We start from the raw sequence: 45,589 nt of genomic DNA on the forward strand, positions 1-45,589 counted from the left end.
CGCGCGGTCTGCTCCGCAGACACGCCGCGCCGCCGCTACGCGGCGGGAGGCCGGCGACTCCGTCGCCGGTGCGGACAACTCCGTTGTCCGCGGCACGATTTGCTCCGCAATTCGGCCTACCGCAATTCGCTCCGCGGATTGCGGGTGAAATCCGCTCCGCGGATTTCACAAAAAGCGCAGCGAGGAGGTTGGGTGCCTAGACCGGTTGGTGAGTGTCTGTCAATTCTGGGTTTCTCTGAAAGAATTGACAGACACTCACTTCTAAGCCGCAAATCCGACGGATGACACGTATTCGTATTGTCCCCATTGGGAGCCGAGGTCCACGATGGTGTCCACCCAGGCATCCTCGAGAGCGCTCATGTCCCCTGCTGCCCAGGCCTGGACGAAGGTGTCCCACTGACGGATGTTGAGACTGCGGTACTCCAGCACCCGCTGGAACCTGCGGTCGACCTGGGACTGGTTCAACGGATGGATCTCCACCCGAGTCCCTCCCCTACTGTTCAGCCGACGCAGCAGGTACCGGGCCACGTTCTGTCGGCGCACCGTGCGGTAGATAGCTTCGACCTGCTGAAGGCTTGTCTTTCTTGGTTCTTGCCTGCCTTCTCGCCAAGCTTTGATGGTGTCGTCGGAGATGGTGAGGCCGGCAGCGCGGGCGACCTGTTTAGCGTGGTCAGTGCGAAGCAAGTAGTTGAGACGGGCCAGCAGACCGCGCCTCTGGGTAATGGGGGTGGCGATGTAGTCGACGAGCGCATCGAGTTGGCGTGCGACGGCTTCGCTGCCTTTGATGCCACGGGCCCCGTAATGGCCGAAATCATGTGTCCTCTCCGGCATTTTGGGGCTCCATTTCTCGATGTCCTATGCTCTGCAGCATACCGCAACTGGCTTGATTTTGCGGTGCTTTGGAGTAATAGCGACCTGTCGCTTTCCGGTCACTGACTGGCCGACTGGAATTGATTTTCTAATGTGAGTGTCGGGTCGGTGATGATTTTCGGGATGATATGCGGTCCGTCGTCTGCCCTCATCGTGATCCACTACGCGGGTCGCGAGTTGAGTGGTGGTCCGTTCGCTCCATGGCTGACTCTCTCCTTGTATCCGTGTCTTGCGCAGTCGTGTGTCGATCATGGTGTCCTTGACTGCCAACGTCGCGGGCATGGCCTGCTGTTGTCAGTGGCCGCTGCCATGCTCTCTGCATGACATGCCGTGAGTTTGTGACGCTCAGCCCGCAGGGCCGACTCTCCTTGGCCGTCGAGGCAGATATCCCAGATCTGTGGGAGGACGATGGCTCCCATCGCTGTCAGCTGCGTGGGGGGCACCCTGGCCGCCATGTCGCCCTCCTCGACCACCTTGCCTGGGACGAGGACCCTCCGGTCGTGACTTACTGGCTGTGGTGGGACGCCGACGGCCATACTCTGACTCGTACTTCTTCCTGCTCCGGCTGCCATCTACCACAAGGGCATCCAGTTGGTTCAGGTTGCAGCGCAGACGTCGACCAGTGCACAGCGGCGACCGACATCACCGACAGCGACCGGGGCATGTTGGAAGATCTGGACGATGCGGTGCACGAAGCTGAGACACACCAGCGCTGCCAGTACACGGCCGGCCACGACGGTCCACATGTCAGCCTCGTGCAGAGCCAGGACCACCCTGACAACACCAGCATCGCCTGGTGGGTGTGCTGGCCTGCACCCCGCACCGAGGATCCTTACACCCTCGCCGTGCTGGACGAATGCCCCGCGACCGCGGCTGCAGATAACGACGACGGCCTATGCCTGCACCCTGCCGGGCACCCGGGAAGGCACCGGTTTTAGGGGAGTCCTTCTACTGCGCAGTCGCGTGTTGTCTGCTCTCAGGTAGGCGCGTTCCTGGGGCAGCTCGGCATTTTCCTCCAGCACCACGTCGAGAGGGATGCGCGGCTCGAACCGGTCCTGCACCACACCGTGAAATTTCCCCATTGTCTGTCTGAAGTAGATAGGTTGGCGGCAGCCGACCAGGGCGAGCAGGTCACCGGCCTCACGGCGTAGCGGCATGTCGTTGGCCCGACGATCCCGACGCGCGCCGTGCGGCATCGATCTTCTGAGGCTGTTCGCGGTGCCCACGCGCGGTCTTTGGAGCAGACGTACGAGGCGTTGCGGAAGTTCGGGTGGCGGGGGCCGGTGGTGGCGGTCTGGAAAGGGCGTACCGGAGTGACTGGTGCTGTCGCTCCCTCTGTGCTCGACTCTGCTGGACGGGTCTGTGTCTAATGTAGTGAAAACTCTGAACTGTTTGAAGTTCAGGCCCGGTCCTCTTCGCGGTCCGGCAGACTCGATGGATCGGCCGGGATGATCTCGGACAGCAGGTGATCCTGCTCTTCCGTGAGCCGTCCCTCGTTCTGCTTGGCCCGGATCCTGCGAAGCCAGGAACCGATCTCAACGCGCGCTCCGTCGGCTTCGATCCACTCCCGGGCGCCGGGCAGCCGGCACTGGCGTTCGGTGAACGCTCTCAGTAGTTCCGCGTTCTTTTCGAAGGAGCGACGGGCATGCTTGCCGACCGGCAGCCGTAGGCGGGCGGGGTCGGCCCCGATCCGGGACAGCAGAGCACGCTGGGCGGGCGTCAGGGTCGTGAAGGTGGTGAGCTGGCGCTGGAGCCAGCTGCCGATCTTCACGCCCTCGATGACCGTGTCACGGCGCAGCGTTGCGGGATCATGGCCGGCTTCGAGGTGGCGGCGCAGGAGGTGGTATTTGCGGTGCCAATCCGCTCCGTGCGGGAGAAGCCAGTCGAGGTCGAGGGCGGTGAGCTGGGCTTCACGGTCGGGGGCGAGGCGGCCCTTGCGGGCGGCGGCGCGCTGGTCGATGAGGAACTGGCCGCCTGGGACGTCGGTGGGGATGGCCAGATGGCCGTGCTCTTGGTGATAGGCGGTGACGGTGGTGAACTGGCCCTGCCAGACGGCCTCGTGGTGGTCCCAGACCATACCGAGCGCATCGAGTTCCGTGGTCCAGTCCTCCTGCAGCAGGCCGCGGGAGTGGGCGGTGCGCTGGCTGGTGACGAACTGGCCGAGACGGTAGCCGAAGGCGTCCTCGTAGTCGGCCGGGACGTGGAGATGGCCGTATTCGGTGTGGAAGCGGGTGGCCGCGGCCAGTCCGGCGCGGCGGGGTGCGGAGAGCACGGCGGTGTTCGAGGGCCAGGCAAGGAGGTCCATGGCGCGGGCGATGTGGGCGGGGTCGAGGGTGAAGTCGAAGCGGAAGCGGTGCGCGAGGAGGCGGTGGGTGTCACGGTCCAGGCGTTGCTTGGTGTTCTTGCGCGGGGCGCGGGCCACGATCGTCTGGTCGTGATGGCGCAGTGCAGCGGTGACCAGCCACAGCGCCTCATACGGGGTGGAGAGGAGGTCGGTAGGGTCGGCGTCGGGCGGAAGGTAGGTGGGGATGACCAGGCTCGCCGTCTTGGTCTCGACGGTGGGTGGTTTGCGCAGGGCGCGGCCCAGGGCCTGGACGATGCGGCGCACGCTCGCCGTGCGGTCCGCGAACACAATGGCGTCGACGGCCGGCAAGTCGACTCCCTCGCCCAGGACCTGGGCGTTGGTGAGCACGCCGCGGTCGGCGTCGGTGAATCGGTTGAGGATCTGGTGGCGCTGCTCGGGGGTATGGGTCCCGTTGATCGACTGCACGCTCAGGTCGGCTGTCCAGGCGGGGTGTTGGTCGTCGGGGAGGGTGCGCAGGGTGTGGGGGAACTGGCGGGCGAAGTCGGCGGCGTCCGCGATCTGCTGGAAGTAGACGATCACATGGTGGAGGTCGTGTTCGGTCATGGCTTTGAGGACGGCTAGGTGCAGCGCACTCGTACGCCGGGCCGTCGGGGCGAACCCGGTGTGCGCGTCGCCGGAGTTGGCCAGGGTGGTGCGCAGGTCGGTGTCGGTGATCGTGGGGATCAGGAGTTGGTAGTCCGCGAGGACGCCGTCCTCGATCGCGTCCGCGTGGGAGTAGGTGTGCAGACGCGGGCCGAAGACTTTCGGGGCGTCCATCGAGGCGATCAGCGACGGGGCCTCCCACGCCGGGACAGTGGCCGCGGTGCGCTTGGGCTGTGGGCGTGTGTCAGGAGCCTCAGCCAGGCGCGGCGCCTCCCACTCGTACGGCGTCGCCGTCAGATACAGACGCCGGTGGGCCGGGATGCGGGCTTGGTCGTGCAGGACGGTCCACTGCTTGTCCCAACTACCCGCCGTACGGTGTGCCTCATCCACGACCAGGAGGTTGAAGAAGGGGGCGGTGAAGAGCGAGTGCTGCGTCTCTTCGATCCTGGGCAGGGAGTCGAGGGTGACGAACACGGTCGCCTTCTTGTGGCGGGTCAGCCAGTAGGCCAGGTACTCCCCCGAACCCGTACTCACCGCTCCCGCGGCGGCGAGCAGCGGGTGCTTGTCCGCCTGCAGCGATGAGACGGCCATCAACGGCTCACGGCGGCCGTCGGCGTGGGCTGCGGCTGCCCACTGGCCGATCAGGTCCAACGACGGGACAGCGATCAGGAGATGGCGGACGTCGAGGGCCTCGGCCGTACGCAGCGCGATCAGGGTCTTGCCGGTCCCGCACGCGGAGACGATGTGGCCGCGCGAGCCCAGGTTCTTGAGTCCGCGTACCGCGCTGTCGACCGCGGCCTGCTGATCCGGGCGCAGCACGCGGCGAGGAGGGGCCGTTGTCGTGTCGGTGGGCGGGGTGGGGGTGGGCATTGGGGTAGACGACCTCAGCGAGCGGGACGGACGCGGCGTGGCTTTACGGGCTTCGATTCTCCCGCAGCTGGGCCGGGCCCAGCGGGCTTGGATGGATTCGGGCCGGGGACGACGCTGGCCCAGCGGTGCGCCGCGATGTCGGCGCGGCTGGCATCCGGCGGCATCCGCTGTTGCGCCCACACTCTCGCCGACAAGCGGCGCACATGGAAAGCGGCCGGGGAGAACCCGGTCGTCCTGCTGCCGGGAACGCGGGACAGACGGCCGGGCGGCGCGCGCACGAGTCGGACGTGACCATCGAGCTGATCCGCGAGGAGGTCGAGGACCTGCTGCACTCGCGCTACGGCGAGGAATTCGACGATCCGGCTGCCGTGGCGGCTCTGCTGCCCTCCCGTTCCACCTTCTACCTGCGGATGAAGGAGTCCGGCCTGGCCGATGCCCTGGCCGCGCCGGCGCGGGCCCGTGTCGCCCTGGCCTCCACTCGCCCCTGCCCCACGGCGGGCGTGAGGCCGTCCTGCGGCCGGGTCAGGTGACCCAGGCCCACACTCCAGCGCCTGAAGCGCGGCCGGACGGTCCCTTGCGGCGCCGCTGACGGGGGGTGCGGTCAGTGGTGCGGGATGCCTGGCCCGTTCTCTGGAGGGGCCAGGCGCCTTTGCCGTGTGTGTCTCAGGTGAGGGCTAGCAGGAGGGCGGTGGCAGTGGTGGCTGCGGCGAGGGTAGTGAGGGTGATGCGGCGGCGGGTGGCGCCGGCGGTACGGGCCCGGGTGTAGAGCCGGTACAAGCCGATGAGCAGGCGCACGGCCAGGGCCAAGAACAGGGCGCTGGTGGCCAGGGCGGCGATGGTGCCGGTGATGGGCAGTATGTAGGTCCATAGCAGCAGGGCCTGGGTGAGCATGAGAACGGGAAATACCATGCAGCCCAGACCGAAGGCGGTGGTCCACCGGGAGAGGGGCAGCTCACGCCGGTAGATGCCGCCGAACAAGATCTTGGCGAGGGCGTTGCGGGCATCGGTCATGGCCCTGTCGCGCAGGTGGCTGATGTCGAGGTGGCTCATCAGGGCGAGGTAGCCGTCGAGTTTGACGAACGGCATCAGGTTGAACACGCAGCGTCCCATGCATCCGGTGAGGTAGAGCAGGAGCGCGGTGGCGAGGGTGCCGGGGGGCAGGAAGAGCACGAGGAGGGAGGCGATGCCGGCGAGGACGAGTTCGGTGCCGACGCCGGCGAGTGCGACCGCCACCCGACGGCGGGCATGGGGCAGGCGCCAGCCGTCGGAAACATCGCAGAACAGGGCGGGCATCAGGTAGAAGAGCATCACCCCGAACCGCCGTGGGCGGCCGCCGTGGGCGAGGAGCATCGAGGCGTGCCCGAACTCGTGCAGAACACCGCTGAACAGGCCCAGCAGCACTGCCGCGGTGAAGGCGGCGGCCGACGGGGGGTGCTGCGCCAGTCGGCGCAGTTCGGGCAGGTGGGTGAGGAGGGTGGCCACGGTGATGAGCACGCCGGCCAGCGCGGCCAGGGCCGCATAGGGAGCGGCCAGCCAGGCCAGTGCGGGGCGGGCGTGCCTTAGCAGCTTGCTGGGGTCGAAGAGGGCCAGCTGTATGGTCAGCGGCCGCTTGTAGGTCACCCGCTGGCGCCGCGGCGGGGCGGCGGTGTCGGTGTCGGCGAGCCAGCCGTGGGTGGCGAAGGCGGCCAGTGCCTGGCCGACCGTCGCGGGGGTCCACGGGGCGCCCAGCTCGTTGGCCAGCTGCGCGGGGGTGCGTCGGCCGTCGAGGGCGTCCAGCAGGCAAGCGGCGTCAGCGCCGACCCGGAAATACCGGTCGGTACCGTGCTGGACCGTCCACGGCTGGGCCGGGTGCTCGGGCGTATGGACCACCAGCTCCGGGGCACGGGCCGGATGCCCGGGCACCAAGGCGGTGGAAGCGGGGGGGCGAATCAGACCGGTCAGCATGCCGGCTCCTTCGATCCGGGGCGGGCGAGGACACAGCACCGGGCGGCAGGCCGCCGCCCGCGCGTAGGTGCGCGACGGCCCGACACCCGGCGGGCGGGAAGAACAGGCAGAACAGAAGAACGGGAGGGGGCGGTCTGGGCGGCTCCCGTGAGGCAGGGGCGCGCGGTCCGTACGTCCCGGACGAGACTGCACCGAGGCCAGGCGGCCGATCTCCCGGCTGGCGGCACGAGTGGCCAGGGGAGCGGGGCGGGGTCCGGCTCGCGGTGTGTGCGACGCCGGACCCCGCCCAGGCACCGCGCAGGTCAGGAGGGCTGGGTGCCCCAGTTGTTGTAGGTGTTCACCACACCCTGGGCGAACGTTGCCCCGGCGCCGACGAACGCAGCGCCCTGGGCGACGTTGCCCAGCACATTGCCAGCGTCGCCCCAGGTCCACGGCGCGTCCAGAGACTCCAGCTCCTGGATGCCCAGCTCCAGCGACGCGTTCTCGGTGACAGTCGACATACGATTCTCGATCATGATTTCTCCAGATTGACGAGGGATCTCTTCGAGCCGCTCCGCAATCGGCCAGCTCGTTACGTCTAAAACTCTCGCCCGGACCAGGCCCCCGGCGGACCCGTCCTGCGTCCGCAACCACCCCCGCCCATCGGCGGGGGCAGCACCCGGCCCGCAAGGCGCGCCCTTGCCCCGGAATAGAGTCGCTTTGTGGAGCCGGTGCACGTAGACAGAGCGATCCGCGTGCTCGTCGTCGACGACGAGCAGCTCGTCCGATCCGGGCTGCGCATGATCCTGCAATCGGCCGGAGACATCGAGGTCGTCGCCGACTGCACCGGCGCGCAGGCGGTGGAGAAGATCCTGGGACACCGCCCCGACGTGGTGATGCTCGACATCCGCATGCCAGACGTGGACGGACTGACCGTGCTGCGCCGTCTCCAGGCGGCTAAAGGGACACCGCTACCGGTTGTCACCATGCTGACGACCTTCGACACGGACGAGTACTTGGCCACGGCGCTGCGCGAGGGCGCAGCCGGCTTCCTCCTCAAAGACACCGACCCCGAGCAGCTGGTCCGGGCCGTCCGCGTGCTGGCTGCAGGAGGCAGCGCTCTGGATCCCTCCGTCACCCGCACCGTGATCGGCGGCTACGTCGAAGGGACTGATGACGCCCAGGAGGCGAAGAAGGCCGCGGGTTCGCTTACTGTGCGTGAGCAGGAGGTCCTTGCGCTGTTGGGCCAGGGCCTTTCCAATGCCGCCATCGCAGGTCGCATGCACCTGGCGCACGGCACGGTGAAAGACCATGTCAGCGCGATCTTGAGCAAGCTCGGCGGGCTGAACCGGGTTCAAGCGGCTGTACTGGCGGAGCGGGCGGGGCTGACCAGGACCAGCGACGAGGGCTACCGGGACCGGGCATGAGGGTTTGGGTTGCGGCGCAGCGCAAGCGCCTGCTGCTCGTCTTTGGCCCCGTGGCACTCGCCTGTGCCGACGCCTTCCCAGGAATCAGTGAAGGTCCCATCCCCTCAACGGAAGGGGCCATCACCCTGATCGGTGTCTTCGCCTTGCTGCTGCGCCTCCGTATGCCGCTGACCGTGTTTGTGGCGACGCTCCCGGGCCTCTTCATGGGAACAGGCTGGCTCGCCGCATGGATCGCTCTCTACACCGTTGCCCGCCAGCGAAGCAACCGACCATTGCTAGTAGGGTGCGGGCTCGTCTCCATGACACTCAACTACCTGCCATATCCCATCAACCAGCCGGACGAAGTCCCATGGGACGCAGGAGTTTTCGAGACCTCCCTGGCCGCCGCCGTCGCCTGCGTGGCCCTCGGCCGCGCCATCAGCTTGCGCAACGAACTCACCGCACGCTTGGACGAGCTGGAGAAGAGCCACGCCAGGGAGCAACGCCTGCTCGCCGAGCAAGTGCTGGCACACGAGCTACCCCGGCTCCTCGCGGACAGTGCCCCGATACGGTGCAACGAGCAGCCTTCCGCATCGTCCAAGAGGCGCTGACCAATGTGCGCAAGCACGCTCCGGGAGCTCATGTGACAGTCCAGGTGCGGCAGCAGCACGGCACTTTGTGCATCGAGATCCTCAACGGCCCCGCCGATCCTGCCGCCGCACCGCTGGACCTCCCCAGCGGTGGCCACGGTTTGATCGGCCTGAGCGAGCGGGTCCACCTGCTCGGCGGATTCTTCGCAGCTGGCCCCTGCCCGGACGGCGGCTTTCGGATCGCCGCTACCCTCCCCACGTCCACAGGCTAAAGGGTGTTGCAGAACGACCAGGAAGCCGGCGGAATACTCCATTTCCAAGATCGATGACACCTGTAAGTCACAGGAAATGCGGACACATCGACGACGCTAGCGAACCCGATCATGGCTGGAACCGCGCGCGATGAGCTCGAACCGCCCACCGGAACCGTGGAACCCGGCGCACACCCGACGCGACAGCCGGGCCATCGGCCTACCCGTCACCGACCCGACAAGCCGAAACTGACAGCCGAAACGGCACCACGCACCGTCCCACGCCAGTGACTTCCCCATGCTCAACGCCCGCCGGCAGCGAAAACACGCTGGCCTGACATGCCGTCACTGACATCAACTACCGACACCAAACCGGCACATCGCAGCGGGTTCGTGTACCGGGCGTGGCGCTCGTGTCCGTGCTCATGCTCCGTACGGGGAGCGGGACTTGATCGGGGGTCAGGCCAAGGCGGGTGAGGAGGTCGCGCTGGCCGTCGGCGAGCTGGTTCCAGTTGGTGAACTGGCGGTGCAGCCAGCCGCCGGGTTGGGTGCGGGGATGGCGAGGTGGCCGTGGATGGCGTGGAAGGCCTCGATGGTGGCGAGGTTGGCTTGCCGGGCGGCTTCGTTTTCGTCCCAGACCATGTCGAGGGTTTCGAGTTCGGCGATCCAGTCGGCGGTGAGGGTGTCTTGGTGGTAGGCGGTGCGCTGGCCGGTGATGAAGGAGCCGAGGCGGTAGCCGTAGGCGTCCTCGTAGTCGGTCGGGACGCGGAGGTGTTCGTGTTCGGTGTGGTAGCGAACGGCGGCGGCGAGGCCGGCTCGGCGGGGTGCGGAGAGGGCGGCGCCGTCGGAGGGCCAGGCGATGAGGTCCATCGCGCGGGCGATGTGGTCGGCGTCGAGGGTGAAGTCGAAACGGAAGCGGCGTGCGAGCAGTTGGTGGGTGTCGGTGGCCAGGTGGCGCTTGGTGTTCTTGCGCGGGGCGCGGGCGGCGATGGATTGGTCGTGGTGGCGCAGCGCCGCGGTGACGAGCCAGAGGGCCTCGTAGGGGGTGGAGAGGAGGTCGGTGGGGTCGGCGTCGGGTGGGGTGTAGGCGGGGATGACCAGGCTGGCTGTCTTGGTTTCGAGGGTGGGGGGTTTGCGCAGGGCGCGGCCGAGGGCCTGGACGATGCGGCGCACGCTCGCCGTGCGGTCCGCGAACACAATGGCGTCGACGGCCGGCAGGTCGACTCCCTCGCCGAGGACTTGGGCGTTGGTGAGGATTCCCCGAGTGGCTTTGGCGAAGCGGTCGAGGATGGCGTGGCGTGTCTCGGGGGCGTGGGTGCCGTTGATCGGAACGCTCAAGTCCTTGGCCCAGGGGGGGTGTTGGGTCGCGGGGAGGGTGCGCAGGGTATGGGGGAACTGGCGGGCGAAGTCGGCGGCGTCCGCGATCTGCTGGAAGTAGACGATCACATGGTGGAGGTCGTGTTCGGTCATGGCCTTGAGGACGGCCAAGTGCAGCGCACTCGTACGGCGGGCCGTGGAGCCGAAGCCGGTCTGGAGATCGGTGTCGGTCAGAGCGCTGCGTAGCTCGGTGTTGGTGATCGTGGGGATGAGGAGCTGGTAGTCGGCGAGGACGCCGTCGTCGATCGCGTTCACGTGGGAGTAGGTGTGCAGGCGGGGGCCGAACACCTTGGGGTCGTCCATCGAGGCGATCAGGGACGGAGCCTCCCACTACGGGGCGGTGGCCGCGATGTGCTTGGGCTGCGGGCGCGCGTCCGGGACTTCGGTCAGGCGCGGGGCCTCCCACTCGTACGGGGTCGCGGTCAGATACAGGCGGCGGTCTGCCGAGATCCGGGTGTTGTGGATCATCGTCCACTGCTTGTCCCAGCTGCCCGCCGTGCGGTGTGCTTCGTCCACCACCAGGAGGTCGAAGACGGGGACGGGGAAGATGGTGTGCTGGGTCTCCTCGATCCGGGCCAGGGAGTCGAGCGTGACGAACACGGTCGCCCGCTCATGCCGTTTCCTGCGCTGGGCCAGCCAGTACGCCAGGTACTCCCCCGAACCCGTGGACACCGCCCCCGCGCCGGCGAGCAGCGGATGCTTGCCGGCGTCGAAGGAAGAGACCGCCATCAGCGGCTCGGTGCGCCCGTCCGCGCGTGCCGCGACGGCCCACTGCCCCAGCAAGGTCAGGGACGGCACCGCCACTAGGAGATGCGCGGCGTCGAGCGCCTCTGCGGTGCGCAGCGCGATCAGGGTCTTGCCCGTCCCGCACGCCGAGACGATGTGCCCGCGCGAACCCGGGCGCCCCAAGTGCCGGACCGCGCTGTCCACCGCCGCCTGCTGATCGGAGCGCAGCATCCGGCGCGGAGGGGCTGTTGTCGTGTCGGTAGGCGGGGTGGGGGTGGGCATCGCGGCAGAGAACCTCAGCGGCGGGACGGTCGGGTGGCTTCGGGTCTTCATCCTCCTGTAGCCGGGCAGTGTTATGCACCCGAGCCGAGGCAGCTGAAGGTCCAGCGGAGGATTTCTTGGTCAACGCGGGTGCGGCCTGTGCGTTGGAGGGCGGTGTGGGTGAGGGCGCTCAGGCGGGCCCAGTTGCCGCCAGAGGCGACAAGAAAGCGGAAGCGGCGGTGTTGGGGGTGATCGCGTCCATGAGGCCTGCCCGTGAAAGGGAATGTGGTCAGGAAGGGCAGGGCCGAGGCGGGCACAGGCCCTGGACAGCAGGGCGCTGTCCACCGCGGCCCCGGGAGTACGGGCCAGGGCCGCATACGCGTGCGAGGTGATCTTCGCCCAGGTACGAAAGTTCCCCATCGCGCGCGTGGCGTCGGTGTGCAGCAGGTCGGCGTCCGTCGCGGTATCCCACAGCGGATGGAACAGGCGGAGCACGGTAGGGACTTGGTCGCCGTCCAGACGGGACGCCTGTTGCCAGGTCAGCACCCGCGAGGCCAGCGCGGCAGCACGCGTGAGGGTGCGCTCGGCTCCGGCCCCGCACAGGACGAGAGAAGTCTCGGTCGTGGGCGCATCCACGAGCAGACGCAGGTAGTCCAGCTCAGGAGCGGCAATACGCTGCACATCGTCGATGACCAGGACGCCCGGAGTCTTGAGCGCCTGGAGCAGCGCGCGTCGGCCGCATCCGTGCGGTTCGTCAACGACGCGGCGGGCAGGCCGAACGCGGTCACAAGCGCGGCCCTCAGCTGCGGCAAAGCAGGTTTCACCGCCACCAGCGCGCGGTGTACCGGGGTACGGCGCGGCAGTAGGCGCAGCGCCTGCTGGACCGCGACCGTCTTGCCGTGTCCGGGGTCCCCGTACACGCACGCGATCCCCCGCGCAGCGATGGTGTGCGCGAGGGCCTCGGTCACCTCGCCGAGCTGCCTGGTCGATACGGCATGCGCACCCGGAACGTACCAACGCACCCCCGCCGTCGGTGAACGGTAAAGCGCCCGATGTATCGGCGCTGTCGGTGTCGCTTGGTGGGGTGGGTGCGGCGGCCGCCTGGCCGGCCTCGTCGATGGTGCCCGGTAGGGCCAGTTCGGCCAGCGCCCGGTCGTACCCGGCAGGATCTACGCGAGCGTATCGGGGGCGGGTGACGTGAAGGATGCGGCCTTGGCTGTGTTCCCGGCGCACCGCGAGGTGCAGCGTCGCCAGCGACGGCAGTGCTTCTCTGCCCAGGGTGGGCAGCACTTCGTCGGCATGGTCAGTCATCCAGCGGTGCAACGCCGCCACGTTCCCGCCCGTATCCGACAGCCGGGCCCACAACGCGGCAGTGAACGTGAACGCGGCACGCCGTGGGACACGGTCCACACGGCCCGACTCCCGCGCGGCCGCGAGCCAGCGCCATACCGTGCGCCGTGACACCCCGGCCGATTGGGCCGCGATCCGCACATGCACCGTCTCCAGCTTGTCGGCCTCATCCAGCGCGAGGAGGCGACGCACCACCACCTGCCGGGACACAGCACGCTCCCGCGAACGCGACGCGGTGCGCTGCCTGTCCGGCGACAGCGCGAGAGGTGGAGACGACGGCTCAGCGGTCATACCCCTCAGCACACACCCGCCGCCCAGCTCCTGATCACCGGAATGTTCATTGCCGCGTCAGCCAGACCACCCGTGCGCTAGGTCGAACTCTCCATGGCAGTCAATTAGTCACCTCATGACAGCCAAGATCCGGCATTCCTAACCAACAAAGACGCTGGTCAACAGGCCATCCATCACATCAGTACCCGCTGCCGACCAAACCACCGCCACAACCCCGACCAATCACACACCAAGGCCCGGGCGGCGGCGGTGGAGACGCTCGTGGCCGGGGCCGGCTCATCAGACCTGATCTTTCGGGCGTTCGGCCGGTGGCTGACCGGGCAGAGCAGGGTGCTGCTGCTGGATCCCGGGTATGGCGCGTACGCCCATGCCACCGAGCACGTGATCACCCACACCCCCACGCCCCCGCGACGAGGGTCGGCAAGGGGAGCGCCTACGGACCTCGTCCACCATGAGATCGGACAACTCCTCCTTGGTGGAGATGTGTCCATACAACCGCATCGGGAACAGCCGGTCCGGCCCGCACGGTTGCATCGACCGAGGGACCGGCGCCGCACGGGCGGGGAACACGGAGACCACCAGGTCGTCCGCCCCGCCAGGATCCGGGCCCCAGGGTCGCGGTACGCCCGCCGCGCACTCGGACCAAGACGTATTTCTGCAGGAGGCCCATTTCATGAGTTACCGGCCCTTGACGCTCATGGCAGTGCACGCCCACCCCGACGACGAGGCCACCGGAACCGGAGGGGTCCTCGCGCGGTACGCGGCGGAAGGCATCCGCACGGTTCTCGTGACGTGTACCGACGGTGGTTGCGGTGACGGACCGGGGGGTGTCAAGCCGGGCGATCTAGGGCACGATCCGGCGGCCGTCGCCTTGATGCGCCGTCAAGAACTCGAGGAGAGCTGTGACGTCCTGAAGGTCAGCGATCTGGAGATGCTGGACTATGCCGACTCCGGGATGATGGGCTGGCCGAGCAACGACGTCCCCGGATCCTTCTGGCACACCCCCGTGGAGGAAGGCGCCGCGCGGCTTGCGGAGCTCATGCGGCACTACCGACCCGATGTGGTCGTCACCTACGACGAGAACGGCTTCTACGGGCACCCCGATCACATCCAGGCCCACCGCATCACGATGGCGGCGCTGGAGATGACCGCGCTGACCCCGAAGGTGTACTGGACGACGATGCCCCGCTCGGGGATGCAGCGGTTCGGGGAGATCATGCGCGAGTTTCATCCGGACATGCCGGAGCCGGATCCTGCCCAGGCCGCCGCGCTGGCCGAGATCGGCCTCCCCGACGATGAGATCACCACGTGGGTGGACACCACCGCATTCAGCGGTCAGAAGTTCGATGCGCTGGCCGCGCACGCCAGTCAGGGCGAAAACATCTTCTTCCTCAAGATGGGCAAGGAGAGGTTCGGCGCGTTGATGGGCATGGAGACCTTCGTACGTGTCAAGGACGCCACCGGCGCGGCCGTACCCGAGAACGATCTCTTCGCCGGACTCCGCTGACCCGACCGCCCGCCCCCGGACCCCGGCCCGGGAAAGCTCATCGGCCCCCGAGAGTTGTGTCTCTCGGGCCGATGTGGTGGTGGGGGTCTGCGATCTCGACTCCTGCCGGTACTTGCTGGGCGACCTGCCGGTTGCGGAGCTGTGGAAGGCCGATACCGGAGGCGTGAGGATGAAGAACGCCGAGCTCGGCGACTTGGCACAGTGCGACGTCGCCCGGACACAGGTCCGTCGGATCGCGGCAGCGAGGGCACCACGGTGGAACTCGATCTCCGCGAAGCCCCCGTCGGCCTGGTGCCCGCAGGTCTGCGCTGGTACGTGAGCAGGAGACGGCACCGCGTCAGTGCCCAGTCGGCGACCTGTCCGATGGCACTCACCTCACCCCGCCGCCCGGACCTCACCAAAGACCATGCGATGCCCGCGGGCTGTGTCCATGGACGCGCGGACCCGGTGAATCAGCCCTTCCCGCAGGCCGAAAATGAAGCAGCAGTCGTTGGCGTAGTGGCGGCCGTTGGCCGGTGTCGCCGTCATGGTCTCCTCCACGACAACCCGTTCGCCATCAACGCAGAGCCCATGAAAGGTGACGGTGACATCACGCACGAAGAAGCGGAAAAAGCCCTCGGCCAGGAATAGCCGATCGCCTTCCTGCCGACCAGGTGGCCGGGCCCCTCCAACGCGACGGCAGTCGCGTTGCCCGGGGGCGCCAGCCACTGGGCGTCCTCGGTGAAGACGGCGGAGATCCGGTCAGCGTCATGGCCGGCGAACGCCTTCCAGGCGCTCTCCACGATGGCGCGGTCGTGCTGTGACATGCCCGCGACCCCAGGCGGGCACAGGTGAAAGGTCCGGCAGCTCTCCGACGTCGGCCCCTGAGGTCTCGCGAGTGACTCCCCCCCCCCGCCTTGTGCAGGCGGGCGCTGACACTGTCCGTGAACGCACCAACCGGCGTTGGTCCGCCGAGGGCTCGCGGGCGCCGCATGAGGGATCACGTGGCGCCCGGCGGGGCAGCTCCGGGCGCATCTGGCCGGGGCAGCTCCGGGCGACATGAGAGGGAACGCTCGTGCGGCGAGTCGGAGCTGATGTCCTGGTCGCCGGCACGGGAGTCCTGGGCCAGCCGATCGCCTTCGCGCTGGCATCGGCTGAACCAGGGCTGCCGGTGGCTCTGTCGAGGCGTCAAAGTGCCGGGGCTTGCAGTTCTCGGAAATAGGGACCACCGTCTCGACAAACGGTCGCAGACCACACGCGGGAGGAGCCCCCGCCTCGTTACGGAACAGCCCGCTGTGCGGCCTACATGCAAGATCTGCTGTCGAACGCGGACTGGAAGGCCCGCCTCCCCGAGGGGCTACCGCCGGAAATCGCCGAAGAAACATTGCTGGACCTGTTCGGCCTCATCACGGGTCTGCCTGCTGAAACTGCGCAGATTCCTTGGGATGGCCCCAAGGCCCGGCTTATTGAGCATCCGGCGCATGCCCAGGGCCATGCGGCGCTGTTGGTCGAAGAACGTGGGGTTCTCGTCGCCGGTGACATGCTCTCTGATGTCTTGGTTCCGATGCTCGACCTGGACGCCACACATCCGATTGAGGACTACCTCGTCGGGCTGCGGCTGCTCGAGGGCGTGGCGGACGACGTTGATGTCCTCATCCCCGGTCACCGGTCCGTCGGCGGGGCTGATCAGGTACGCGCAAGGATCAAACAGGATCGAGCGTACGTGCACGCCCTGCGTGACGCCCATGTTCCCAGCGACCCGCGGATCGGCCCATCGGCCCATCGGCCCATCCTGGCTGGGAGTGGGTGTGCGATGCGCACGAAGGACAACGCCAGCCCCTCGCCCAAAAAAGGTGCGCGCGACGGGACGCCCGGCTAGAGATCCAATTCCGCCACAAGACGACCCTGCCAGTTTGTTGGCAGGCTCGTCGTCATCCTGACATGCGGCGCCGCGTCCATCCCGTCCCTGTGGGAACAGCTGCGATCACGCTGGGAGGAGACGGCCTTGTCATAGGGACGCCTTCATCTCGCGGCCCTGGAACAGGCGCGACGGCAGTGGCAGCAGCGGGCCGAGGCCGCGGCGGGATGGCGAGTTGGTGAGAGCTGAGCTAGGGCCGGTATCGCACGATCACGGCGCGGCTGAAGTTCGCGTCGCCGGACGCTCCGAGTTCGGCCGTGCCGACGCCCCATGCCTCACCGGTCCCCGGAACCGGGGCGATCTCGGCCAGCCGGAACACCTGTTTCCTGTCGACCTCGGTGACCTTCCCGGTGATCCCGGTGACGTAGGGCGGCCGTGCGATGCGGCCCACCTTCCCGTTCCCGCCGCGCACCCTCTTGGCGTCGAGCACCCCCGCAGGCAGTGCATCCGATCTGCTCCACCCCTCGCCGTCCCAGTGCAGAGCGCAGGGGCGGTCGCCCGGAGGGGCGTATCTGGTCCCGGTGTACGGGCCGTACTCGATCCCCATGGCCCACACGTCGTCGGCTCCCCGCGCGACGAGCGTCTGCACCTGCGTCCGGCAGCCGGGAAACCTCCCGTCCCCCGTCTCGACGTCCGGCATCCGCTCCTCGCGCCACTGCCGCCCGTCCCATCGCGCGGCCGCGAGCCGCAGGGGGCGCGGCTTCGGGTGGTCCGGATCCGGCTCATCCGCCTTGTCCGCCTGCGGGTTGGGAACGTTCCCGGCCACCCGGAGATCCCCGCCGGCGGTCTGCGTCGTGATGGCCCGTGCCTCCAGCGGCAGCCGGGTGGCGGTCCAGCCGCGCCCGTCCCAGTGCCAGGCCGTCTGCTGCCTGGGCTGCCCGAGCGCCCAGATGTCCGAGGGCCCCAGCACCGCGACGCCGGTCATGTCGCTTCCTTTGGGCAGCGCGACGGCCAGCCAACGGGTGCCGTCGAACCGGGCGGCGATCGGAGTGGAAAACGTGCCCGGCCCGTTGCCGGCGCGCGCGAACAGCCAGGCGTTGCCCGCGCCGGCGTGCAGGGCCGGCGAACTGAGCGTGCCGGTGCCGAGCGCGTCACGGAGATCGGAGGCCAGGTCGTACCGCTGCCACCGTGAGCCGTCGAACCGGAGCATCTGCATCCGCGGGCCGGAGCCGCCGGAATCGTGCAGCTCCGCAATGGCCCAGGCCTCGCGCCGGGACACGGCGGCGATGTCGAGCACCCGATTGCCGACGGGGGCGGCGTCGGAGACATACTCGTACGCCCAGGCCCGGTGGGCGGCTGCTTCACCGGTACGACGGGAGCCACTCGGCGCCGGATCGGCCGCCTGCGGCCCCTGCGTGCCACACCCGGCGAGCAGCACGACAACGGCGACGAGAGCAACCCTGCTGGTGACGCGTCGTATCGGCATCCTCGGGAGTGTACGGCCCGGCCCGGCCTGCCCCTGTGCCGTCGCGAGCACCAGGTACCCCGTGCGCACGCGCTACCACATGCGGAGACGGTTCGCAGCAAATCCCGTTGCGCCATCCCGGCAGTGACCCGACTGTGGCTCCAGGGCTGCAGCCACAGCCTGAACGGTCGTTGACCTATCGCGAAGGGCCTCATGTCAGCCGTTGTTGTTGTCGGGGCGGGAATCGTCGGCTCCTCAGTGGCCTACCACCTGGCCCGTCGGGGCATCCCGGTCACCCTGCTCGAGCAGGGACCTGCACCGGCCACCGGGGTCACCGGAGACTCCTTCGCCTGGATCCGCAGCTCGGGAGGCCGCTGGCCCGGCGGAGCACAAGATCTCAGCGAGCATGTCCTGGCGGACTACCGACGCCTGGAGAACGAACTGCCCCATGTCACCGTCCGCCGGACCGGCTCGCTGTCCTTGGCCGACACACCGGCGCAGGACTCACGGCCGGGGCCAGGCCAGTTCCGCATCGGACCACGTGACATCGCAGCCCTGGAACCCAACCTCCGACACCCACCCGACCAGGCCATCCACACCCCGAGCGACGCAGGCGTCGACCCAACGGCCCTGGCCCACGCACTCGTAGCAGCCGCCGGCGCCCACGGAGCCACCGTGCTCTACGAAACCGCCGTCACCTCCCTGCAAGTGACCAACAGACGCGTCGAGGGGGTGCTGACTTCGACCGGGCTCCACGCCGCCGCCACCATCGTGCTCACGGCCGGAACCAACGTCCCCAAGCTCTGCGAGCCCCTATCGGCCGACCTCGCCATTACCGCCTCCCCGGCCACTCTCGCGCGGGTCACAGCACCGCCTGGCCTGGTCAAGACCATCGTGGCCAGTCCTGATTTCGAGGTCCGAGAGGTACGGGACGGCGACCTCTTGCTGGTCGTGCCGCATGTTGAAGGCACGGCAGCAGCGCTTGAGCAGGCCGCTCAAGACGCGCTCCAACACCTGAAGACGGCCTTCCAAGGAGGCGACCAGTGCCGCCTGCTGGGGTATCGCACCGGCAGACGCCCCATGCCCGTGCACGGACCCGTCATCGGCTACGCAACAAACCATCGATCCGTCTACGTCGCCGTGATGCACTCCGCCATCACCCTGGCACCCACCGTCGGACGGCTCATCGCAGACGAACTCGTGACCGACAGGCCAGCCCCCGAGCTACAACGTTGCCGCCCGGACGCCCACTGACATCACTTTCGACGACACTGATCAAGAAGATCCGAAGACACTGACACAGCCACCCAGCTCCCGAGATGGCCCTTAAAGGGCACGGAGCTGGTGTTGTGGACGGCGGCCTACGACTTCGCACCACTGACGGTGTGTGCGACCGCTGCTAGCCTGCGCCCATGATCAAGGGGAGATCGCCCGGCCGAATAGCTCGCATGATGCGGGGTGACAGGTCAGAGCGTGTGTTGATCCTGGCCAGCTTCGTGAACCGGGTCGGCAATGGGCTCTTCAACACGGCGTCGGCGCTCTACTTCACGTTGGTCGTGGATCTACCGGCAGTGCAGGTGGGTGCCGCCCTCACTGTGGCCGGCTTGATCGGGCTGCTCGCGGGGATCCCCGGAGGTCACCTGGCCGATCGACGTGGGCCGCGTACGATCATGATGTTCGCTTTGACGGTTCAAGCAGTGGCGATGTCCGCTCTCGTGCTTGTCGAGAGCTGGGCTGCCCTCACCGTCATCGCCACCGTTGACCAGCTTGCCGCAGCCGTCGGCGGCGCGGCCTGGGGAGCCCTCGTGGCCCGGGTCGGTACTGACCGCCCGGCGCTGTTCAGGGCAAGGCTCCGTACGTACGTGAATTTGGGCGTCGTCCTGGGAACCGTGGGTGCCGGCTTTGCGGTTGCGGCGAATTCCCGTACTGCCTACCTCGTGTTGATTCTCGGCAACGCGGCCAGCTTTGCGCTGTGTGCCCTCCTCCTGTTCTTGCTCCCCAACTACAGGGCATTGGCGGCACCTTCGCAACAACGCCGTTGGATCGCTCTCACCGACCGTCCGTTCGTGACCTTCACAGCCCTCTACGGTGCGATGGGGCTCCAATACCCGGTGGTGTCCCTGCTGCTGCCGATCTGGATCTCGGAGCACACGGACGCACCGCGCTGGACGGTGGCCGCGGTATCCGCGATCAATTCTGGAGTCTGCGTCCTATTGCAGACCAGAATCGGATCCCGCATCGAAACCCCTCACGATGGCGGCAAAGCGTTCCGCACGGCAGGACTGCTCTTCCTCCTCAGCTGTCCGATGATGGCTCTGGCCGCGTACGCTCCCGTGTGGGCGGCAGCCGGCCTCGTGGTCGCAGCGATCTTCGTCCACAGCCTCGGGGAGATATGGGAGTCCTCGGCCGGCTTCGCCCTTGGCTTCGGCCTGGCACCGGACCATGCCCAAGGCCAGTACCAAGGGCTTCTCGGGCTTGGCTTCAGCGCGGGCCAGGCGCTCGCTCCCGCCATCCTCACCACCGTCGTGCTCGGCCTCGGCACGGCCGGCTGGCTGCTCCTCGGCGCGTTCTTCGCCGCTCTGGGCGCCGTCGGCCCATCGCTTGAACGCTGGGGCACGCGAACCCGATCTCGACAGGGAGCCGCAGCTGCGGAACCCAGCGGAGAACCAGACGAGGCGCACGCATAGCCGTACCGCGGAGAGGGTGCGTATGCAGGCCCGTTCCTGTGCGTAGCGTAGGCCTGGTCCCGTGCGGCTGCTCGGGCGCAGCGGACAGGGCCGTCGCGTGATCCGCGACGGCCCCGCTCGTCACCCTCCGTACCGCCGCCCTGCGGGCGGTTGACGACCTCTCAGCCCGGAGCCGGCGCCGCGCTGCCGGCGTCCATCGTCAGGCCCTCCGAGGGTTGTCGCGGTTCCTGCGGCTCCTCACCGGGGCGGGCCACCTGTCCGGCGTCGGCGAGCCGGACGAGTTCGGCGAGCCAGGCCGGGGCCTCGCCGCCGTCCGTGACGGACCCTGACGGACGTACCGAATTCGTTTCGGTGGTGACGAAGGAGCCGGTCGCCGTGGCCTGTTCAGCTCCCGCCGCGGGGGCGGGCCCGGCGTTTACGGCGCCCGTGGTGGCGGTCTCCCGTGCCACGGAGAGCTGCCGTTCCGGTCCGGCCGACGGGGCCGCGCCCGTGTCCTCCGTGACCGTGATGTGCACCTTCATGGCCGTTCCCCCCGCCTAGTTGAGAACCGCGTACCGGCCTTCGAAGTTCATCTGGGTGCTGCCGACGTTCTTCACCGTCAGCCAGTACGTGACCGTCGTGGCCGTGGCCCGCTCGACCTCGGTCTCCCACTCGATCTGCGGGCTGCCCGTCTGCGGTGTCGTCGGCATGAAGTACCAGATGACGTGCCAGCCCTGCGGCCAGTTGAAGGTGAACCAGCGCCCGGTCTGGCCGGGGTTGAGTGTTCCGGTGAACTGTGTGCCTACTCGCATCGTCGTTTTCCTCTCACCGTCCGAGAACCGCTAGAGCCGCGCATCACCATCCGAGAACCGCGAACCGGGCCTCGAAGTCGACCGAGTCGGCCACGAGGTTGGTCACGTCGATCCAGTACGTCGCGTATGTGTCGTTGGCCCGCTCGACCCGGACCTTCCAGCCGATCTGCGGGGCTCCGGTGCGCGGACTGGTCGGGACGACCGTCCACACCACATGCCAGTGGGCGGGCCAGTTGAAGGTGAACCAGCGGCCGGTGCGGTTCCCGGCGAGGGTGCCGCGGAACTGGACGCCGACCCAGCTGCTCGTCTGGAGGGCAGCCGGGACGAGCTGGCGCAGGTCGGGCCGCCTGCCGATGCGCTGGGTGGCCGGGCGGCCGGGTGCGTCCTGCTGCGGTGAGCCGGTGGAGCGCAGCAGCTGCCGGGCCCGCGAGGGCGACAGCGGGATACGGCCGTTCGCGCGCAGAACGCCCTGCGTGCTCGCCAGCGCGCCCACGACGATCGGTGAGGCGCTGGACGTACCGCTGAACCGGTCCGTGTACCAGAAGTCCTGGTTGGTGCCTGCCTGGAGGTCGCCGTAGCCGGTGGTGGTCACCTCGCGTCCCCAGCCCTGCGCGTCCACGCAGGCGCCGTAGTTGGAGAAGTCGAGGCGGGACCGGTCCGGGCCGTGCTGGCGGCCGTGGGTGCCGGGCGGCGGCGCCCCGGCACCGACGATCACGGCGCCGGCGTCCAGCGCGGTGCGCCGGAAGGGGTTGCGCCACCAGGAGGGGAAGCCCGCCCTCGGGGTGTCGTAGTCGGCGTGGTCCAGGTCCTCCGCTCCGTTCCCCGCGGCCTCGACGACGGTGATGCCCTTGTTGACGGCGTATCGGATGGCCAGGTAGTCGTCCGGCCACCACTCGACGGCGATGTACCCCACCTGGCCGACGCCGGTCGCGTGCGGCCCCGCGCGGTGGATCTCCAGCAGGATGATGTCGCCGGGGCCGAGGCGGTCGGCGGCGTTCCGGATCGCCGTGGCCGTGGGGATCGAGAAGGCAGACGCGCTGGTAACCGTGTCCGGCGCGATCCCGGTGATCCCGAACGCGTTGACGTCGCCGCCGATTTCGCCGAGCACCGCGGTGCCGTGGTCGGTGTCCGTGCTGCCGGTGCCGGAGACGATGCCGCCCTGGTTCAGGCGCAGGTCCTCATGGGTGAAGCGCCAGCCCCACTCGCAGTCGATCACGCGGACGCCGGCGCCGCGTCCGCCCGGCAGGGTCCATGCGTAGCGTGCGTCGACGCCGCCCGGGGCCGCGTCGAGATAGCCCTGTCGGGTGGTGAAGTCCGGGGTCACGGGCGGCGCGTCGGCGCCCGTCGGCTGCATGTCGTTGAGCGGTGGGAGCTCGGTCTCCTCGCTCTCCTTCTTCGGTACGACCTCGGGGACGGCGAGGGTGGCGGCGGGCTTGACGTAGGCGCCCTCCACGGCGTCCGAGGCGCGGAGCCGCTCGGCCAGCGCGTCCAACTGGTCGATGGGAGCGTCGACATGGAAGAAGAGCCCCATCCGGTCGAGGATCTCCAGTGTGGTGTCGTCGGCCGCGGTGCCTTCCGAGGGAGCGGCGGCCTGGGCACGCAGCCTCTCCTGGTCCGCGCCGAACAGCGGCGTGAAGGTGACGTCCTCCAGGGCCGCCACGGCATCGAGCTCGCTCACGGAGATGTCCGCGGCGGCGGTCGCTCCGGTCGGGGTGATGCGTACCCCGGCGTCGGCGCGCGTGATGCACACCAACTCGGGGCTTCCGAAGAGTGGTTCAAATCCTGGAGCCGGGCGGTCGTTCCCCCGGCTGTTCCCCGCACCTGATCGCTGTGGCACAGCTGACTCCTTCACCACGTTACGGAAGGTCCGCCGGTGGTTTCACATAGGCGGCCTCGACTGCCGGGTGGCCACGCAGGGCCGTGGCGACGGCCTCGGCGTCCATGCCGGCGGGGACGGCGACCCGTTGCCATCCGATGAGGGCCGGGTCGTCGGCACCGGGGTGCAACGGCTCCGCCGTGACACCGAACCGCCGCTCCAGAAGGCTCTGGACGTCCCTGGCATCACAGACATCCGCGGTGCCCGCCGTCGCCGGACGCGGCGGCGTACGGAGTTGGACGATGACTTCGGCCTCGGGCTCGGCCACCGGTCTGCCCCCTCCCCCGCGAACTCCTCCGGTGCCGTGTCCGAGCGGAGCACTCGCGGTCACCGGGCTCGACCGACGCTAATGAAGTGCTGTCACCGGATCGTCGCTGCGGCGTCACCGCGCACGGGCGGGGCGGTCGCGGCAGGCCGGTTCGCGCGCACCAGGCGGCGAAATGACCGTTTTAGGGAGGTGAGCAGCCTCCGCACTATGTCCAAGTTTGCCACGAAAGTTGCTTCTTTAACTTGTTTATGGCGTGAATGAAACTCTGTCGCTATTGCGGGTCACTCACACCAAATAACACGCTCTGATACGCCGTCGAGCCGTAACCAAACCTGTGCCCAATTCAGTGAAATGGCTCACACCGGCGATCACGGCCGTGAAAGCCGCCGAGCGCAGTTCCGTTCTACGCAAGGAAAGTTGGGCTATTCGATCAAAGGAGGCGAGGGATTCTGGTCGCCAAGGACAGGCCTCTCGTATTCCCTATTCGAATTCGCGCCTTGTTCCTTCCGGGCTTTCTCGCATAACGTCACCGTCAATCCGGATGGAACGCCGAATCCTGCCGCCGTCCGGCAACACTCCCACCCACTCACATACGCACGGCAGGAGCGGGGGACCCAGGTAAGCCGCCGATCCGGATTCCGGATCGGCTCGGGGTGAAGTCGCATTCACAGTGCGTCCGGACATCTCCCGTCCGAACCCGACAGCTCACCTCGTAGGCGACGGAGAGGAATTCGTCATGCCTGCAAAGGGCAAGCACCGCCGTCCCAAGTCCAGCCCGCTCACCCGGGGCATCGCCGCCGCAGGCACGGGCGGGGCCGTGCTCGTTCTCCCGGTGCTCGGCGCGACCTCCGCCGGCGCCGCGCAGGCCAGCACCGCGCAGACCAGCACGGCCGCCAAGCCCGCCGCCCCGAAGACCTACGTCGTCGTCGCGGGCGACTCCCTCTCCAAGATCGCCCGAGAGCACTCCCTGAGCGGCGGCTGGAAGCAGCTGTACAAGGACAACCGCAGCGCCCTCGGCGACGACCCGCGGCTGATCCACCCCGGTCTCAAGCTCACCCTCGGCAAGAAGGCCTCCGCCGAGCCCGCGGAGAAGTCGGCCGCCTCCAGGACGTCCGCCGAGCGGGCGGACCGTTCCGAGCGCACGTCCGCCGCCGAGCCCGCCGCCGCCCCGGCGAAGAAGTCGTACACCAACGACCTCGACGGCTGGATCAAGGAGTCGCTGGACATCATGGCCCAGCAGGGCATCCCCGGCACCTACGAGGGCATCCACCGCAACATCATGCGCGAGTCCTCCGGCAACCCGCTGGCCATCAACAACTGGGACTCCAACGCTGTCGCCGGAACCCCGTCCAAGGGGCTCCTGCAGGTCATCGCCCCCACGTTCGAGGCCTACCACGTGCCCGGCACGTCGATGGACAGTTACGACCCCGTCGCCAACATCACCGCCGCCTGCAATTACGCGGCCAACCGGTACGGCTCGATCGACAACGTGAACGGCCCGTACTAGACCGCACCCCGTCTCGTCCGCTGTGAGCCCCGGCACGCCATGTGTCCGGGGCTCCGGCCTGTCTTGAGGCCGGACCAAGTGCTCAGCTACCCGTGCTGTTCCGTGTAGTGCGCGCGCAGCAGGTCGGCGCCCCAGTCGTGGCGGACGTGTCGCCAGACCGAGTGGGCGTGGTTGCCGTCGTCCTGGGTGTTGTCGTACTCGATCAGGAAGTCCGGGGCCCGAACGCAGTAGTAGTGCCGGTCGCCGGGTGTGCTGCCGCCCGCCCAGGCGAATGAGAGGGCGTCCAGTCCACGCGCCACGGCGTCGGACCAGCACTTCTGCGCGTACGCCGCGGGCGCGCGGTCGAGGTAGCGGCGTACCAAGCGTTCAAGCAGCCGCTGCTGACCGGGCGTCATGTCGCCGTACGGGAGGCCGGTCGGCAGCAGGTCTGGATCGGCGAAGGGGTCGGCGCGGGTCAAGATGTCGTCCGGCGGCGCGGCGGCGAAGACCGCCTTTGCCCCTCGGCCGACGTCCAGGTCAGTGACCAGTTCCCGGGCGAGATCCTCCTCCGGTCCCAGCAGTCTGCGGCCGGCCTGCGGACCGTCCGTAATGCGCGCCGGCTCCGCGCCGATGAAGTGTGGCGTCACCCGCATCCCTGCCGCCGTGATCAATACGTGTACGGCGAGGTGGTGGCCGTTCATCCGCCAGCCCCACGGACCGTCGCCGTCCGGGTCGCCAAGCAGCCGCACCCAGTAGCGGTCGGCACCCGTGGCGCCGAGCGTGGCGCGGCGGTGCCGCTCCACCTCGATCGCCCCGCGCGCCAGCTCCGCTCCCGCTGCGCTGTGTGCCGTGGCCAGCAGCGCATCGACCGCCTCGCGCTGCCGTCCGCCCAGGCCCTCGGTGGGCAGCCCAGGGCGTGGGCCCGGCAGATACGTCCACTCCCGCAGCTCGGGCGCGTCCAGCCGGGCGGGCCCCGCGCGCAGCTCGCGCACTTGCTCCGGCTCCAGCACGGACAGCAACGCGCGCACCGCTTCCCGCATCTCCGCGGCCGTTGCCTCCGGTTGAAACTCGTCCACCGTTGCTCCTCGCCCATGACGCCCTCGGTACCGATCCGGCACACCCCCGGGGCGGTGTCACCCGCCCTGTGCCCCATGGTGCGTCATCCAGCAGCGCCGGAACACCGGAAGTCGATCCGGCGAGCACGCTCCCCCGGGTGCCGTCCTCAGTGACGGTCACACGCTCGCCCGTCTCCTCCACGAGAGCCGCCAGGCGGCCGAAGTCCTCGACGCCATCGCTCAGTTCAGCGCGGTTCATGGACGCCGACGCTACCGGCCGCCCTTTACCGAGGGGCGGCCCGCGGCCCCATGCTCAGTTTCCGGGCCGTCTGCCGATCGTCTCCTGACGGTGTTTCAGGGCATTCTCATATCCCCGATTTACGTGCCGTGCTTTCTGTTCCGTCCGTGCGCACGGAACTGGTCGACACCGAAACTACGGACCGCACGAACCACAGGTGTCACGTCCAGGTTTGGCATTCGCCTTAAACCATTGCGGTAGCGCCGTACCGCAATGGCTGGAGAGCCAATAGCGCCAGGCATTGGAGGAAATGTGGCTCCACGTCGATTTCGGGTCGGCGGCCTTCAGTTGAGGTGTCCTCGTACTGCGCCAGCTCGCCGACGAGTTCGGCGCCGACATCAACGCAATCTGCCAGAGGGTGCGAGTCGCTCGATGGGCAAGTGCTGGTAGCGCAGGGGGCGCGGTGAGACGCCCAGGGTGCGGAGGCGGGCGGCCCAGAAGTGCTGGTCCAGCTGGACCGGGACGGGGACGGAGGGGACTCCTGCGCGCAGCCCGGCCTCGGTGGCGCCGGCACCGGCGTGGTGGATGACGGCAGCGGTCCGGGGGAAGTGCCAGGCGTGGGGCACCTCTTGCACGGTGATCAGGTCGTCGCTCTCGGCGTGCAGGCCGCTCCAGCCGGCCTGGATCATGCCGCGTACCTTCGCACGGCTCATGGCGTCTGCAAGCAGGGTGGCGGGCCCGCGTCGAGGAAGTCCAGGAGCCGCGGATCGGGCTCCCAGCCGGGTGGGGGTTGGGGCCACCAGTATCCGCAGACCTCGTGTCCTTGGGGCCAGTCCGTTGGGCGAGGGACGACGCGCGGGCTGAAGCCGTGCAGGACATCGCGCCCGTGTGGCAGGCCCAGCATGCCGCCGAACCTCCGGCGCGGCAGGCCCAGTTCGCGACGCAGGGCGCCGACGGCGGGGGCGAAGATGTGGTCGGTGCCGGCCCACAGGGCATAGGCGGCCAGGCGGTTGCCGTGCGATCCGAACGAGCGGCCGCCGGTGAGCATCGGCGGAAAGGCGCCCGTGGGCTGGACCGGCTGGAGGTAGACCCCGATGCTCGGCAGCCCCAACGCCTCGCCGAGCGCGGCGCACATGGGGTCGGTGACCGTGGAACTCAGTACGACGTCGGCACCTTGCCGTACGGCGTCTGCCACGCCACGGGTCAGCCGGGGCATGAACGCCCGTGCCATACGTGCCACGCGCGCCATGGCCACGGGCGGGCTGACTGCTCTGGCCAGCCCCTGGCCGACCTGCGAGGCCAGCTCCTGGCGCGGATCGACGGGCAGGACCCGGAAGCCGAGTCCGTGGGCGGTCACCGCCTGTTCGAATCGCTCATGGGTGGCCAGAGTCACCTCGTGGCCGGCGGAACGCAGCCGCACGCCCGGCTTGAGATACCCCGCAAGCTCGGGCAGTTGCGGCGTGAGGGTGAGGGCGGCGATGGTACGCAGCATCCCCACGGCGTTCACGAAGCCCAGGACATCCTCGTTCAGCGGTCTCGTGCCATTGCGCTGCGCGCCCCGGTTGTAGGCGGATTCGTGGACGGGCCCGAGCGCGGCGAGGTCCCACTCGACGGGGCCCAGCGTGACCAGCTCGAAGTCGGAGTAGAGGTCCCCGTCCACACCGGAGAAGATGTTCGCGGGCGGTGAGTCGCCGTGGATGGGCTGGAGTTCGATCCCGGGGAACGCCGCCTCGAACGCCGTACGTGAGCGTACGAAGGGTTCCAGTACCTGCCACTCGCGGCGTGCGCGGTCCAGCTCGGCCGCACCGAGGAGGCCGGGGAACTTGTCGAGCAGATCAAGGCTTTCCCCAATGAACTGCGGATCGGCTGCGGACAGAAACGACAGACGGCCCGGGTATGCGCGCATCGCGGCGTGCAGGTCCGCAACGCTTTTGGAGTTCGCCACGTAGTGGCACGAGAGGGCTGGGAGGTATCACGGGGGTTCCCTGGTCTGCGAGCCACCGGGCCACGTCCAGTTCCGCACGCTGGCGGCGCGCCAGGGAATCCAGCCCTTCCCGGTGCGGCAGGACGGTGGGAATCCGGGCCACCACCGGTGAGGGTGCCAGGTGCACCACGACGGAGAAGAGGTCATGGAGCACCGTGGCATCCGCCACCGCCAGCCCCATGTCCCGCCCTGCTTTGACAGCCGCGTCCACTGCGGCGGAGGTGCGGCGGGCGATGTGCTGTGGTGTCACGAAATCGGTCATGGCTCCCTCGTTCCCAGGTGAATGTCTGGCGGTGGGGCAGGTCGAGGTTCTCCCTCGACGACTCTGCGGCCGCGGCGCAATTCCAGCCGCTCCCCTTCGAAGCGCTCGCGGAAGCCGCGATCGTGCGAGACCGCGACCACCGCCCCTGGGTACGCCGCGAGCGCCGCCTCCAGTTCCTCGACCAGGTCGAGCGCGACATGGTTCGTCGGCTCGTCGAGTACGAGGAGGTCGGCGGGCCGGGTCACCAGGCATGCGATCTGCAAGCGCCGTTGCTGCCCTGCGGACAGTGCCGCGACCGGGACGTCCAGATCCTGCTCACGGAACAGGCCCAGCGAAAGCAGCTGATCGGCGTGCTCTTCCGGTAGCCCGGGATGCCCGGCCGCGAAGGCGGCGAGCAGCGGGAGCCGTGTGGAGCGCGCGGGGAGCTCCTGCGCCAGGTAACCGATGCGAGCCGGTCGGCGCACCGCGCCCGTGTCCGCTTCCAGGTCGCCCGTCAGGACGCGCAGCAGCGTCGTCTTGCCGGCCCCGTTCTCGCCCGTGACCAGCAGCCGCTGCCCTCGCGCGATCGCAAGGAGTCCGTCCAGACGCAGGCGTTCGCCGACGCTTATGCCGTCGAGCTCTACCAACGGATGGTCGGAAGGAGTGTTGTCGTCGTCCGCCGTCGACAGGGCCGCGCTGAACCGCAGCGGCTCTGGCGGCGCCGCCACCGGGTTGCGCCGCAGATGCGCCAGCCGCTCCCGGACGGAGCGCACCTGTCCGCCGAGCTTCGCCTCGTGCGAGCGGCGGTGCTTGCCGAAGCCCTGCTGCGGGTCCTTGCCGGTGGTGGCAAGGCGCTTCCCGGCGGCCTCAAGCAGCTCGTCCATACGGGCCACCTCCTCGACCCACTCCGTGTACCGCTGCTCCGCACCGCGTCGGGCGGTGGCCTTCGCGGTGCGGTAGCCGGCCCAGCCGTCGCCGTACCGGTGCACCGTGCGGGCATCCCGGTCGACCTCGAGGATCGTGGTGGCGATGCGCTCCAGGAAGCCGCGGTCGTGGGTGACCGCGACGACGGTGCCGCGGTGCGCGCGCAGGTGCTCCTCGAGCCAGCGCACGGCCGCCGCGTCGAGATGGTTCGTCGGCTCGTCCAGGAGCAGCAGCTCCGGGGCGGCGGCCAGCACGCAGGCGAGCGCGAGCCGCGACTGTTCGCCGCCGGAGAGCGAGCCGAGCACGCGGTCGCGGGTGATCCCGGCCAGCCCGAGCCCGTACAGGGCGGCGTCCACGCGGGCGTCCGCCTCGTATCCCCCGCGTTCCTCGTACGCGATCAGCAGCTCGCCGTACGCGGCAAGTTCTTCTTGCGACGCCTCGCCGAGGTGCACTTCGGCCGTGCGCAACTGCCGCTCCATGTCGCGCAGTTCGGCCAGCGCGAGGTCGACGGCGTCCTGCACGGTGCAGTCGGGGTCGAGGTTGAGGGTCTGGGCGAGGTGGCCGGTGCCGCCGGGGAAGCTGACGGTGATCTCCCCGATGTCCGGCATCTCCGCTGCGGCGAGGAGCCGTAGCAAGGTGGACTTGCCGGAGCCGTTCTCGCCGATGACGGCGGCCTTCTCGCCCGGGCGGACGGTGAAGCTGACCTGGTCGAGGACGGTCCGGGTGCCGTAGGACTTGGTGACGTCTTTGACGGACAGCTGTGCCACGGCAGCGGGCACAGCTGTATGGGCGCGTTCGCGCATGTGACTTTCCCTGGGAATGCGAAGGGTCTACGGGCAGCAGAAACGGCGGCGTCGGCCGTGCCCGGACTCAGAGAAAGTAGAAGAAAGCCATGCACGCACTATATAAGACGACTCGTCTCGTCTCAACTCGTGGGGGACGCTGGATCCGTGATCCGCCCAACACCCCCGGGCCACTCAGGCGCTCAGGATGCGGCGGACGAGGAGGAGCCGCCGCCCGGCTCCAACCGTCAGCGCGCCGCCGTGACCCTGATCTCGGCCACCGTGCCGTCGCCCCCTAGCGTCAGCGCCCCCGGGCCTTCGTGACGTACGAAGTCGAGACGGCCGAGTGCGGTCTCCCGCCCGTCCGGTCCGCCGACGGCGATCCCTTCCGTGGCGGCCATGACGAGCAGGGTCTCGCCCTCGGCGCACGGCATCTCCGCCGCCTGTGCGGCGGCGACGGTGACGATCCGGACTTGTGCCGTCGCCCGGCCCCTACGGGTCATCACGTTCATGTCGCGCACCGCGCCCGCCTCCAGCCGACAGTCCGTCACCGCGTCGCCGGAGAAGGCGAAAGGGCTCAACGGCCCAACCGGTTGCGGGGTCCCGTCCACGGTCAGCACCATGCCTTCGCCCTCGACCAGAGTGATCACGCGGTCGATGCCGGGAAAGGAGGAGAAGGAGCCGCCCGCGTCCACATCCGCGATACTCACCCGCCAGTCGAAGCCGTCCGCGGGCTCCGCCGAGGCCAGGGGCGCTTCTACGGCGCCCGACGCGACCTCCCGGGTCATACCGCCGCCGTTCTTCCACGGCATGCTGCGGTATGCGCTCCAGCGCAGAATCTCTCCGCCCATCCGACGCCGCCTCCTTCTTCCGTCGTCCGGCGCCGACCGCCCTCACCGGCGTGGTCGCCGAATCCGGGGCCAGCCTACGTGCCGACCAGCATGAGCAAACTCGGCGGGAGGCCGACGGGAAGGCGAAGTGCCTCCAACCGGGCCGGGTTTCGGGGCCGCCGCCGGCCGGCACCGTCCCGAGTGCGGAATCTGGCGGCGTCGTGCTGCGGTCGCCGGTTCAGTCCTCCGCCTTGTGCTTCCGGGCGATGCGGCGTACGAAGGCGTCGGCTTCTGCCGATGTGATTTCAACGTGGTCGTCGTCGTTGTGGCCGAGTTCGTAGCGGCGCAGATACTCCGTCGGTTCCCAGCGCAGGTTTCGGGTGAAGGCGTCGTCACGGGTGATGATTCCTGCCCGCCGACGGCGCACGATGCCTGCCGGCCTGCTGCGCGGGAACTCCTCATCAACACGCGCATAGTACGTCGTCGTGTCTGGGGGCGAGTTGAGGACCTCTACCGTCGCGCCCCGCTCCGCGAGCCACAACTCGAGTTCGAGACCAGCCAGTTGGCGGCCGCCGTCGTGGTCGGCGACGAAGGTGGGCCCGAGGATGCTGCCGTGCAGACCCTGGAGCTCGGTGTGTTCGTCGAGGGTGACCTGGAAACTCGTGCGCGCCACGCCGGCTCCTGCCAGGTCGGCGCCTTCCAGCCGAGTCGCGCCGAGCAGCGAGGTGCCCTTGAGGCTCGCTCCCCCGAGCCGCGCTCCGCGCGCGTCGACCGCGTACAGGTCTGCGCTGCCGAGGTTGGATCCCGTCAGGTCGGCGTCGCGCAGCACAGTCTCGGTCAGCTCGGCCTTGACCAGGCAGGCCCCGCTCAGCACCGCGCCGGTGAGGTCCGACCAGCCGAGGTTCGCCCGGTAAAGATCGGCGTTCCGCAGCACGATGCCGCGGGCCGTCGACGGGCAGAACAGCGCGCTGCACAAGTCCGCGCCTGACAGGTCGGCGCCCGACAGGTCCAGGTGCGTGGCGTCCAGGGTGACATCGGCGTCTGCTGCCGCCCACTCGGCGAGGACACCAGCTGCCTCGGCGTTGACCGGCGGCACGTGCACGCGCCGCCCTGCCGCGCCGGCCGGCCCTCGCGGCGTTCTCTCTGACGTCATGTGCCAGGCGCTCAGCCGGTGTGAAGTACCCGAAGGCGATCGGGTTCCGCCGGGTCTCGATCAACGACTTGGATGGGTGCCCGAGCCCATTGCCACACGCTGATGCCCGGCGTACGGGAGAACTGGATCTGCCCGCGGGTGCCTTCGACTGCAACGCGCGGCCAGGCTTCCGCGATACGCGCCCGGTCCACGCCGTGAGTACGCAACATATCGGCGAGGACGGCGATCGTGTCGTAGCCCTCGAAGGCGACGAAGGAGGGCGCTTCGGCCAGCTGTTCGCGGAGGACCTTCTCGACGCGTGCACCGAGTGGGGTGAGGTGATCGGGCAAGTAGCGCAAGAACGGGATCGCGGCGCCGTCGTCGCCCAACAGGGTCGCCCATTCGGCGAACTCCGGTTGCCCGGCCGGAGCACCGATCATGATCTCGGCGAGGCGCTGGTCGCGGCGGACGGACTTGACGATCGGTACTGCCGGTTCCGGGTGGCCGACCAGAAGAAGGAGGGCTGTCGCGCGATGGGCGACGAGTTCGTCGCACAGGGCCGCGGGGTCGAGGACGCTCATGTCGAGTTCGATGACGCTGCCGCCGCGTGGGGCGAGGTAGTCCCGCAGAATGCGGGTCCCGGTTGCCCAGTAGACGCTCGGCTGGGCTGCTACGGCGATACGGCTGTGACCCGCGCCGATGAGGTGGTCCGCGTAGATCTGCCAGCCGCGGGACTGCGGCGGGGCGAGGCGCGCAACCCTGCCCCAAGCTCTCGGCTCCACTCGAGCAGGGGAGACCCCATCCCAAGCTCCCGGCTTCGCTCGAGCAGGGGAGACCCCATTCGTCGGCTGTTCCGTTAGCGCGTCGAGAACCGCTGACGAGCAGAGGAATGGCAGGCCGACGGCGTCGGCCCGGGTGGCAGCGGCGCGAGCGACGACGCTGTGATATTCCCCCGCCAAGGCGGCCACGCCCATGCGAGCCAATTCGTCCACGGCCGCCGCGGCCCTCTCCGGATCAGCCGCGGTGTCCCGGACCACCAGCTCGATCGGCCTGCCGAGGATCCCGCCGGCGTCATTGACATCGCGTACGGCCAACTCGAGTCCAGCCAGCAGGTGTTGGCCCGCCTCGACCCAGCCAGGCCGGGTCAGCGGAACGAGAGCGCCGATCTGGACGGATGATCCGTCAGCCCGCTCCGCTCCAGGTGGCGATGGTGGCGTACTCATACGTCGGTGTCTCCTATGTGACGATGCGGTTCCCGGCGTGGCGGGCGCACCTGGGTGAGCATGCCGGATATTGCATCCACCGACATCACCCACAGGCAACCGATTAATCGTCCACTGAGCTGCCAGGCTTCGCTCGGTCGAGAGCGGCTGCCGCTATCGCACCGGCCACTCGACCAGCTCCGTCACGACACCGCGCGCGTCGCGATGGTCGCGACGAGCGAGTCGGCGGTGCGGCGCTGCCCGTGCGGGAACTCGGCCTGCTCCGGCGAGCCGAACCGGGCGGCGGCCCCGGTCCTCGGAAGGTGCATGCCAGCCGTCTCGGCGCGCCAGCCGGCGGGCGTGTCACGTGGGCCGATGGCCGCGCTCCCGCTGATCCGTGTGAGCCCGGCGACCCACTCGACCTGGTCGTCCATGAGGTTCCACAGGCCGGCCAGAACGCCGCCGGGTGCGAGGACCCTGGCGATCTCCGGTCCCGCGACGGCCATGTCGAACCAATGCATGGCGTTGCCGGCCAGCACGGCATCGACGGACGCGTCCGGCAGCGGGATCGACTCGGCACTGCCCGACAGGGCGCGGACATCCGGCAGCGAGCGGCGCAGCTCGGTCAGCATGGCCGGGTCGGGCTCGACCGCGATGACTTCGGCGCCCAGCGCGAGCAGCGTGGCGGTCAGCTTGCCGGTTCCGGCGCCGAGGTCGAGCACGCGTGGGTCGGGCGCGGGTTCGAGCGCCCAACGCACCGCGGCCTGCGCGTAGTCCGGACGGTCCTCGGCGTATGCGACCGCGGCTGCGCCGAACGACGAGGCGTGAAGTTGCAGTTCATCCTGATCCACACGGTGAACGTATCCGTGCCGGAAGTTGTCGGCGGGCGATCGCGAATCTGCTGAGAAGCTGCAAGCATCCCTCCCAGCTCAGTTCTGGTCGGCGACCCGTCGGCCGATCTGTTCAAGGAATTCCTGGATGGATGCAGCGGCTACCTCGAAGTCGTGGAACCAGGAAGCCGTGGTCGACCTCCAGACTCGTCCGCTGCCTGCCACTGCGAAGAGATGGCCACCTCCATCACTGGCGAACACGATGCCGGGTGACTCGTCATCGACTTGGGCAGTGCCGTACTCGCGGAAGTGCCGGGCAACTGTCGAGGCCGAGTGGATGAAATATCCGTTCTCGACATCAGGCCAGGAGACCTCGCGAATCACCCAGTAAAGGGTGGTCAGATCGGAAGGGATCGGCGTCAGGTCCACGAGTGCGTCCGTTCGCCTCGTGGCTCTCATCTGTCGCGAGGATGACGGCGTTCTCGTCGGGTGGGAAACCGTAGGTGTTCAGAAACGACGACATCAAAGCCCCGAGCGCCGCGGAAGTCTGCTCGCACCAGCCTCGCAACCACGCCGAGTCGAGCCGCTCACCAGGCACGTTCATCCTCCTCGGTCAGTGGGGCGTGGGTTTCGCAGGCCCGCGGGCGCGCGCCCCCTGCATGTCGAACAGGACGAGAAGTTCTACCGCTCCGCCGTCTGCGCTTCCCAACCAATGCGGCATAGACGTATCCCACTCGACGACATTGTCCGCTTTCACCCTCAGATCGCGTTCTCCGACCACGAGTCGCAGAGTGCCGTTGAGTACGTAGACCCACTCGAAGCCCTCGTGCGTCTGCAAGGTCGGTTCGAGTGGCTCAGGCCGTGCCGGAATGAGCAACTTGAAGGCTTGTGTTCCGCCCGGCCGCCGGGACAGGGGCAGGAATGTCATCCCGAACCGCCGGATCGGCTTCAGGTGGATTCGGGGGTCGCCGGCGCGCGGGGCGCCCACGAGATCGTCCAGCGGGATGTCGTACGCATGGGACAGATGCAGCAGCAGTTCGAGGGTTACCCGCCGCTGGCCGCTCTCCAGGCGGGACAGCGTGCTTTCCGAAACTCCGGTGGTCGCGGACAGATCAGCGAGGGTGATACCGCGCGCAAGCCGCACCGCCCGCAGCCGCGGTCCGACCGCGTCAAGCACTTCTTCCATTGCTGGGTCCATGGACCCAGCTTGCCGAAACGGCAAGGAGCGACGCCACATTGCAACACCTCGGCCGAGACTGACCGCACGGAAACCGAACGCAAACCCAGCGGAAGGAAAGCAATGGAGAGCGCCGACGCGGCAACGTACTGGGACAAGGTGTACGCAGAGCAGGCCGCGCCTGCTGACCCGCAGCCGAACGCCCGCCTCGTCGAGACAGCCACCGCGCTGCCCCCAGGGGACGCGCTGGACCTCGGATGCGGTGGTGGCGGCGACGCGCTGTGGCTGGCGAGCAAAGGCTGGCGGGTCACGGCCCTCGACGTCTCGGCTGTGGCGGTCACGCGGCTCGCCCGGCTGGCCCGCACGCGCGGTCTCAGCGACCGGATCACCGCCGAGCAGCACGACGTTCGCGCCTCGCTGCCCGGACTGCGATTCGATCTGGTCACCGCCCATTACTTCCACACCCCCTACGCGCAAGATCGGACAGCCATCCTCCGCTCCGCAGCGCACCTGCTGCGGCCCGGCGGGCGACTCCTGGTCGTCGACCACGGGTCGACAGCGCCGTGGTCGTGGAATCAGGACCCGGACGTGCGGTATCCGACTCCCCACGAGGTCGCGGCGCTGATGCGCCTCTCCCCCGCGCAGTGGACGGTCGAACGCGCGGATACGCCACTTCGCACGGCGGTCGGCCCCGACGGGCGCACCGCCGAGGTCATCGACCATGTCCTGCTCATCCTCCGGAGTGAGTGATACCGCCCCGCCCGCCCAAGCACCCCACGAGAAGGAGAACGCCGTGCCCACCGCCTCCCGCCGCAATGACGCCCCTCCGCCCCACACCGCAAACAGCGAAGCTGACGTCCTGCGCGGCTTCCTCGACTACCTGCGCGCCTCGATCGCCACCAAAGTGGAGGGAGCCGCAGAACCCCAAGTCCGGACAGCAGCAGTTCCATCGGGCACGAGCCTGCTCGGCCTGCTCAACCATCTGATCGCCGTCGAGAGCGCAACGTTCCTCGGCGAAGGGGTCACTGACTGGCAAGCGACATTCCGGCCCCCCTCTGCGGACAGCGTCGCCGACGTCGTCGCGCGCTACCGGGCAACCGTCGACCGCGCGAACCAGGTTCTCGACGCCTGTACCGATCTCGGCGCACCACTCCCCCGGCCGGGGAGTTCGGGCCGCCCGTCGCCCAGCGTTCGTTGGGCGCTCACCCACATGATCGAGGAGACCGGCCGCCACGCAGGGCACGCCGACATCATCCGCGAACTCATCGACGGCACCACGGGACGCTGAGCCCGCCTGTACATGAAGCCAGGACGATGTCCGCAGGTTTGCGACCCCGGAAGGCCGCTCCGGCTCAGGAGCGGAAGCCGGCCTGCTTGGTCGCCTCGAACTGCTCCAGTGCCTGTACGCACTCTTCATGTGTCCATTCGCCGCAGCCCGGGGTGTCCGTCCACGGCACGGGCTTGGGCGGCGTGCGGAGTGAAGCAGGAGTTGTCCAGGAACGAACCCGTCAGCTCACACAACCGCTTGTAGGCGTGGCCATATTGGAAGGCGTGGTCCTTGTCGTCGCTGAAGGGCCCGCCGTGCACGACCGCTGTCAGCGCCTCGAACGCCGTGGGTGCGCGTTCTGAATCGAGTGGGCGAACCCGGAGTCCGCATGGGCCAGTTGGTCGCCGAAACTGTCGCTTATCACCGCAAGCAGCTCGCACCGCGGCACCGCGGCACCCCAGCGCCCTCACCTGCTACCGCCGCTGCACCAACTGCCACGGCCGCCAATTGGTTTGCCGCCGGCCAGCCCGGTCGGATAGGAATCTCGCATGCTGAGGGGAAACAAGGTCGGGCTCAGGGCCCGGCACGAGGACGACATCCCGATCCTGCGGACCGAGCTGTACGACGACGTGGTCAACGGCTCGCGGGCCGAAGGCGGTCCGTGGCGGCCGATCACGCCCGGCTCGAAAGATCCGCGGCTCGTGGTGGACGACACGAACCAGGGGCTCGTCCAGTTCTCCGTGGTGGAGCTGGAGGGCGACACCCTGGTCGGCACCGCGACCCTGTGGGGCATCGACAACCACAACCGGTGCGCGCACATCGGCCTCGGGCTGCTGCCGTCCTCCCGCGGCAAGGGCTACGGCACCGACGTGGTCGCGGTGCTGTGCCACTACGGTTTCGTCGTGCGGGGCCTGCAGCGACTGCAGATCGAGACGCTCTCGGACAACACCGCGATGCTGCGCTCCGCCGAGCGCAACGGCTTCGTCCGCGAGGGCGTGCTGCGCTCCTCGGCCTGGGTGTTGGGCGAGTTCCTGGACGAGGTGCTGCTCGGACTCCTCGCCCAGGACTGGAAGCCGGACTCGAAGGCCTAGGCCGCCGACCGACGGTCCGGGGCAGGCTGCGGAGCCGACATGGACGGCCGGGGGCCAGGACGGCGACGTTGCCCCGCGGTGGCCGTTGACGGGCGGCCACCGGCTCGCGCCTGCGTTCGTGGGCACTGCGAACCATGGGCGCACGTTGCGTGCGCCCATCCCTGCCGCCGCTTGAGGGAAGCCCAGTTGACGTCAAGACCGTCAGCAGGCCCGACGAGCCCTACGTCGAGAAGGAACGACAAACCGGCCCGGTCGGCCCGCATCTCCTCGCGCTGCTGGAGGCATACGCCCTCCGCACGGACTCCCGCAGAGGAAGCCATTCAGAGCCTCCTGGAGCGAGCCCCCCCCCACGGTCGGAGTACCGGCCCCCCGTCATCACGTACGAGGCCGCCGCCGTCCCTGACCGCGGGCGAGCTCAGTCACCGGCGCCGCGCCCAGGAGTCTCACCTGCGCGCTCCGGGAGCAATTCCGCACCGCGGTCGGCGACTTCCTGGCGCAGGGCGGCGCGCACGGCCCGTACGGCGGGGTGCGTGACCGCCTCTCTTCGCAGGGCCAGGGTGATGGGCAGCCGGATGTCGACCTCATCGGCCAGCAGTCGCCGCAGCTGCGCCCGGTGGGCCAGGAAAGCCGGCAGCACGCCTATGCCTGCCCCGAGGCGGGTGGCCTCGAGCTGGGCGAAGACGTTCGTGGAGGAGAACGCGGGGGCCGCGCCCGGCAGATGGCGTTCGATGTCGAGGTCGCCGACCTGGAGCATCGACTCGATGTAGAAGATCAGCGCATGTTCCCCGAGGTCGGCGCGCGTCCTGGGGCACCCGCACCGGGTGAGGTACTCGTCGCTTGCGTACAGCCCCAGCGTGTAGTGCGTGAGGTGTTCGGTCAGCAGGCGGTTGCCCGGCGGCCTGCCGATGGCCAGGGCGAGATCGAAGCCCGACGGGTGCAGGGTCAACTGCCGTGTCGCCGTGATCAGTTCGACCTGTAGTCGGGGATGCTCCCGGCGCACGCGGGCCAGCGCGGGCGTGGCGAAGACCGTGCCGAATCCGTCGGGGGCGCACACCCGCACTGTGCCGTGCAGCGACGGCGTCTCCTGGCCGGATACGGCGTCCGCGACCCGGGCCAGGGCGTCCTCGATCGCCCGCGCGTCCTCCGCGACGGCCCTGCCCGCGTCCGTCAGGACCCACCCCTCGGCGCCCCGCTCCATCAGACGTACGCCAAGGCTCTTCTCCAGCGCGGCGATCCGGCGGGAGACGGTGGTGTGGTCGACACCCAGCGCGTCGGCCGCCGACACCAGACGCCCCGTGCGGGCGACCGCGAGCAGATGGCGAAGGTCGTCCGCGCGCAGCCTGCGCGGGTCGACGGTCCCACGGCCGGCCCCCACAGGCAGGGGCGGCTCGCTTGCAGCCGGGCGGGGAGGGGGACATGGACCGGGGCGCACGAGAGCACCGTATCTGCACAAGTGCACACCGCGTGTGCGTCATTGGCGATTGAACGCACACCGGCACAGGGGGCACAGTCGAACAGTCCCGGCCAGAACCGCCCCGGCCGGATCGCCCCTCCCCCGCTTCCTCTCCTCCCTCTCCTCCCTTTCCTCCCTTTCCTCCCTTTCCTCCCAACGCCGCGAGGTCTACATGGTTGCCAGCCTGTCCCTGCCAAGGATCATGCGCGTCGGCCGCGGCGCCGCCGACGAACTGGGCGACGTCATCACGGGGTTGGGGCTGAGCCGGCCCCTCCTGGTGACTGACGCATTCCTGGAAGAGACGGGAGCGGCGGAACGCATGGTGGCGACACTGCGGAAGGCCGGGCTGCACCCGCGGCTGTTCTCCGGCACGGTGCCCGACCCGACGACCGACTCCCTTGCCCCGGGACTGCAGGCACTGCACGACCACGAGGCGGACTCGGTGATCGGGTTCGGCGGCGGCAGCCCGATGGACACCGCCAAGGCCCTGGCCCTGCTCGGCGCCCAGGGCGGCCACATGCGCGACTACAAGGCGCCACGCGTCAACGTCGGCCCCGCGCTCCCGGTCATCGCGGTTCCCACCACCGCCGGCAGCGGTTCGGAAGCAACCCAGTTCACCGTCATCACCGACAGCGCGACGCAGGAGAAGATGCTCTGCCTGGGCCCGGCGTTCCTGCCGCTCGCAGCCGTCCTCGACGTCGAACTGACCCTGTCGATGCCGCCGCGGCTGACCGCCGACACCGGCATCGATGCCCTGACCCATGCCGTCGAGGCGTACGTGAGCCGCAAGGCCAACCCCTTCTCCGACAGCCTCGCCCTCACCGCGATCGCCACCATCGGCCGCCATCTGCGCCGCGCCTATGCCGACGGCAGCGACATCCAGGCCCGTGAGGCGATGATGCTGGCCGCGACCCAGGCCGGTATCGCGTTCTCCAACTCCAGCGTGGCCCTCGTACACGGCATGAGCCGCCCGATCGGCGCGCACTTCCACGTCGCCCACGGCCTGTCGAACGCCATGCTCTTCCCCGCCGTGACCGCCTTCTCCCTCCACGCGGCGACCGCCCGGTACGCCGACTGCGCCCGCGCCCTGAACGCCGCCACCCCCGCGGCCAGCGATGCCACCGCCGCCGCCGAGCTCGTCGACGCCCTGCACAGCCTGTGCCGGGACCTGCACGTCCCCACGCCCCGCGACCACGGCATCGACCAGGATGCCTGGACCCGCCTGACACCCCTGATGGCACAGCAGGCCCTGGCCTCCGGCTCCCCCGCCAACAACCCCGCCGTACCCACCACCGAGGAAATCCAGGACCTCTACACGCAGATCTACACCTGACCTCCCAGGACAGTAGGTGCAACCAATCGGTTGCACCTACTGCCGTGATGTGCAATCGTTTAGTTGCACATCAATGGCGGAGGGAGCCCCCCCCATGAACGACACCACCTACACCGACGCTGAGCTGGTCGACCTCGACCGGATAGCCCGCCAGATCGACATCGATGCCCCGGCCGAGCGGGTATGGGAGCTGGTCGTACGGCCCGGCTGGTACGTCAATGACGGCGCGGTCGAGGCCGAGCAGGATCTGCGCCATGAGGGCGACGTGGCCGTGGTGCGCCATCCCTCACTGGGCGAGTTCCGGTTCCGGACGGTGGAGCTGGACAAGCCGCGCTACGCGGCGTTCCGCTGGATCGGAACCCCGTTCCGGGACGAGTCGACGCCCTCGACCCTGGTCGAGTTCTGGATCGACGAGCGGGACGACGGCGGGGTGACGCTGCGTGTGGTGGAGAGCGGCTTCACCGGCCTCGCCGACGACCCGGCAGCATGGCTGAAGGAACGCGAGGGCAACGCCAAGGGCTGGCTCACCGAGCTGGCGGCCGCGAAGGTGTTCGTCGAGAAGAGCGCGTCGGCCCCGACGAGGCATCCGTGACCGTCCCCGCGCTTCCCGTCATATGTGCCGCGCTCGGCGACGCGACGCGCTGGGAGATCCTCACCCGGCTCGGCGACGGCCCCATGTCCGCTTCCGCGCTGGCCAGGGTTCTGCCGGTGACCCGGCAGGCGATCGGCAAGCACCTGGAGGTGCTGCGCGAGGTCGGGTTGGTCGAGTCCCAGCAGCAGGGGCGCGAGGTCGTCTACCTCGCCGTCGGCGCCCGGCTCGGCGCGCTGGCCCGCGAACTCGACCGGATCGGCCGCTCCTGGGACAGCCGTCTGCTGCGGATCAAGGCACTCGCGGAACGTCCTGGACCCGACGACACGGGCGACTGACGGACGGCAACTGACCACTGACCACCGACCACAATGGACAAGATCATGACTGAGCAGCATGACAGCAGGGCGGCGAACCTCACACGGGCGCTGCCACCCGTGGCCGACCGCGCCGCCTTCCAGGCCGAACTGGACCGGCTGCGGATCCGGGAGAAGGCGCACACACAGGAAGGCGACGCGATCGCCGCGGCCCGGCGCCGCCTGCCCATGACCGAGGTGGCCTCCGACCTCGAACTGACCGGGCCCGACGGGCCGGTCACCCTGCTCGAAGCCTTCGAAGGGCGCCGACAGCTCATCGCCTACTACTTCATGTGGCACCACGGCCACGACGCCGCCGGGCAGTGCGAAGGCTGCACGTGGGTCACCAGCCAGGTCCAGGAGCTGTCGTACCTGCACTCGCGCGACATCACGTACGCAGTCTTCTGCCAGGGCCCCTACGAGGAAAGCCGCCGCTACCGCGACTTCATGGGCTGGGATGTGCCGTGGTACTCGGCGGTCCCGTCGCTGAACGAGCTCCTGACCGGGCGACAGGTCGGCATGATGCACCTCGTGTGCTACCTGCGGGACGGCGACCGCGTCTTCGAGACGTACTGGACGACCTTGCGCGGCGTAGAGGCGATGGACTACAGCTACGCACTCATGGACCTCACCGCGTACGGGCGCCAGGAGCTGTGGGAAGACTCTCCTGCCGGCTGGCCCACCGTCCAGGGCACGCCCGCCGATGCCATCCGCCTGCGGAGCAACGGCCGTCCCATCCCCCAGTGGTCGCGCCTCGCCGCCGGTCACTCGGACGCGCTCACACCACGCCCGTGACGCTCAGCGGCCAGTTCGACCGAGACCATCCGTAACTTGCCTTTCGGATGCAACTTTTATAGCTTGCGGTCATGCGGCTGACACGGTTCACGGATCTGGCTCTGCGCGTATTGATGCGCCTCTCCGTCGAAGAGGGCGAACTGCCCACCACGCGCGAGGTCGCCGCCGCCATGAACGTGCCGTACACGCACACCGCGAAGGTCGTCGCCAAGTTGCAGCACATGGGTCTGGTCGAGGCGCGTCGCGGCAGGGGTGGCGGGCTTGCGCTCACCGCTTCCGGACGCCACGCCTCGGTCGGCGGGCTGGTACGGGAACTTGAGGGGCCCGGGGATGTCGTGGACTGCGAGGGGACGACACCGTGCCCTCTGCGTTCCGCCTGCCGACTGCGCGGAGCGCTGCGCCAGGCGCAGGAGGCGTTCTTCGCCGCGCTCGACCCGCTGACGCTCAGCGATCTCACCAAGGCGCCCACCGGTCCGCTGCTGGTCACACTCTCCGCCACTCCCCGAGCGGACTGACCGCACCACCACCGCCGACGGCCCGCGCCGCCGCGCACCTCTTAATGCGAATCCCACATGCATATTAAGGAGCCCGTTGATGCTCACCGAGTCTTCGGCCGCCGTCGTCCGCGCCACGCTTCCCGCCGTCGGCGCCGCCATCGAGGACATCTCCGAACGCTTCTACGGAAAGCTGTTCGCAGCCCGTCCGGAGTTGCTGCGCGACCTGTTCAACCGCGGCAACCAGGCCGCAGGCACTCAACGCCGGGCGCTCGCGGGCTCCATCGCCGCCTTCGCCACGTATCTGGTCGAGCACCCCGACGAGCGGCCCGACGTGATGCTGAACCGCATCGCGCACAAGCACGCCTCGCTCGGCGTGCGGGCCGACCAGTACCTCCTCGTGCACCAGCACCTGTTCGACGCCATCGCCGAGGTGCTCGGCGACACGATCACGCCCGAGGTCGCCGCCGCCTGGGACGAGGTGTACTGGCTGATGGCGAACGCCCTCATCGCGATCGAGACGCGACTGTACGCGGAGCAGGACGTGGCCGACGGTGATGTGTGGCGCCAGTGGGAGGTGGTGGCCCGCACCGAGGAGACGCCCTACGTCGCGTCGTTCCTGCTGCGCCCGGCCGACGGCCACCCGGCGCCCCCGTTCAGGGCCGGACAGTACGTCTCCGTGCAGGTCCAACTGGCCGACGGCGCACGGCAGATACGCCAGTACAGCCTCACCGGCGCACCGTCCGCCACGACCCGTGCGATCGCGGTCAAGCAGGTCACCGGCACGGGTGGCGACCCCGACGGGGAGGTCTCACACCACCTGCACACCCACGTCCGGCAGGGCGACCTGCTCCGGGTCTCGGCACCCTACGGCGACCTCGTCCTGGAGCCCGGCGACGCGCCCCTCCTGCTCGCCTCCGCGGGCATCGGCTGCACTCCCATGCTGGCCATGCTGGAACAACTCGTGGCCACGGGGCACCCGGGCCCCGTGACGGTCGTGCACGCCGACCGCTCCCCCGACACCCACGCGCTGCGCGCCGACCACGAGGCACTCACGGCCAAACTCCCCGCCGCCGCAGCCCACTTCTGGTACGAGGACCCCAACTCCGGGCACCGCACCGGCCGCGTCGACCTCACCGACGTACCCCTCGAACCGGGAACCCGCGCCTACCTCTGCGGACCGCTGCCGTTCATGCGGGCGGTGCGCGGGCAGCTCCTGGACAAGGGAGTGGCTGCCGCCGACATCCACTACGAGGTGTTCGGCCCCGACCTGTGGCTCGCCCAGGCGTAGTGGGGAGCAGGCCGGCTTACGACGTCTCGCCGGGGGCGCCGGAGCCGGCCGGAGGGGAGGCTTTCCGGCGCAAGCGTTTCGCTCGTACGAGGGCAATCGAACGTTCCCGCGCTTTCGTGCGCCGCAGAGCAGGTCATGATCACCGCGGATTCCGCAACGGCGGGGTCTTTCGCCTGCTCAGGAGGTATCCGTGGTCCTCGTCATCGTCGTCGCCGTAGTCGCTCTGCTGGCAGGTCTGGCGGCGAATCGATTCCTGCGACCACGGCTGATGGCCGACGACGACGCCGGCATGGCCGTCAAGGACCTCGTCGGCCCGTTGCTGACACTGACCGTCCTCCTGCTGGCTTTCGTGCTGGTCACCGCCAACGGCTCCTACGGCAAGGGCGAGGTCGCCTCGCGCGGTGAGGCCCGCGCGCTCGACCAGCTCACCGAGATCGCTGAGTACGCGCCTGCGGCAGAGCGGAAACGGATCCAGGCGGACGCCGTCTGCTACGCACGTGCCGTACGCACCCAGGAATGGCCCGCCATGGCCGACGACGGCAGCGGGTCGGCCGCGCCCAGCGTCTGGTCGACCGACCTCCGCCATTCCTTCCGGGATGTGGAAGGCAAGCCCGTCTTCGGCATGCTGATCGCCGCCGACAACAAACGGTCCGACGAACGCGAGGAACGCCTCACACAGGCCACCGCCAGCATCCCCAGCGCCATCTTCTGGTTCCTGCTGGCCACCCTCACCGTCACCGTCGTGGCTCTCGGCGTCTGCCTGCCCCGCAGGAACAACCGCGGCCAGCTCATCGCCCTCACCGTGATCACCGCGCTCCTGACGACGACGCTGTGCATCATCCGTGACGTCGACCGGCCCTTCGGCGGCATCATCGACGTCAGACCCACCGCGATCACAGAGGTTGAACGGCAAGCCACCCGCGACTTCCTTGCGAACCACCAGGCCGCTGACCTGCCCTGCGACGACAAGGGCAACCGGCGTTCCGCGTAACCCGTCAAGCGCGACGGCTAGTTGGTGGGCCTCAGCGAGGTCGTGCCGCGGCTTCCTCGGCCGCCCGCGCCCTGAGCGTCCGCAATCCGTCCGCGACCGCGCTCTGCTCGGCACTTCCCCGGCGTACGCACGTAAGGATGCGCCGGGAAGGGGCCGGTGTTCCCTTGACCGGCACCCGGACGAGCCGCGGATGGGCGGTCAGGGAGACGAGGCGCGGCACCAGGCACACGCCGAGTCCGTGACTGACGAGAGCCAGGACCGCCTGCCATTCGTCGGCATGGTGCACGGTGCGCGGGGCGAATCCGGCGGCGGCGCACAGGGCGTGCAGGAGACGGTTCTGGTCGTGGTGGGGCGCGATCCAGTTCTCGTGCTCGGCCGCCAACAAGTCGACGGCCTGCTGCGTCGCAAGCCGATGGCCCGGCGGGACGACCAAGTCCAGTACGTCGTCCAGCAAGGCCTCTTGGTGGAATCGTGCGTCGTCGACCGCCGGGCTGTCGGGCAAGGGGGTCAGTACGGCGATGTCGATGCGGTTCGCGAGGAGTTGCCGATAGCTGCCACGCGTGTCTGCCTCCTCGACGGTTGCCTGAATCGGCCTGTCAGCGTGGGACAGATCCTCAGCGGCGGGGGCGAGGAGCGGTCCGATGCTCGTGGCGAAACCGGTGTCGACGGTCAAGTTTTTCCTCATCTGGGGTGGTTTGAGCGCCAAGTAATTCTCCATCCGGAATTCTCCTAATTGGCCATGGGTACGGCGGCGT

44 protein-coding genes and 1 riboswitch are annotated in these 45,589 nt (G+C 69.0%); of the genes, 20 read left to right on the forward strand and 24 right to left on the reverse strand.

Annotation, left to right across the window (positions count from 1 at the left end):
• Positions 1 to 261: 261 nt before the first annotated feature.
• Entirely contained in the window at positions 262 to 831 is a 570-nt protein-coding gene (locus tag AB0O76_RS42140) for a transcriptional regulator (protein WP_365502723.1), read from the reverse strand.
• 539 nt (positions 832 to 1,370) lie between these two features.
• On the opposite strand from AB0O76_RS42140, the gene AB0O76_RS42145 reads away from it, so the two are divergent.
• On the forward strand, positions 1,371 to 1,808 hold the full coding sequence (locus AB0O76_RS42145; RefSeq protein ID WP_365502725.1) for a hypothetical protein: 438 nt from the start codon (positions 1,371 to 1,373) through the stop codon (positions 1,806 to 1,808).
• A 461-nt stretch (positions 1,809 to 2,269) separates the two neighbouring features.
• Here the strand turns inward: AB0O76_RS42145 and AB0O76_RS42150 are convergent, their stop codons facing one another.
• Positions 2,270 to 4,687 (reverse strand): Helicase associated domain protein, encoded by a 2,418-nt coding sequence (locus AB0O76_RS42150; protein ID WP_365502727.1) that lies wholly within the window; start codon positions 4,685 to 4,687, stop codon positions 2,270 to 2,272.
• 287 nt (positions 4,688 to 4,974) lie between these two features.
• Here AB0O76_RS42150 and AB0O76_RS42155 point away from each other — a divergent pair, with 287 nt between their 5' ends.
• Positions 4,975 to 5,217, forward strand: a complete 243-nt coding sequence (locus AB0O76_RS42155; protein WP_365502729.1) for a hypothetical protein — start codon at positions 4,975 to 4,977, stop codon at positions 5,215 to 5,217.
• Positions 5,218 to 5,350: 133 nt separating this feature from the next.
• On the opposite strand, the gene mpaP is transcribed toward AB0O76_RS42155, so the two are convergent.
• Both mpaP and AB0O76_RS42165 read right to left on the reverse strand, forming a co-directional pair.
• Complete coding sequence (gene mpaP / locus AB0O76_RS42160; protein WP_365502731.1) at positions 5,351 to 6,631, reverse strand: daptide biosynthesis intramembrane metalloprotease; 1,281 nt, start codon at positions 6,629 to 6,631, stop codon at positions 5,351 to 5,353.
• A 302-nt stretch (positions 6,632 to 6,933) separates the two neighbouring features.
• Positions 6,934 to 7,146, reverse strand: a complete 213-nt coding sequence (locus AB0O76_RS42165; protein ID WP_365502733.1) for a hypothetical protein — start codon at positions 7,144 to 7,146, stop codon at positions 6,934 to 6,936.
• 186 nt (positions 7,147 to 7,332) lie between these two features.
• Between AB0O76_RS42165 and AB0O76_RS42170 the strand changes: the two genes are divergently transcribed.
• From AB0O76_RS42170 to AB0O76_RS42180, 3 genes are read left to right on the forward strand one after another with little or no spacing between them, the layout of a single operon-like run.
• Entirely contained in the window at positions 7,333 to 8,037 is a 705-nt protein-coding gene (locus AB0O76_RS42170) for a response regulator transcription factor (RefSeq protein ID WP_365502735.1), read from the forward strand.
• Positions 8,034 to 8,627, forward strand: a complete 594-nt coding sequence (locus AB0O76_RS42175) for a hypothetical protein (protein WP_365502737.1) — start codon at positions 8,034 to 8,036, stop codon at positions 8,625 to 8,627. Before AB0O76_RS42170 ends, AB0O76_RS42175 begins: the two co-directional genes overlap by 4 nt.
• Positions 8,628 to 8,659: 32 nt before the next feature.
• Positions 8,660 to 8,878 carry a hypothetical protein gene (locus AB0O76_RS42180; protein ID WP_365502739.1) on the forward strand — a complete coding sequence of 73 codons (219 nt, stop codon included), beginning with the start codon at positions 8,660 to 8,662 and terminating at the stop codon, positions 8,876 to 8,878.
• 438 nt (positions 8,879 to 9,316) lie between these two features.
• On the opposite strand, the gene AB0O76_RS42185 is transcribed toward AB0O76_RS42180, so the two are convergent.
• Entirely contained in the window at positions 9,317 to 10,537 is a 1,221-nt protein-coding gene (locus AB0O76_RS42185) for a Helicase associated domain protein (RefSeq protein ID WP_365502741.1), read from the reverse strand.
• 27 nt (positions 10,538 to 10,564) lie between these two features.
• Positions 10,565 to 11,242 (reverse strand): DEAD/DEAH box helicase family protein, encoded by a 678-nt coding sequence (locus AB0O76_RS42190; protein ID WP_365502743.1) that lies wholly within the window; start codon positions 11,240 to 11,242, stop codon positions 10,565 to 10,567.
• A gap of 2,293 nt (positions 11,243 to 13,535) precedes the next feature.
• Between AB0O76_RS42190 and AB0O76_RS42195 the strand changes: the two genes are divergently transcribed.
• The gene (locus AB0O76_RS42195; protein ID WP_365502744.1) at positions 13,536 to 14,369 is read left to right on the forward strand and encodes a PIG-L family deacetylase; all 834 of its coding nucleotides are present in this window, start codon (positions 13,536 to 13,538) and stop codon (positions 14,367 to 14,369) included.
• A gap of 375 nt (positions 14,370 to 14,744) precedes the next feature.
• Here the strand turns inward: AB0O76_RS42195 and AB0O76_RS42200 are convergent, their stop codons facing one another.
• Positions 14,745 to 15,077 (reverse strand): nuclear transport factor 2 family protein, encoded by a 333-nt coding sequence (locus AB0O76_RS42200; protein ID WP_365502746.1) that lies wholly within the window; start codon positions 15,075 to 15,077, stop codon positions 14,745 to 14,747.
• Positions 15,078 to 15,654: 577 nt separating this feature from the next.
• Between AB0O76_RS42200 and AB0O76_RS42205 the strand changes: the two genes are divergently transcribed.
• On the forward strand, positions 15,655 to 16,227 hold the full coding sequence (locus AB0O76_RS42205) for an MBL fold metallo-hydrolase (RefSeq protein ID WP_365502748.1): 573 nt from the start codon (positions 15,655 to 15,657) through the stop codon (positions 16,225 to 16,227).
• A 229-nt stretch (positions 16,228 to 16,456) separates the two neighbouring features.
• Here AB0O76_RS42205 and AB0O76_RS42210 read toward each other — a convergent pair whose 3' ends face one another.
• Entirely contained in the window at positions 16,457 to 17,692 is a 1,236-nt protein-coding gene (locus AB0O76_RS42210; RefSeq protein ID WP_365502750.1) for a hypothetical protein, read from the reverse strand.
• 192 nt (positions 17,693 to 17,884) lie between these two features.
• Here AB0O76_RS42210 and AB0O76_RS42215 point away from each other — a divergent pair, with 192 nt between their 5' ends.
• Both AB0O76_RS42215 and AB0O76_RS42220 read left to right on the forward strand, forming a co-directional pair.
• Positions 17,885 to 18,925: an FAD-binding oxidoreductase gene (locus AB0O76_RS42215; RefSeq protein WP_365502751.1), complete on the forward strand. Its 1,041-nt coding sequence runs from the start codon at positions 17,885 to 17,887 to the stop codon at positions 18,923 to 18,925.
• A gap of 221 nt (positions 18,926 to 19,146) precedes the next feature.
• On the forward strand, positions 19,147 to 20,358 hold the full coding sequence (locus AB0O76_RS42220) for an MFS transporter (protein WP_365502752.1): 1,212 nt from the start codon (positions 19,147 to 19,149) through the stop codon (positions 20,356 to 20,358).
• A 161-nt stretch (positions 20,359 to 20,519) separates the two neighbouring features.
• On the opposite strand, the gene AB0O76_RS42225 is transcribed toward AB0O76_RS42220, so the two are convergent.
• The 4 genes from AB0O76_RS42225 to AB0O76_RS42240 all read right to left on the reverse strand — a co-directional run bounded on the left by AB0O76_RS42225 (position 20,520) and on the right by AB0O76_RS42240 (position 23,293).
• Complete coding sequence (locus tag AB0O76_RS42225) at positions 20,520 to 20,879, reverse strand: hypothetical protein (protein WP_365502754.1); 360 nt, start codon at positions 20,877 to 20,879, stop codon at positions 20,520 to 20,522.
• 15 nt (positions 20,880 to 20,894) lie between these two features.
• Complete coding sequence (locus AB0O76_RS42230) at positions 20,895 to 21,149, reverse strand: hypothetical protein (RefSeq protein WP_266874330.1); 255 nt, start codon at positions 21,147 to 21,149, stop codon at positions 20,895 to 20,897.
• Positions 21,150 to 21,192: 43 nt separating this feature from the next.
• Positions 21,193 to 22,899 carry a S8 family peptidase gene (locus AB0O76_RS42235; RefSeq protein ID WP_365502756.1) on the reverse strand — a complete coding sequence of 569 codons (1,707 nt, stop codon included), beginning with the start codon at positions 22,897 to 22,899 and terminating at the stop codon, positions 21,193 to 21,195.
• 106 nt (positions 22,900 to 23,005) lie between these two features.
• Positions 23,006 to 23,293, reverse strand: a complete 288-nt coding sequence (locus AB0O76_RS42240; RefSeq protein ID WP_365502758.1) for a hypothetical protein — start codon at positions 23,291 to 23,293, stop codon at positions 23,006 to 23,008.
• A 537-nt stretch (positions 23,294 to 23,830) separates the two neighbouring features.
• A riboswitch (cyclic di-AMP (ydaO/yuaA leader) is annotated at positions 23,831 to 24,025 on the forward strand.
• Between the two features lie 4 nt (positions 24,026 to 24,029).
• Here AB0O76_RS42240 and AB0O76_RS42245 point away from each other — a divergent pair.
• Complete coding sequence (locus AB0O76_RS42245; RefSeq protein WP_365502760.1) at positions 24,030 to 24,800, forward strand: transglycosylase SLT domain-containing protein; 771 nt, start codon at positions 24,030 to 24,032, stop codon at positions 24,798 to 24,800.
• A gap of 86 nt (positions 24,801 to 24,886) precedes the next feature.
• Here the strand turns inward: AB0O76_RS42245 and AB0O76_RS42250 are convergent, their stop codons facing one another.
• The 10 genes from AB0O76_RS42250 to AB0O76_RS42295 all read right to left on the reverse strand — a co-directional run bounded on the left by AB0O76_RS42250 (position 24,887) and on the right by AB0O76_RS42295 (position 35,195).
• On the reverse strand, positions 24,887 to 25,855 hold the full coding sequence (locus AB0O76_RS42250) for a DUF3500 domain-containing protein (protein ID WP_365502762.1): 969 nt from the start codon (positions 25,853 to 25,855) through the stop codon (positions 24,887 to 24,889).
• A gap of 615 nt (positions 25,856 to 26,470) precedes the next feature.
• Positions 26,471 to 26,785 (reverse strand): nucleotide disphospho-sugar-binding domain-containing protein, encoded by a 315-nt coding sequence (locus AB0O76_RS42255; RefSeq protein ID WP_365502764.1) that lies wholly within the window; start codon positions 26,783 to 26,785, stop codon positions 26,471 to 26,473.
• Positions 26,782 to 28,017, reverse strand: a complete 1,236-nt coding sequence (locus tag AB0O76_RS42260) for a hypothetical protein (protein ID WP_365502766.1) — start codon at positions 28,015 to 28,017, stop codon at positions 26,782 to 26,784. Before AB0O76_RS42260 ends, AB0O76_RS42255 begins: the two co-directional genes overlap by 4 nt.
• 297 nt (positions 28,018 to 28,314) lie before the next feature.
• Positions 28,315 to 30,024 (reverse strand): ribosomal protection-like ABC-F family protein, encoded by a 1,710-nt coding sequence (gene abc-f, locus AB0O76_RS42265; RefSeq protein ID WP_365502768.1) that lies wholly within the window; start codon positions 30,022 to 30,024, stop codon positions 28,315 to 28,317.
• A gap of 227 nt (positions 30,025 to 30,251) precedes the next feature.
• Positions 30,252 to 30,854: a HutD family protein gene (locus tag AB0O76_RS42270; protein ID WP_365502770.1), complete on the reverse strand. Its 603-nt coding sequence runs from the start codon at positions 30,852 to 30,854 to the stop codon at positions 30,252 to 30,254.
• A gap of 217 nt (positions 30,855 to 31,071) precedes the next feature.
• Positions 31,072 to 31,986 carry a pentapeptide repeat-containing protein gene (locus tag AB0O76_RS42275; protein ID WP_365502772.1) on the reverse strand — a complete coding sequence of 305 codons (915 nt, stop codon included), beginning with the start codon at positions 31,984 to 31,986 and terminating at the stop codon, positions 31,072 to 31,074.
• An 11-nt stretch (positions 31,987 to 31,997) separates the two neighbouring features.
• Entirely contained in the window at positions 31,998 to 33,188 is a 1,191-nt protein-coding gene (locus tag AB0O76_RS42280) for an ABC transporter substrate-binding protein (protein ID WP_365502774.1), read from the reverse strand.
• A gap of 182 nt (positions 33,189 to 33,370) precedes the next feature.
• Positions 33,371 to 34,018 carry a class I SAM-dependent methyltransferase gene (locus AB0O76_RS42285; protein ID WP_365502776.1) on the reverse strand — a complete coding sequence of 216 codons (648 nt, stop codon included), beginning with the start codon at positions 34,016 to 34,018 and terminating at the stop codon, positions 33,371 to 33,373.
• A 78-nt stretch (positions 34,019 to 34,096) separates the two neighbouring features.
• Positions 34,097 to 34,426 carry a hypothetical protein gene (locus AB0O76_RS42290; RefSeq protein WP_365502778.1) on the reverse strand — a complete coding sequence of 110 codons (330 nt, stop codon included), beginning with the start codon at positions 34,424 to 34,426 and terminating at the stop codon, positions 34,097 to 34,099.
• A gap of 184 nt (positions 34,427 to 34,610) precedes the next feature.
• The gene (locus AB0O76_RS42295) at positions 34,611 to 35,195 is read right to left on the reverse strand and encodes an XRE family transcriptional regulator (RefSeq protein ID WP_365502780.1); all 585 of its coding nucleotides are present in this window, start codon (positions 35,193 to 35,195) and stop codon (positions 34,611 to 34,613) included.
• 102 nt (positions 35,196 to 35,297) lie between these two features.
• On the opposite strand from AB0O76_RS42295, the gene AB0O76_RS42300 reads away from it, so the two are divergent.
• The 3 genes from AB0O76_RS42300 to AB0O76_RS42310 all read left to right on the forward strand — a co-directional run bounded on the left by AB0O76_RS42300 (position 35,298) and on the right by AB0O76_RS42310 (position 37,532).
• A complete protein-coding gene (locus AB0O76_RS42300; RefSeq protein ID WP_365502782.1) occupies positions 35,298 to 35,924 on the forward strand; it encodes a class I SAM-dependent methyltransferase in 627 nt (208 codons plus the stop codon).
• Between the two features lie 43 nt (positions 35,925 to 35,967).
• Positions 35,968 to 36,462: a DinB family protein gene (locus AB0O76_RS42305; RefSeq protein ID WP_365502784.1), complete on the forward strand. Its 495-nt coding sequence runs from the start codon at positions 35,968 to 35,970 to the stop codon at positions 36,460 to 36,462.
• Between the two features lie 527 nt (positions 36,463 to 36,989).
• On the forward strand, positions 36,990 to 37,532 hold the full coding sequence (locus tag AB0O76_RS42310; RefSeq protein ID WP_365502786.1) for a GNAT family protein: 543 nt from the start codon (positions 36,990 to 36,992) through the stop codon (positions 37,530 to 37,532).
• Between the two features lie 415 nt (positions 37,533 to 37,947).
• Here the strand turns inward: AB0O76_RS42310 and AB0O76_RS42315 are convergent, their stop codons facing one another.
• Positions 37,948 to 38,907: a LysR family transcriptional regulator gene (locus tag AB0O76_RS42315; RefSeq protein ID WP_365502788.1), complete on the reverse strand. Its 960-nt coding sequence runs from the start codon at positions 38,905 to 38,907 to the stop codon at positions 37,948 to 37,950.
• 280 nt (positions 38,908 to 39,187) lie between these two features.
• Between AB0O76_RS42315 and AB0O76_RS42320 the strand changes: the two genes are divergently transcribed.
• From AB0O76_RS42320 to AB0O76_RS42350, 7 genes are all read left to right on the forward strand, one after another.
• On the forward strand, positions 39,188 to 40,318 hold the full coding sequence (locus AB0O76_RS42320) for an iron-containing alcohol dehydrogenase (protein WP_365502790.1): 1,131 nt from the start codon (positions 39,188 to 39,190) through the stop codon (positions 40,316 to 40,318).
• Positions 40,319 to 40,412: 94 nt separating this feature from the next.
• Positions 40,413 to 40,910, forward strand: coding sequence for an SRPBCC domain-containing protein (locus AB0O76_RS42325; RefSeq protein WP_365502792.1), 498 nt, complete (start codon positions 40,413 to 40,415; stop codon positions 40,908 to 40,910).
• Positions 40,907 to 41,245 (forward strand): metalloregulator ArsR/SmtB family transcription factor, encoded by a 339-nt coding sequence (locus AB0O76_RS42330; protein ID WP_365502794.1) that lies wholly within the window; start codon positions 40,907 to 40,909, stop codon positions 41,243 to 41,245. The genes AB0O76_RS42325 and AB0O76_RS42330 overlap by 4 nt, the downstream gene beginning before the upstream one ends.
• 45 nt (positions 41,246 to 41,290) lie before the next feature.
• Positions 41,291 to 42,058 carry a DUF899 family protein gene (locus tag AB0O76_RS42335; RefSeq protein WP_365502796.1) on the forward strand — a complete coding sequence of 256 codons (768 nt, stop codon included), beginning with the start codon at positions 41,291 to 41,293 and terminating at the stop codon, positions 42,056 to 42,058.
• 71 nt (positions 42,059 to 42,129) lie between these two features.
• Positions 42,130 to 42,573: an Rrf2 family transcriptional regulator gene (locus AB0O76_RS42340; protein ID WP_365502798.1), complete on the forward strand. Its 444-nt coding sequence runs from the start codon at positions 42,130 to 42,132 to the stop codon at positions 42,571 to 42,573.
• 79 nt (positions 42,574 to 42,652) lie between these two features.
• Positions 42,653 to 43,843, forward strand: a complete 1,191-nt coding sequence (locus AB0O76_RS42345; protein ID WP_365502800.1) for a globin domain-containing protein — start codon at positions 42,653 to 42,655, stop codon at positions 43,841 to 43,843.
• A 190-nt stretch (positions 43,844 to 44,033) separates the two neighbouring features.
• Positions 44,034 to 44,834 carry a hypothetical protein gene (locus AB0O76_RS42350; RefSeq protein ID WP_365502802.1) on the forward strand — a complete coding sequence of 267 codons (801 nt, stop codon included), beginning with the start codon at positions 44,034 to 44,036 and terminating at the stop codon, positions 44,832 to 44,834.
• Positions 44,835 to 44,865: 31 nt separating this feature from the next.
• On the opposite strand, the gene AB0O76_RS42355 is transcribed toward AB0O76_RS42350, so the two are convergent.
• Positions 44,866 to 45,507 (reverse strand): LysR substrate-binding domain-containing protein, encoded by a 642-nt coding sequence (locus AB0O76_RS42355; protein WP_365502804.1) that lies wholly within the window; start codon positions 45,505 to 45,507, stop codon positions 44,866 to 44,868.
• Positions 45,508 to 45,589: the final 82 nt, after the last annotated feature.

Origin of the sequence: Streptomyces sp. NPDC086554 (assembly GCF_040686095.1) — a bacterium.
Lineage (GTDB): Bacteria > Actinomycetota > Actinomycetes > Streptomycetales > Streptomycetaceae > Streptomyces.

What these genes read in the sequence shown, in the direction of transcription:
- AB0O76_RS42140 (WP_365502723.1), bottom strand. Translation starts at nt 831, where the DNA reads ATGCCGGAGAGGACACATGATTTCGGCCATTACGGGGCCCGTGGCATC.
- AB0O76_RS42150 (WP_365502727.1), bottom strand. Translation starts at nt 4,687, where the DNA reads ATGCCCACCCCCACCCCGCCCACCGACACGACAACGGCCCCTCCTCGC.
- mpaP (WP_365502731.1), bottom strand. Translation starts at nt 6,631, where the DNA reads ATGCTGACCGGTCTGATTCGCCCCCCCGCTTCCACCGCCTTGGTGCCC.
- AB0O76_RS42165 (WP_365502733.1), bottom strand. Translation starts at nt 7,146, where the DNA reads ATGATCGAGAATCGTATGTCGACTGTCACCGAGAACGCGTCGCTGGAG.
- AB0O76_RS42175 (WP_365502737.1), top strand. Translation starts at nt 8,034, where the DNA reads ATGAGGGTTTGGGTTGCGGCGCAGCGCAAGCGCCTGCTGCTCGTCTTT.
- AB0O76_RS42185 (WP_365502741.1), bottom strand. Translation starts at nt 10,537, where the DNA reads ATGGACGACCCCAAGGTGTTCGGCCCCCGCCTGCACACCTACTCCCAC.
- AB0O76_RS42190 (WP_365502743.1), bottom strand. Translation starts at nt 11,242, where the DNA reads ATGCCCACCCCCACCCCGCCTACCGACACGACAACAGCCCCTCCGCGC.
- AB0O76_RS42195 (WP_365502744.1), top strand. Translation starts at nt 13,536, where the DNA reads ATGAGTTACCGGCCCTTGACGCTCATGGCAGTGCACGCCCACCCCGAC.
- AB0O76_RS42205 (WP_365502748.1), top strand. Translation starts at nt 15,655, where the DNA reads ATGCAAGATCTGCTGTCGAACGCGGACTGGAAGGCCCGCCTCCCCGAG.
- AB0O76_RS42210 (WP_365502750.1), bottom strand. Translation starts at nt 17,692, where the DNA reads ATGCCGATACGACGCGTCACCAGCAGGGTTGCTCTCGTCGCCGTTGTC.
- AB0O76_RS42215 (WP_365502751.1), top strand. Translation starts at nt 17,885, where the DNA reads ATGTCAGCCGTTGTTGTTGTCGGGGCGGGAATCGTCGGCTCCTCAGTG.
- AB0O76_RS42225 (WP_365502754.1), bottom strand. Translation starts at nt 20,879, where the DNA reads ATGAAGGTGCACATCACGGTCACGGAGGACACGGGCGCGGCCCCGTCG.
- AB0O76_RS42230 (WP_266874330.1), bottom strand. Translation starts at nt 21,149, where the DNA reads ATGCGAGTAGGCACACAGTTCACCGGAACACTCAACCCCGGCCAGACC.
- AB0O76_RS42245 (WP_365502760.1), top strand. Translation starts at nt 24,030, where the DNA reads ATGCCTGCAAAGGGCAAGCACCGCCGTCCCAAGTCCAGCCCGCTCACC.
- AB0O76_RS42255 (WP_365502764.1), bottom strand. Translation starts at nt 26,785, where the DNA reads ATGAGCCGTGCGAAGGTACGCGGCATGATCCAGGCCGGCTGGAGCGGC.
- abc-f (WP_365502768.1), bottom strand. Translation starts at nt 30,024, where the DNA reads ATGCGCGAACGCGCCCATACAGCTGTGCCCGCTGCCGTGGCACAGCTG.
- AB0O76_RS42270 (WP_365502770.1), bottom strand. Translation starts at nt 30,854, where the DNA reads ATGGGCGGAGAGATTCTGCGCTGGAGCGCATACCGCAGCATGCCGTGG.
- AB0O76_RS42275 (WP_365502772.1), bottom strand. Translation starts at nt 31,986, where the DNA reads ATGACGTCAGAGAGAACGCCGCGAGGGCCGGCCGGCGCGGCAGGGCGG.
- AB0O76_RS42280 (WP_365502774.1), bottom strand. Translation starts at nt 33,188, where the DNA reads ATGAGTACGCCACCATCGCCACCTGGAGCGGAGCGGGCTGACGGATCA.
- AB0O76_RS42295 (WP_365502780.1), bottom strand. Translation starts at nt 35,195, where the DNA reads ATGGACCCAGCAATGGAAGAAGTGCTTGACGCGGTCGGACCGCGGCTG.
- AB0O76_RS42300 (WP_365502782.1), top strand. Translation starts at nt 35,298, where the DNA reads ATGGAGAGCGCCGACGCGGCAACGTACTGGGACAAGGTGTACGCAGAG.
- AB0O76_RS42310 (WP_365502786.1), top strand. Translation starts at nt 36,990, where the DNA reads ATGCTGAGGGGAAACAAGGTCGGGCTCAGGGCCCGGCACGAGGACGAC.
- AB0O76_RS42320 (WP_365502790.1), top strand. Translation starts at nt 39,188, where the DNA reads ATGCGCGTCGGCCGCGGCGCCGCCGACGAACTGGGCGACGTCATCACG.
- AB0O76_RS42325 (WP_365502792.1), top strand. Translation starts at nt 40,413, where the DNA reads ATGAACGACACCACCTACACCGACGCTGAGCTGGTCGACCTCGACCGG.
- AB0O76_RS42335 (WP_365502796.1), top strand. Translation starts at nt 41,291, where the DNA reads ATGACTGAGCAGCATGACAGCAGGGCGGCGAACCTCACACGGGCGCTG.
- AB0O76_RS42340 (WP_365502798.1), top strand. Translation starts at nt 42,130, where the DNA reads ATGCGGCTGACACGGTTCACGGATCTGGCTCTGCGCGTATTGATGCGC.
- AB0O76_RS42345 (WP_365502800.1), top strand. Translation starts at nt 42,653, where the DNA reads ATGCTCACCGAGTCTTCGGCCGCCGTCGTCCGCGCCACGCTTCCCGCC.